Source organism: Streptomyces sp. 130, assembly GCF_007096885.1.
Taxonomy (GTDB): domain Bacteria; phylum Actinomycetota; class Actinomycetes; order Streptomycetales; family Streptomycetaceae; genus Streptomyces.
The window spans coordinates 1-57,671 of the sequence record NZ_VJNO01000036.1 but is presented as its reverse complement, the minus strand read 5'-3'; the positions used below and the strand labels follow the sequence as shown (position 1 = coordinate 57,671).

The following is a 57,671-nucleotide window of genomic DNA, read 5'->3' as shown; positions in this document are numbered from 1 at the left end:
CCCGAGGAACTGGCCGAGGTCGACGGGCTGGTCCTGCCCGGCGGCGAGTCCACCACCATGTCCAAGCTGGCCGCCCTCTTCGGCATGCTGGAGCCCCTGCGCGAGCGGATCGCGGCCGGGATGCCGGTCTACGGCACCTGCGCCGGGATGATCCTGCTCGCCGAGAAGATCCTCGACCCCCGGTCCGGCCAGGAGACGCTGGGCGGCATCGACATGATCGTGCGCCGTAACGCTTTCGGGCGGCAGAACGAGTCCTTCGAGGCGGCCGTCGAGGTCGCCGGGATCGAGGGCGGGCCGGTCGAGGGCGTCTTCATCCGGGCCCCCTGGGTGGAGTCGGTGGGCGCCGGGGCGAAGGTGATCGCGGAGCACGGCGGTCACATCGTGGCCGTACGGCAGGAGAACGCCCTCGCCACGTCGTTCCACCCGGAACTGACCGGGGACCACCGGCTCCACGCGTACTTCACCGAGATGGTGCGCGCGGCCGGGTGACTCGATCCCGGTAGGATCTCTCGGGTTCGTACGGAATTTGGTGACGCGAAGGAGAAGGCAGATGTCCGGCCACTCTAAATGGGCTACGACGAAGCACAAGAAGGCCGTGATTGACGCCAAGCGCGGCAAGCTCTTCGCGAAGCTGATCAAGAACATCGAGGTCGCGGCCCGCACCGGCGGTGTGGACCCCGAGGGCAACCCGACCCTCGTGGACGCGATCCAGAAGGCGAAGAAGAGCTCGGTCCCGAACAAGAACATCGACTCCGCGGTCAAGCGCGGCGGCGGTCTCGAAGCGGGCGGCGTCGACTACCAGACGATCATGTACGAGGGCTACGGCCCCAACGGTGTCGCGGTGCTCATCGAGTGCCTCACCGACAACCGCAACCGTGCCGCGTCCGACGTCCGGGTCGCCATGACCCGCAACGGCGGCTCGATGGCCGACCCGGGTTCCGTCTCGTACCTCTTCAACCGCAAGGGCGTCGTCATCGTCCCCAAGGGCGAGCTGACCGAGGACGACGTGCTCGGTGCCGTCCTCGAAGCGGGCGCCGAGGAGGTCAACGACCTCGGCGACAGCTTCCAGGTCGTCAGCGAGGCCACCGACATGGTCGCGGTCCGCACCGCGCTCCAGGAGGCGGGCATCGACTACGACTCGGCCGAGGCCGACTTCCTGCCCACCATGCAGGTCGACCTGGACGAGGAGGGCGCCCGCAAGATCTTCAAGCTGATCGACGCGCTGGAGGACAGCGACGACGTGCAGAACGTCTTCGCCAACTTCGACGTCAGCGACGAGGTCATGGCGAAGGTAGACGCCTGAGTCGCCTGTGACACAGCCGTGGCGGACGGGCCGGCGGGGGACACACCCCGGCGGCCCGCCGCATTGTCGGTGCCGACCTATAGCCTGCTGAAACACTGGAACAGTTGACCGATCGGCAGGGAGGGGCGACCGTGCGCGTGCTCGGCGTGGACCCGGGACTGACCCGGTGCGGGGTCGGCGTGGTCGAGGGCGTGGCGGGCCGTCCGCTCACCATGCTCGGCGTGGGCGTCGTGCGCACCCCGGCCGACGCGGAGCTCGGCCACCGCCTGGTGGCCGTCGAGCGCGGCATCGAGCAATGGCTGGACGAGCACCGCCCCGACTGCGTCGCCGTGGAGCGGGTCTTCGCCCAGCACAACGTGCGTACGGTGATGGGCACCGCCCAGGCCAGCGCGGTCGCCATGCTCTGCGCCGCCCGGCGCGGCCTCCCCGTCGCCCTGCACACACCCAGCGAGGTCAAGGCCGCCATCTCCGGCAGCGGACGCGCCGACAAGGCACAGGTGGGAGCCATGGTGACCCGGCTCCTGCGGCTGGACGCCCCGCCCCGGCCGGCCGACGCCGCAGACGCCCTGGCGCTCGCCATCTGCCACATCTGGCGCGCCCCCGCCCTCAACCGCCTCCAGCAGGCGCAGGCGGCGGCCGTCGCCCGCACCCCGCGCGTCCCGCGCACCGCAGCCGTATCCGTCCGGAAGGTCCCCCGATGATCGCCTTCGTCTCCGGCCCCGTCGCCGCGCTCGCCCCGACCACGGCCGTCATCGAGGTCGGTGGCATCGGCATGGCCGTCCAGTGCGCGCCGGGCACGCTGGCCGCCCTGCGCGTCGGCCAGGAGGCCAGGCTCGCCACCTCGCTCGTCGTCCGCGAGGACTCGCTCACCCTGTACGGCTTCGCCGACGACGACGAGCGGCAGGTGTTCGAACTGCTCCAGACCGCCAGCGGCGTCGGCCCCCGGCTCGCCCAGGCCATGCTGGCCACGCACACCCCGGACGCCCTGCGGCTCGCCGTGGCCACCGGTGACGAGAAGGCGCTCACCGCGGTCTCCGGCATCGGCAAGAAGGGCGCCCAGAAGCTCCTGCTGGAACTGAAGGACCGGCTCGGCGAACCGGTCGGCGCCCGCGCCCCCGGCCAGGGCACCGGCCCCGCCGTCCCCGCCTCCTGGCGCGACCAGCTCCAGGCCGCCCTGATCGGCCTCGGCTACGCCGCCCGCGAGGCCGACGAGGCGGTCGCCGCCGTCGCGCCCCAGGCCGAGGAAGCCCTCGCCGCCGGGGGCCGGGCGCCCGTGCCGCAGCTGCTGCGCGCCGCCCTGCAGACCCTCAACCGGGCGCGCTGAGCGGCGCGGGCCACCAACGGGGCGCGCTGAGCGGCGCGGGCCACCCTTCACCCCCCGGCCGGGCAGCTGCGGCGGGGCACCGAGACATCCGAGGCGGGACAGGACGAGATGAACTGGGACGACACCGAGGCCGGCATGGACGGCCGGCTCGACGAGCGGCTGGTCGACGCCGGCGCGGACGGCGACGACACCGCGGTCGAGGCCGCGCTGCGCCCCAAGGACCTGGACGAGTTCGTCGGCCAGGAGAAGGTCCGCGAACAGCTCGACCTGGTCCTCAAGGCCGCCCGCGCCCGCGGCGCCACCGCCGACCACGTCCTGCTCTCCGGCGCGCCCGGCCTCGGCAAGACCACCCTCTCCATGATCATCGCGGCCGAGATGAACGCCCCGATCCGGATCACCTCCGGCCCCGCCATCCAGCACGCCGGCGACCTCGCGGCGATCCTCTCCTCGCTCCAGGAGGGCGAGGTGCTGTTCCTGGACGAGATCCACCGCATGTCCCGGCCCGCCGAGGAGATGCTGTACATGGCCATGGAGGACTTCCGCGTCGACGTCATCGTCGGCAAGGGTCCCGGCGCCACCGCGATCCCGCTGGAGCTGCCCCCCTTCACGCTGGTCGGCGCCACCACCCGGGCCGGGCTGCTGCCGCCCCCGCTGCGCGACCGCTTCGGCTTCACCGGGCACATGGAGTTCTACGCCCCCGCCGAGCTGGAACGGGTGATCCACCGCTCCGCCCGCCTGCTCGACGTCGAGCTGGACGCCGAGGGCGCCGCCGAGATCGCCGGACGCTCCCGGGGGACGCCCCGCATCGCCAACCGGCTGCTGCGCCGCGTGCGGGACTACGCCCAGGTCAAGGCCGACGGCCGGATCGACCGCGAGATCGCCTCGGCGGCCCTCGGGGTGTACGAGGTCGACGCCCGGGGCCTGGACCGGCTGGACCGGGCGGTGCTCGGGGCGCTGCTCAAGCTCTTCGGGGGCGGCCCGGTGGGCCTGTCCACGCTCGCGGTCGCCGTGGGGGAGGAGCGCGAGACCGTCGAGGAGGTCGCCGAGCCCTTCCTCGTACGGGAAGGGCTGCTGGCCAGGACGCCGCGCGGACGGGTCGCCACCCCGGCCGCCTGGGCCCACCTGGGGCTGGTTCCTCCGCAGCACGGCGTAACGGGACAACAGGGCCTGTTCGGGGCGTGATGCGTCACAGGTTGACCGGAAGCGGAACCACGGTGCCATGCTGGGCGTTGTTCCATCGATGCGGACTCGCTTAGACTCCGCCGATGCCGCCCGTAACGGGTCGGTGTACCCACCCCCGTAGACCAGGCCGTTCTCCAGTGCGGTCGTGCGAAGGAAATTCGTCCCGTGAATCCCGTGACTCTCCTCCCCTTCATCGTGCTCATCGGGGCCATGTTCCTGATGACGCGGTCCGCCAAGAAGAAGCAGGCGGCGGCTGTGGCCATGCGCAACGAGATGCAGCCCGGCACCGGCGTCCGCACGATCGGGGGCATGTACGCCACCGTCAAGGAGCTTCACGACGACACGGTCCTCCTCGAGGTCGCCCCCGGCGTCCACGCCGTGTACGCGAAGAACGCGATCGGTGCCGTCCTGGACGACGCGGAGTACAACCGCATCGTCCACGGCGACGACCCGGAGCTCGACGTCGACGGCGCGGTCGTGCCCGACGACGCCTCCTCGCTGACCGAGGCCGACGATGCCAAGACCGACCTGGTCAAGAAGACCGACTCGGACGACGAGGCCGAGGCCGCGGACGACAAGAAGTCCGGCGGCAAGGCCGACGGTGAGGCCGACGCGAAGTAGCACATCCACGACCCGGGGATGCCGTGAGCCCACAGGCGTCCGGCACCCCGGTGCGTGCGTGCCTTCGCGGGGGGCGGGTCCCCACTAAACTTCGTGGCCGCTCGGACGCATACCCGGCGCGGGGCGGTTGGACAGGGAGAAACGACAAGGTGGCAGCACCGAAGAAGGGCCGAGGCGCGGCCGGTGGTCAGGGGAAGCCAGGGCGCTCCCTGGCGCTGATCCTGATCGCCATGGTCGCCCTCACGGGCGGGATGTTCCTGGCCGACCAGCCGACGCCGCGACTCGGCATCGACCTGGCGGGCGGCACCTCCATCACGCTGGAGGCCAAGGCCGAGCCGGGCCAGGAACAGGCGATCAACAAGACCAACATGGACACCGCGGTCGACATCATGAACCGTCGTGTCAACGGTCTCGGGGTCAGCGAGGCCGAGGTCCAGACCCAGGGCGATCGCAACATCATCGTCAACATCCCCAAGGGCACGAACTCCGCCGAGGCCAGGGCCCAGGTCGGCACCACGGCCAAGCTGTACTTCCGGCCGGTGCTCACCGTCGCCCAGGGCACGCCCACCCCGGAGCCCAGCGCCTCGCCCTCCGGCAAGGCCAGCGCCTCGCCCTCGCCGAAGGCGTCCGCCTCCGAGAAGGCGACCGACGGCGACAAGGCCGCCAGCCCCTCGTCGACGCCGTCCGCGTCCGCCACCACCCAGGGCCGTGCGGTCACCGGCGCCCTGAAGGCCGACGCCTCCCCGTCGCCGAAGGCCAGCACCACGCCGAAGGCCAGTGAGTCCGCGTCCGCCGAGGACCAGGCCGCCGCCGCGAAGCTCCAGAAGCAGTTCGAGGCACTGGACTGCTCCAGCAAGGCGTCCCGTTCCAAGGCCGCCCAGGGCACCAAGGCCGGCGACACGGTCGTCGCCTGCAGCCAGGAGGGCGACGCCAAGTACGTCCTCGGTCCGGCCGAGGTCTCCGGCACCGAGGTCGACAGCGCCAAGGCCGCCTTCGACCAGCAGCGCGGCATGTGGATCGTCCAGATGGAGTTCTCCGACAAGGGCTCCAAGCAGTTCCAGACGATCACCAAGAAGCTCTCCGCGCAGCAGTCCCCGCAGAACCAGTTCGCCATCGCGCTGGACGGCGAGGTCGTCTCCGCCCCCCAGGTCAACGAGCAGCTGAGCGGCAGCGCCGAGATCTCCGGCAGCTTCAACCAGGACTCCGCCGAGGCGCTGGCCAACCAGCTCTCCTACGGTGCGCTCCCGCTCTCCTTCAAGGAGCAGAGCGTCACCACCGTCACCGCCGCGCTCGGCGGCGAGCAGCTGCGGGCCGGTCTCATCGCCGGCGCCATCGGTCTCGCCCTCGTGGTCGTCTACCTGGTGGCCTACTACCGCGGTCTGGCGTTCATCGCCCTGCTCAGCCTCCTGGTCTCCGGCATCCTCAGCTACACGATCATGTCGCTGCTCGGCCCGGCCATCGGCTTCGCGCTGAACCTGCCCGCCGTCTGCGGTGCCATCGTGGCCATCGGCATCACCGCCGACTCCTTCATCGTGTACTTCGAACGCGTTCGGGACGAGATCCGCGAGGGCCGTACGCTGCGCCCCGCCGTGGAACGCGGCTGGCCGCGCGCCCGGCGCACCATCCTGGTCTCCGACTTCGTGTCGTTCCTCGCCGCCGCCGTCCTCTTCGTGGTGACCGTCGGCAAGGTCCAGGGCTTCGCGTTCACGCTGGGTCTCACCACCCTGCTCGACGTCGTCGTGGTGTTCTTCTTCACCAAGCCGCTCATGACGATCATGGCCCGCAAGAAGTTCTTCGCCAGCGGCCACCCGTGGTCCGGTCTGGACCCCAAGCGCCTCGGTGCCAAGCCGCCGCTGCGCCGCTCCCGCCGTGTCAACGCCCCCACCGAACCGAAGGAGGCGTGAGATGTCGCGACTCGGGAATCTCGGCGCCCGTCTCTACCGAGGCGAGGTCGGCTACGACTTCATCGGCAAGCGCAAGATCTGGTACGGCGTCTCCGTCCTGATCACCATCACGGCCATCCTCGGCCTGGTGGTCAGCGGCCTGAACATGGGCATCGAGTTCAAGGGCGGTGCCGTCTTCACCACCCCGAAGACGAGCGTGTCCGTCTCCGAGGCCGAGGACCTGGCGACGGACGCCTCCGGCCACCAGGCCATCGTCCAGAAGCTCGGCAACGGCGGTCTGCGCATCCAGATCACCGAGGTCGACACCAAGAAGTCCGACGAGATCCAGGACAAGCTCGCCCAGGACCTCGACGTCCCGCGCGAGAAGATCGCGGCCGACCTCGTCGGTCCCAGCTGGGGCGAGCAGATCGCCAACAAGGCGTGGACCGGCCTCGGCGTCTTCATGATCCTGGTCGTCATCTACCTGGCCATCGCCTTCGAGTGGCGGATGGCGGTGGCGGCCCTCGTCGCGCTGATCCACGACATCACCATCACGGTCGGGGTCTACGCCCTGGTCGGCTTCGAGGTCACCCCGGGCACCGTGATCGGTCTGCTCACCATCCTCGGCTACTCCCTCTACGACACGGTCGTCGTCTTCGACAGCCTCAAGGAGGGCACGAAGGGGATCACCAAGCAGACCCGGTGGACGTACAGCGACGTCGCCAACCGCTCCATCAACAGCACGCTGGTCCGCTCGATCAACACCACCGTCGTCGCCCTGCTGCCGGTCGCCGGTCTGCTGTTCATCGGCGGCGGCGTCCTCGGCGCCGGCATGCTGAACGACATCTCGCTCGCCCTCTTCGTCGGCCTCGCGGCCGGCGCCTACTCCTCGATCTTCATCGCCACCCCGCTGGTCGCCGACCTCAAGGAAGGCGAGCCGCAGATGAAGGCCCTGAAGAAGCGGGTCCTCGCCAAGCGCGCGGCCGCCGCCGCCAAGGGCGAGACCGAGGAGGACGACCGGGGCGCGGGCGACCAGGAGGACGCCGCCCCCGCCGGTGCGGTCGTCGGACAGCGCCAGCAGTCGAGGGGCCACGGCCGCACCCCGGGGAAGCAGTGATGACCAGCACCACCGAAAGCACCAGGGAGCTCCTGCTCAGCCGCATCCGTGACGTCGCGGACTACCCGAAGCCGGGCGTGATGTTCAAGGACATCACCCCGCTGCTCGCGGACCCGGTCGCCTTCACGGCCCTCACCGACGCCCTCGCGGAACTGTGCCTGCGGCACGGGGCCACGAAGATCGTCGGCCTGGAGGCCCGCGGCTTCATCCTGGCCGCCCCCGTCGCGGTCCGGGCCGGCCTCGGCTTCGTACCGGTCCGCAAGGCCGGGAAGCTGCCGGGGGCCACCCTCAGCCAGGCGTACGAGCTGGAGTACGGCACCGCCGAGATCGAGATCCACGCGGAGGACCTGTCCGCCGACGACCGGATCATGGTCATCGACGACGTGCTCGCCACCGGAGGCACCGCCGACGCCTCCCTGGAGCTCATCCGCCGGGCCGGCGCCCAGGTCGCCGGGGTCGCCGTCCTCATGGAGCTCGGCTTCCTGGACGGCCGGGCCCGGCTGGCCGACAGCCTGCGCGGGGCCCCGCTGGAGGCCCTGATCACGGTCTGAGGTCCGCCGCACCACCCCCGACGGGCACCCGGGAACAACCGGGTGCCCGTCGGCGTTGTGCGGGCTCTCACGGTCCCCGGGGGAGGACCGGCCGCCGGGTCGTTACGATGGCCCTTCCGGGTGTGTCCGGATCCGCACGAGGAGCGCTCTTGCCAGACGAGGCCCAGCCAGTCGCCGCCCCGCAGCCCGACAAGCCCGCGGCGGCCTCCGCCACGCCCGCGAAGCAGCAGCCCGCGGAGAAGCCGAAGCCTCCGGCGCCCCAGCCCGGCACCGGCCCGGCGCCCGCCGAGGCCAACGGCCCCGCGCCCGCTTCCCCCGCCCAGCCGGCCGCGCCCGCCCCCACCGCGCCCAAGCCCCCCGCGAAGCCCGCCGCCGGGTCCACCGCGCCCACCGGCCCGGCCTCCCGCTCCGGCGGCTCCTCCAACCGCGTCCGGGCCCGCCTCGCCCGCCTCGGCGTCCAGCGCTCCAGCCCGTACAACCCGGTCCTCGAACCGCTGCTGCGGATCGTCCGCGGCAACGACGCCAAGACCGAGACCGCCACGCTGCGCCAGATCGAGCGGGCCTACCAGGTCGCCGAACGCTGGCACCGCGGCCAGAAGCGCAAGAGCGGCGACCCGTACATCACGCACCCGCTCGCCGTCACCACGATCCTCGCCGAGCTGGGTATGGATCCGGCCACCCTGATGGCCGGGCTGCTGCACGACACCGTCGAGGACACCGAGTACGGCCTGGACACCCTGCGCCGCGACTTCGGCGACCAGGTCGCCCTGCTCGTCGACGGCGTCACCAAGCTGGACAAGGTCAAATTCGGCGAGGCCGCGCAGGCCGAGACCGTACGCAAGATGGTCGTCGCCATGGCCAAGGACCCGCGCGTCCTGGTCATCAAGCTCGCCGACCGGCTGCACAACATGCGCACCATGCGGTACCTCAAGCGGGAGAAGCAGGAGAAGAAGGCCCGCGAGACGCTGGAGATCTACGCCCCGCTCGCCCACCGCCTGGGCATGAACACCATCAAATGGGAGCTGGAGGACCTCGCCTTCGCGATCCTCTACCCCAAGATGTACGACGAGATCGTGCGGCTGGTGGCCGAGCGCGCGCCCAAGCGCGACGAATACCTGGCCGTCGTCACCGACGAGGTCCAGGCCGACCTGCGCGCCGCCCGCATCAAGGCCACCGTCACCGGGCGGCCCAAGCACTACTACAGCGTCTACCAGAAGATGATCGTGCGGGGCCGCGACTTCGCCGAGATCTACGACCTGGTGGGCATCCGCGTCCTCGTGGACACCGTCCGCGACTGCTACGCGGCGCTCGGCACCGTGCACGCGCGATGGAATCCGGTCCCCGGCCGGTTCAAGGACTACATCGCGATGCCCAAGTTCAACATGTACCAGTCACTGCACACCACGGTGATCGGCCCCAGCGGCAAGCCCGTCGAGCTCCAGATCCGCACGTTCGACATGCACCGCCGCGCCGAGTACGGCATCGCCGCCCACTGGAAGTACAAGCAGGAGGCCGTCGCGGGCGCCTCCAAGGTGCGCACCGACGTCCCCAAGAACAGCGGGCGCGGCCAGGACACCGTCAACGACATGGCGTGGCTGCGCCAGCTCCTGGACTGGCAGAAGGAGACCGAGGACCCCAGCGAGTTCCTGGAATCGCTGCGCTTCGACCTCTCGCGCAACGAGGTCTTCGTCTTCACGCCCAAGGGCGACGTCATAGCGCTGCCGGCCGGGGCCACCCCGGTCGACTTCGCGTACGCCGTCCACACCGAGGTCGGCCACCGCACGATAGGAGCACGGGTCAACGGCCGGCTCGTGCCGCTGGAGTCCACGCTCGACAACGGCGACCTGGTGGAGGTCTTCACCTCCAAGGCGGCCGGCGCCGGGCCCTCCCGAGACTGGCTCGGCTTCGTCAAGTCGCCCCGGGCCCGCAACAAGATCCGCGCCTGGTTCTCCAAGGAGCGCCGCGACGAGGCGATCGAACAGGGCAAGGACGCCATCGCGCGGGCCATGCGCAAGCAGAACCTGCCGATCCAGCGCATCCTGACCGGCGACTCGCTGGTCACCCTGGCGCACGAGATGCGCTACCCCGACATCTCGTCCCTGTACGCCGCGATCGGCGAGGGCCATGTCGCCGCCGCCGGCGTCGTGCAGAAGCTGGTCCAGGCCCTCGGCGGCGAGGACGCGGCCAACGAGGACCTGGAGGAGAGCACCCCGCCCTCCCGCAGCCGCGCCAAGCGCCGCTCCAACGCCGACCCCGGGGTCGTCGTCAAGGGCGTCGAGGACGTGTGGGTCAAACTCGCCCGCTGCTGCACGCCCGTGCCCGGCGACCCGATCATCGGCTTCGTCACCCGGGGCAGCGGCGTCTCCGTGCACCGCGCGGACTGCGTGAACGTCGACTCGCTCTCCCAGCAGCCGGAACGCATCCTGGACGTCGAGTGGGCGCCCACCCAGTCCTCGGTCTTCCTGGTCGCCATCCAGGTCGAGGCCCTGGACCGCTCCCGGCTCCTCTCGGACGTCACCCGGGTCCTCTCGGACCAGCACGTCAACATCCTGTCCGCCGCCGTGCAGACCTCCCGCGACCGGGTCGCCACCTCGCGCTTCACCTTCGAGATGGGCGACCCGAAGCACCTCGGCCACGTCCTGAAGGCCGTACGGGGCGTGGAGGGCGTCTACGACGTCTACCGGGTGACCTCGGCCCGCCGGCCGTAGTCAGGCGCACGAAGAGGGGCCCTTCCGCGCGAGCGCGGAAGGGCCCCTCTCACGAAGCACGGGCGCCGGATCAGCCGCCGAACTCCTCCAGGCCCTTGAGCGCCTGGTCGAGCAGGGCCTGCCGGCCCTCCAGCTCACGGGCCAGCTTGTCCGCGCGGGCGTTGTTGCCCGAGGCGCGGGCGGCGTCGATCTGGCCGCGCAGCTTGTCCACGGCCGCCTGGAGCTGACCGGTCAGACCCGCGGCGCGGGCCCGCGCCTCCGGGTTCGTCCGGCGCCACTCGGCCTCCTCGGCCTCCTGGAGCACCCGCTCCACCGCCTGCATCCGCCCCTCGACCTTCGGACGGGCGTCACGCGGCACGTGGCCGATGGCCTCCCAGCGCTCGTTGATGGACCGGAACGCGGCCCGGGCCGCCTTCAGGTCCGTCACCGGCACCAGCTTCTCGGCCTCGTCGGCGAGCTCCTCCTTCAGCTTGAGGTTCTCGCCCTGCTCCGCGTCGCGCTCCGCGAAGACCTCGCCACGGGCGGCGAAGAAGACGTCCTGGGCACCGCGGAAACGGTTCCACAGCTCGTCCTCGGCCTCGCGCTGGGCGCGGCCCGCCGCCTTCCACTGGGTCATCAGGTCGCGGTAGCGGGCGGCCGTCGCCCCCCAGTCCGTGGACCCCGAGAGCGCCTCGGCCTCGGTGACCAGCTTCTCCTTGACCTTGCGGGCCTCCTCGCGCTGGGCGTCCAGCGAGGCGAAGTGGGCCTTGCGGCGCTTGGAGAACGCCGAGCGGGCGTGCGAGAAGCGGTGCCACAGCTCGTCGTCGGACTTGCGGTCGAGCCTGGGCAGGCCCTTCCACGTGTCCACGAGGGCGCGCAGCCGCTCGCCCGCGGAGCGCCACTGCTCGCTCCGGGCCAGCTCCTCGGCCTCGGCGACCAGAGCCTCCTTGGCCTGCTTCGCCTCGTCGGCCTGCTTCGCCTTCTGGGCCTTGCGCTCCTCGCGCCGCGACTCGACCGTCGCGACGAGCGCGTCCAGCCGCTTGCGCAGCGCGTCCAGGTCGCCGACCGCGTGGTGCTCGTCGACCTGGGTGCGCAGGTGCTCGATGGCGGTCGTCGCGTCCTTCGCGGACAGATCGGTGGTCTTCACCCGCCGTTCGAGGAGGCCGATCTCGACCACAATGCCCTCGTACTTGCGCTCGAAGTAGGCCAGGGCCTCCGCAGGCGAACCGGCCTGCCACGATCCGACGACCTGCTCGCCGTCGGCTGTACGCACGTACACGGTGCCTGTCTCATCGACACGGCCCCACGGGTCGCTGCTCACAGCGCCTCCTCCACCTGATGCCCGTGAGGGGGTCGCCCCCCTGGCATCGTCCACAGTTTCCTGGGGCGGGCACCGCCCGCCCTGCACGACGCCAATCTAGGCGACGGGCCGCCCGGCTGTCCGCACTCCGCACGGCCGGATTTATTCGCCGCCGGGCGGGCCCGCCCCCGGGATCACACCTTGTCGACGGTCAGCTTCGAGATGTTCACGGCCTTCTTGGGCGCCCCGTCGGGGCCGCCGCCGTCCACCCCGGCCTTGCCGACGGCCGCCACGGTCTTCAGCGACTTCGCGTCCATCGTGCCGAACGGCGTGTACGTGGGCGGCAGCTTGCTGTCCTTGTAGACCAGGAAGAACTGGCTGCCGCCGGTGTGCGCCTGGCCGGTGTTGGCCATCGCCACCGTGCCCGCCGGGTACGTCACCGAGCCGTCCGCGCCCGCCTTGCCGAGAGCGGTCAGGTTCTCGTCGGGGATGGTGTAGCCCGGGCCGCCCGTGCCGTCGCCCTTGGGGTCGCCGCACTGCAGGACGTAGATGTTCTCCGTGGTCAGCCGGTGGCACTTGGTGCCGTCGAAGAACTTCTTGTCGGCCAGCGACTTGAAGGAGTTCGTCGTGTGCGGCGTCTTCGACGCGTCCATGGTGAACGAGATGTCGCCCTGGCTCGTCTCGAGCGACATCGTGTACTCGGCCTTCTTGTCGATCTTCATGGCCGGCTCGGGCTTCGCCTCCTCCGTGGGCGAGGGCGACGCCTCGGCCGACGGGCTCTGGCTCGCCGCCGCGTCCGTCTTGTCCTTGTCGTCGTCCCCGCTGGTGGCGAGATACGTCGCGCCGCCGATGACCGCCACCACGGCGACGGCCGAGGTGATGGCGAGCGTCAGCCGCCTCGTCCGGCGCCGGGCCTCCTCCCGGCGCCGCTGCTGCCGCTCGTACTTCTCCCGGGCGAGCTGCCGCCGCCGCTGATCGCTGGTGACCACCGGGTGTTCTCCTTGTACGTCGTGTGTTCGGGCCTGGGTCGCCCCGTACCGTATCTGGGTTAGCTGTGGAATGAGGAGCGCCGGTAGGCTCTGAACTGCTGTGACCTCGCGGTCGCGCTTCCGCGCAGGACTACCGATTAAGGACGATCGTGCTGATTGCCGGGTTTCCCGCCGGGGCCTGGGGGACCAACTGTTACCTGGTCGCCCCCGCCGCGGGTGAGGAGTGCGTGATCATCGACCCGGGCCACCAGGCCGCCGCCGGAGTCGAGGAGACGCTGAGGAAGCACCGGCTCAAGCCCGTCGCCGTCGTCCTCACGCACGGCCACATCGACCACGTCGCCTCGGTCGTCCCGGTGTGCGGCGCGCACGACGTCCCCGCCTGGATCCACCCCGAGGACCGCTACATGATGAGCGACCCGGAGAAGGCGCTCGGCCGCTCCATCGGGATGCCCCTCATGGGCGAGCTGACGGTGGGGGAGCCGGACGACGTCCAGGAGCTGACCGACGGTGCCCGCCTGCGCCTGGCCGGCATGGAGTTCGGCGTCTCGCACGCGCCCGGCCATACCAAGGGGTCGGTGACGTTCAGGATGCCCGAGACCCCGGAGGTCCCCCCGGTCCTCTTCTCCGGTGACCTGCTCTTCGCCGGCTCCGTCGGACGCACCGACCTGCCCGGCGGCGACCACGCCGAGCTCCTCGAGTCGCTGGCCCGTGTGTGCCTGCCGCTCGACGACTCGACCGTGGTGCTGTCCGGCCACGGCCCCCAGACGACCATCGGCCGCGAGCGCGCCACCAACCCGTTTCTGACCGGGATGACCGGTGCGGACGCGCCCCGACGAGGAATGTGACGAGAGCGACATCGTGAGCACCTTCAAGGCCCCCAAGGGCACCTACGACCTGACCCCGCCGGACTCCGCGAAGTACCTGGCGGTGCGCGAGGCGATCGCCGCCCCGCTGAAGAACTCCGGCTACGGCTACATCGAGACCCCCGGCTTCGAGGACGTGGCCCTCTTCTCGCGCGGCGTCGGCGAGTCCACCGACATCGTGACCAAGGAGATGTACACCCTCACCACCAAGGGCGGCTCCCAGCTCGCCCTGCGCCCCGAGGGCACCGCATCGGTGCTGCGCGCGGCCCTGGAGGCCAACCTCCACAAGCTGGGCAACCTGCCGGTCAAGCTCTGGTACTCGGGCTCGTACTACCGCTACGAGCGTCCGCAGAAGGGCCGCTACCGGCACTTCTCGCAGGTCGGGGCCGAGGCCATCGGGGCCGAGGACCCGGCGCTCGACGCCGAGCTGATCATCCTCGCCGACCAGGCCTACCGCGCGCTGGGCCTGCGCGAGTTCCGGATCCTGCTGAACTCGCTGGGCGACAAGGAGTGCCGTCCCGTCTACCGGGACGCGCTCCAGGGCTTCCTGCGCGAGCTGGACCTGGACGAGGAGACCCGCCGGCGCATCGAGATCAACCCGCTGCGGGTCCTGGACGACAAGCGCCCCGAGGTCCAGAAGCAGCTGACCGGCGCCCCGGTGCTGCGCGACTTCCTCTGCGACGCGTGCAAGGCGTACCACGAGCAGGTCCGCGACCTGCTCAACGAGGCCGGTGTGATCTACGAGGACGACGAGAAGCTGGTCCGCGGCCTCGACTACTACACCCGCACCACCTTCGAGTTCGTCCACGACGGTCTCGGCTCGCAGTCCGCGGTGGGCGGCGGCGGGCGCTACGACGGGCTCTCCGAGATGATCGGCGGCCCCGCCCTCCCGTCGGTCGGCTGGGCGCTCGGTGTGGACCGCACGGTCCTCGCCCTGGAGGCCGAGGGCATCGAGCTGGACCTGCCCGCCGCCACCAGCGTCTTCGCGGTCCCGCTCGGCGAGGAGGCGCGCCGGGTCCTCTTCGGTGTCGTCACCCGGCTCCGCCGGGAGGGCGTGGCCGCGGACTTCGCCTACGGCGGGCGGGGGCTGAAGGGCGCCATGAAGAGCGCCAACCGCTCGGGCGCCCGGTTCACGATCGTGGCCGGCGAGCGCGACCTGGCCGAGGGCCACGTCCAGCTCAAGGACATGGAGTCCGGCGAGCAGACGCCGGTCCCCGTCTACGACGTGGTCGAGGCGGTCCGCGCGCGCCTGGCGTGAGACGTGCGGAAGGGGTGACTCTCCTTCCCCGGGCGTCAACGCGGTGGCCGCGGATTCATCCCGCACGGTGATTCCGTCCGTGCGGGATGTGACGCCCGGGGGAGGAGCGGGCCGGGTGCGACGGCCCTCGTCGCGGCTGCGGGGCCCGGGCTCCGCTCCCGCACCGGCCCGCCGCGGTGCGTACGTCTTTATGTGCATCGAACGGAAGGGCGACCGAGTCGTGCGGCACAATGACCCTGCCCCAGCAGGCTACTCAGTGACGGAAACGGCGATATGACGACTGCAGCGGTTGACCATCCCTCCTCCGACCAGGACGAGAGGGGCGGGAAGCGGACCATCGGCGGCAGCCGCGCGCTGGCCATCCTGCTCATCATCACGGGCGCCGCCGGGACGCTCGCCGCATGGGTCATCACGCACGACAAGCTCAAGATGATGGAGGACCCCTCCTTCGTCCCCGGCTGCAGCCTCAACCCCGTGGTCGCCTGCGGCAACATCATGAAGAGCGAGCAGGCGTCCGCCTTCGGCTTCCCGAACCCGTGGCTCGGCATGGTCACCTACCCGGTGATCATCGGAATCGGTCTGGCGCTGCTGGCCGGAGCCCGCTTCCGCCCCTGGTACTGGCTCGGCATGAACGCGGGCACGCTGTTCGGCGTCGGCTTCTGCACCTGGCTCCAGTACCAGTCGCTGTACAACATCAACTCGCTGTGCCTGTGGTGCTGCCTGGCCTGGGTCGCCACCATCTTCATGTTCTGCTACGTCACCACGCACAACATCCGGCACGGGATCATCCCCGCGCCCTCCTGGCTGCGCAACGGCCTCACCGAATTCCACTGGGTGCCTCCGGTGCTGTGGATCGGCATCATCGGCATGCTGGTCCTGACCCGCTGGTGGGACTTCTGGACCAGCTGACCCGGCCCGCCCCCGCAGTGCCGGGGCGGACCACCGGCCCGGCCGCGTTGTCAGTGCCGTGACATAGGCTTCGAGACGTGGAGCCCGACCTTTTCACCGCCGCTGCCGAAGACCGCCAGGAGAAGGACCCGTCCAGCAGCCCGCTGGCCGTCCGGATGCGTCCTCGTACGCTGGACGAGGTCGTCGGCCAGCAGCATCTGCTCAAGCCGGGCTCACCCCTGCGCCGCCTGGTCGGGGAGAGCGGCGGACCGGCCGGCCCGTCGTCGGTGATCCTCTGGGGCCCGCCCGGCATCGGCAAGACCACCCTGGCGTACGTGGTCAGCAAGGCGACGAACAAGCGCTTCGTGGAGCTCTCCGCGATCACCGCGGGCGTCAAGGAGGTCCGCGCCGTGATCGACGGCGCCCGCCGCGCCACCGGGGGCTACGGCAAGGAGACCGTCCTCTTCCTGGACGAGATCCACCGCTTCTCCAAGGCCCAGCAGGACTCCCTGCTCCCCGCCGTCGAGAACCGCTGGGTCACCCTGATCGCCGCGACCACCGAGAACCCGTACTTCTCCGTCATCTCCCCGCTCCTCTCGCGCTCGCTGCTGCTGACGCTGGAGCCCCTGACCGACGACGACCTGCGCGGCCTGCTGCGGCGCGCCCTCACCGACGAGCGCGGACTGGGCGGCGCGGTGACGCTGCTCAGGGACGCCGAGGAGCACCTGCTGCGGATCGCCGGGGGCGACGCCCGCCGCGCGCTGACCGCCCTGGAGGCCGCCGCCGGGGCCGCGCTGTCCAAGCAGGAGGAGGAGATCACGCTCCTCACCCTGGAGGAGACCGTCGACCGGGCGGCCGTGAAGTACGACCGGGACGGCGACCAGCACTACGACGTGGCCAGCGCCCTGATCAAGTCCATCCGGGGTTCCGACGTCGACGCGGCCCTGCACTACCTGGCCCGCATGATCGAGGCGGGGGAGGATCCGAGGTTCATCGCCCGGCGGCTGATGATCTCGGCCAGTGAGGACATCGGCCTCGCCGATCCGACGGCGCTGCCCACCGCGGTCGCGGCCGCCCAGGCGGTGGCCCTCATCGGCTTTCCCGAGGCGGCGCTCACCCTCAGCCACGCCACCATCGCCCTGGCCCTCGCCCCCAAGTCCAACGCGGCGACGCTGGCGATCTCCGCCGCCCGCGAGGACATCCGCAAGGGGCTGGCCGGACCGGTCCCGGCCCATCTGCGCGACGGCCACTACAAGGGCGCGGCCAAGCTGGGCCACGCCCAGGGCTACGTCTACCCGCACGACGTGCCCGGCGGCATCGCCGCCCAGCAGTACGCGCCGGACGCGGTGAGCGACAAGCGGTACTACCGCCCCACCCGCTACGGAGCCGAGGCACGGTACGCGGACGTGGTGGACCGGGTCAGGGAGCGGCTGGGCCGGACGGACGGCGAGGACCAGACGGGCGGGCCGGGCGGCGCGCCCTGACCCCACGGCACGCCCTGGCTCCGGGGCTCGCCCTGACCCGCGGCACCTCCTCAGTGCGCGGCGGCCGTGAAGAGCGTGTGCATGGCGTGGCTGAGCTCCACCACGTCCCGCACCGGCCGGGGGAACTCGAAGCGCGCGTCGAAGCAGTGGCCGCCCCGCTCGCGGAAGCGCACCCGCAGCCCGAGCCGGTCCAGGGCCAGCGGCACCACGTCCGGCCGGTGTTCGGCGCAGCCGCACCCGGCCCGCTCGCCGAGCAGTCCGCACAGCGTCGCCAGCTCCTCGCCGTGCGCCGCGTACAGGTGCTGGAGCAGGTCCGCCTCGTGCGCGGCGAGCGGGTCGGGGGCGGCATCGCGGAAGCCGTCGGCGTCCACGCCCTCCACCCCCCACAGGTCGTCGATGTGCGCCTCACCCGTCTCCAGGCGCAGCATCGTCCGTCCAGGGCCCGCCATCCCCGGGACGGCGGTCAGCCACCCGCTCACCCTGGCCCGGCCCCGGATGCGGTGGGGTACGGAGACCGGGGCGACGTCCGTGATCTCCAGCACGGCCGGCAGCTCGTCGTCCTGGGCGTGCGTCGCGGCCCGTGCGGCCGGGGAATCCGCGGGGAATTCCAGGAACAGGTCGCCGTCCGGGCCCACGCCCCGGGACAGCGGCATGAGCTGGTCCGAGCCCGCCGCTTCGAGCCCGGGAACGAGCAGCACCGCGGAGCAGGTACTCTGTACGAGAGTTCGTGTGCGCTCGGCTGCTGACGGCATCCGTGTGATTTCAAGCCCGCTGGGACGCGGCTGACCACGATCTGATCGGTCCTCCGTCATCTCGACGCCATCAGGCGCGTCGATGCTGTCTGTGCTGTCCGTGACGTGTGTGGTGTTCCCAGGGCGAGACATGCGATCTCCTTGAGTAAGGTGAGCCTAACCTAACCTACAACGGAGGTCTGGAGAACGTGCCTAATCAGTCGCGTCCCAAGGTCAAGAAGAGCCGCGCGCTCGGCATCGCGCTGACGCCGAAGGCGGTCAAGTACTTCGAGGCCCGCCCCTACCCGCCGGGCGAGCACGGCCGCGGCCGCAAGCAGAACTCGGACTACAAGGTCCGTCTGCTCGAGAAGCAGCGTCTGCGCGCGCAGTACGACATCAGCGAGCGCCAGATGGCGCGTGCCTACGACCGCGCCAAGAAGGCCGAGGGCAAGACGGGCGAGGCGCTGGTCGTCGAGCTCGAGCGCCGTCTCGACGCGCTGGTCCTGCGTTCGGGCATCGCCCGGACCATCTACCAGGCCCGCCAGATGGTCGTCCACGGCCACATCGAGGTCAACGGTGGCAAGGTCGACAAGCCGTCGTTCCGCGTCCGCCCGGACGACGTCGTCCAGGTCCGCGAGCGCAGCCGCTCCAAGGTCCCCTTCCAGGTGGCCCGCGAGGGTGGTTACGCCACGGACGGCGAGACCCCGCGCTACCTGCAGGTGAACCTGAAGGCCCTGGCCTTCCGCCTTGACCGGGACCCGAACCGCAAGGAAATCCCCGTGATCTGCGACGAGCAGCTCGTCGTCGAGTACTACGCCCGCTGATCCAGGCGTAGCCGCTCTTCACCGGCGCTCAGGCCCGCCCCTTCCCGGTCCCCGGGGAGGTGGCGGGCTTTCGCGTCCCCCTGCGCCAGGAGCGCCCGGGCCACCGCCGCGTCCAAGGCCAGCTCCCCGCCCGCGCCGACCGCCGCCGCGTACCGCGCCCCGCCCAGCTCCCGCAGTGCCAGCTCCTGGCAGCGGGCCCTCGGCGCCCCGTAGTACGCCGAGCCGAACAGCGGCAGCCCCACCGAGGGCCAGATCCGGTCGGCCGCCCCCTGGAGCAGCGCCGCCTCGGCCGCGTCGCCCTCGGTGACCGTGACCAGGGCCAGCAGTTCGAGGGCGAGGACGGTGCCGAGCAGGTCGTGGAAGCCGTGGCTGATCGCCAGCGATTCGAGGAGCAGCCGCCGGGCCCGCTCCGGGTCGCCGCGCTCCAGGGCGGCGTAGGCCAGGACGTACAGCGCGTAGCTCAGGGCCCACCGTTCGCCGTGGTCCTCGCAGATGTCCCGGACCTCCTCGCAGATCGCGACGGCCCGCTCCGCGTCCCCCAGGAAGCCGGTGGCCATGGCCAGTTCGACCTGGGCCATCAGGACGTTGCTGTTCAGCTCGCCCAGCTCCCGGTAGCGGCCGAGCGCGTCGCCCAGGAGACCCCGGGCGCGCTCCATGTCGTCGGTGACCAGGGCCAGGCACCCGGTGCGGTGCACGGCGTACGCGGCCGCGGTGGCGTCACCCGCCGCCTCGGCCTCCTCCCGGCACTCCGTGAGCGCGGAGACCGCCCCCACCGGGTCACCCTGGAGGACCGCGACGTACCCCAGCACCCACAGGGCCTTCAGCCGCGAGGAGTCGTACGGCGTCTCCTCCTCCAGGACGTGCTCCAGCCAGTGCCGGCCCTCCGAGAGCCGTCCGCAGCCGACCCACAGGAACCACAGCGTGCCCGCCAGGTACTGCGCCAGGTGCGCCTCCTGCGGGCTCTCCAGCGAGCACTCCATGGCCCGGCGCAGATTCGGCAGCTCGCTCTCGGCCCGGGCCGCGACCTCCGCCTGCCGGGGGCTGAACCAGTCCAGCTCGCACCAGGTCGCCAGCCCCAGGAACCAGTCGCGGTGCCGCCGGCGCAGCCGCTCCGTGTCACCGGTGGCGGCCAGCCACTCGGCGCCGTACTCGCGCACGGTGTCCAGCATCCGGTAGCGGGTGCCGGCGGGGGAGTCCTCGCGCAGCACCACGGACTGGGCCAGCAGCCCGGACAGCACGTCGAGCACCGAGTCCGCGGGCAGGTCGGGCCCGCTGCAGATGTACTCGACGGCCTCCAGGTCGAACTGCCCGGCGAAGACCGAGAGCCGGGCCCACAGCAACCGCTGGGCGGGCGCGCACAGCTCATGGCTCCAGCCGATCGCCGTCCGCAGCGTCTGGTGCCGCTCCAGCGCCCCCCGGCTGCCCCCGGTCAGCAGCCGGAAGCGGTCGTCCAGCCGGTGCAGCACCTGCTCGGTCGACAGGGCCCGCAGCCGCCCCGCCGCCAGCTCCAGGGCCAGCGGGATGCCGTCGAGCCGGCGGCACAGCTCCCGGGCGTGCTCGCGGTCCTGCTCGGTCAGCCGGAAGTCCGGGCGCACCCCGGCGGCCCGCTCGGCGAACAGCCGGAGCGCGTCCCCCTCGGTCATGGTCGCGAGCGGGTGGACGGCCTCGCCCGCCAGCTCCAGCGGCAGCCGGCCCGCGGCGAGGACCCGCAGCCGCGGAGCGCGGCGCAGCAGCTCCCGTACCAGCGCGGCGCATTCGTCCACCAGGTGTTCGAAGCCGTCGATCACCAGGAGGAGTTGGCGCCCGGCGCAGTGCTCGACGACCGCCGCGCGGGGCGGCCGGGTGGTGTGGTCGGTGAGCCCCAGCGCCTCGGCCACGGCGTGTTCCAGCAGCCCGGCGTCGTGGACGGCGGACAGCTCCACCAGCCACACCCCGTCGCAGTACCGTTTCTCCAACAGCGCCGCCGCTCTGGTGACCAGGCGGGTCTTGCCGACCCCGCCCACCCCGGTCACGGTGACGAGCCGGGACTCCGTAAGGGAACGGGCGAGAGCGGCCAGCTCGCTCTCCCGTCCCACGAAATCGTTCAGCTCGGCGGGCAGATTGCCCGGGCGCGGCGGCGCGGCGGTGTCGTCGGCGGCCGGGATACCGGAGTCGTCCGCGGGCGGAGAAGGGCGCTGAGGGCGTCGCATGAGACACGCAGAGTACTGGCTTGAAAGCGCTCCGTACAATCTCGTCGCGCGAATCCCCGCCGCCCGCCCGGTCATGCGGTGCGGGGCGTGACCCCCGGCGCGATAGGCTCGGGGGAAGGCGACCGGCCGCCGTGACGGCCCTCGCCGCAGAGCAGGAGAACAAGACAGAGACAGACGACAAGCCAGAGAGCGCGGTGCACTGTGTCCGGTGGTGAGGTGGCCGGGATTCTGGTGGCCGTCTTCTGGGCGATCCTGGTTTCGTTCCTCGCCGTCGTGCTGGTGAGGCTCGCCCAGACGCTCAGGGCGACCACCAAGCTCGTGGCGGACGTGACCGAACAGGCCGTCCCCCTGCTCGCGGACGCCTCCGCGGCCGTACGCTCCGCGCAGACCCAGCTCGACAAGGTCGACGCCATCGCGACGGACGTGCGGGAAGTCACCTCCAACGCCTCCGCGCTCTCCACCACGGTCGCCTCCACCTTCGGCGGGCCGCTCGTCAAGGTCGCCGCTTTCGGCTACGGGGTCCGGCAGGCCATCGGCCGCCGCTCCGCTCCCGAACCGGAGGCGCGGACCCGGCGCTCGGTGATCGTCGGCCGGACCGTCCCCTCCGCACGCGGCAGGAAGCGCGGCGGCCGAAATTCCCGCGGATCGAAGGACTGACGCAGCGATGTTCCGCCGTACGTTCTGGTTCACCGCCGGCGCAGCCGCCGGGGTGTGGGCCACCACCAAGGTCAACCGGAAGATCAAGCAGCTGACCCCCGAAAGCCTCGCGGCGCAGGCCGCCGACAAGGCGATCGTGGCCGGTCACAAGCTCAAGGACTTCGCGCTGGACGTCCGTGAGGGCATGGCCAGGCGCGAGGCCGAACTCGGCGAGGCGCTGGGCCTCGAAGCGGCGGACCCCCGAGAACTGCCCGCGGCGCGCCGCCCGGCCGTCGAGGCGGCCGACGCGGACCCGCACCCGGCCCCCGCCACCTACCGCACGCTCCCCTACCACTCGTACAACCGGAATGAGGACCACTGATGGAGTCGGCAGAAATTCGTCGCCGCTGGCTGAGCTTCTACGAGGAGCGCGGTCACACCGTTGTCCCTTCGGCGTCGCTCATCGCGGACGACCCGACTCTGCTGCTGGTCCCCGCCGGCATGGTGCCGTTCAAGCCCTACTTCCTCGGTGAGGTCAAGCCGCCCGCGCCGCGCGTCACCAGCGTGCAGAAGTGCGTGCGTACGCCGGACATCGAGGAGGTCGGCAAGACCACCCGGCACGGCACGTTCTTCCAGATGTGCGGCAACTTCTCGTTCGGCGACTACTTCAAGGAAGGCGCCATCGCGTACGCCTGGGAGCTGCTGACCAGCTCCGTGGCGGACGGCGGCTTCGGACTCGACCCCGAGCGCCTGTGGATCACGGTCTACCTGGACGACGACGAGGCCGAGGCCATCTGGCGCGACAAGATCGGCGTCCCGGCCGAGCGCATCCAGCGCCTGGGCAAGAAGGACAACTTCTGGTCCATGGGGGTCCCCGGCCCGTGCGGCCCGTGCTCGGAGATCAACTACGACCGCGGCCCCGAGTTCGGCGTCGAGGGCGGCCCGGCCGTCAACGACGAGCGGTACGTGGAGATCTGGAACCTGGTCTTCATGCAGTACGAGCGCGGCGCCGGCGAGGGCAAGGACGACTTCCCGATCCTGGGCGACCTGCCCTCCAAGAACATCGACACCGGTCTCGGCCTCGAACGCCTCGCGATGATCCTGCAGGGCGTGCAGAACATGTACGAGACCGACACCCTGCGCGTCGTCATGGACCGCGCGACCGAGCTGACCGGGGTGCGGTACGGCGCCGCCGAGGGCAGCGACGTCTCGCTGCGCGTGGTCGCCGACCACATCCGCACCTCCGTCATGCTCATCGGCGACGGCGTCACTCCCGGCAACGAGGGCCGCGGCTACGTGCTGCGCCGCATCATGCGCCGCGCCATCCGCAACATGCGCCTGATGGGCGCCACCGGCTCCGTCGTCCGCGAGCTGGTCGACGTCGTGATCGACACGATGGGGCAGCAGTACCCGGAGCTGATCACCGACCGCAAGCGCATCGAGACCGTCGCGCTCGCGGAGGAGGCCGCCTTCCTCAAGGCCCTCAAGGGCGGCACCAACATCCTGGAGACCGCCGTCACCGAGACCAAGGCCGCCGGCGGCACGGTCCTCGCCGGCGACAAGGCGTTCCTGCTCCACGACACCTGGGGCTTCCCGATCGACCTCACCCTGGAGATGGCCGCCGAGCAGGGGCTCTCCGTGGACGAGGACGGGTTCCGCCGCCTCATGCAGGAGCAGCGGGCCAAGGCCAAGGCCGACGCCAAGGCCAAGAAGACCGGCCACGCCGACCTGTCCGCCTACCGCGAGGTCGCCGACAGCTCCGGCGTCACCGAGTTCACCGGCTACACCATGACCGAGGGCGAGTCGACCGTCGTCGGCCTCCTCGTCGACGGTGTCCCCTCGCCCGCCGCGACCGAGGGCGACGAGGTCGAGGTCGTCCTCGACCGCACCCCGTTCTACGCCGAGGGCGGCGGCCAGCTCGCCGACCAGGGCCGCATCCGGCTCGACAGCGGCGCCGTCATCGTCGTCCGCGACGTGCAGCAGCCGGTCCCGGGCGTCTCCGTGCACAAGGGCTCCGTCCAGGTCGGTGAGGTGACGGTCGGCGCGTCCGCGTACGCGGCCATCGACGCCACCCGCCGCCGCGCCATCGCCCGCGCCCACAGCGCCACCCACCTCACGCACCAGGCGCTGCGCGACGCGCTCGGCCCGACGGCCGCCCAGGCCGGTTCGGAGAACTCCCCGGGCCGCTTCCGCTTCGACTTCGGTTCGCCGGCCGCCGTTCCCGGCACGGTGCTCACCGATGTCGAGCAGAAGATCAACGAGGTGCTGGCCCGCGAGCTCGACGTGCAGGCCGAGGTCATGTCGCTGGCCGACGCGAAGAAGCAGGGTGCGATCGCGGAGTTCGGCGAGAAGTACGGCGAGCGGGTCCGGGTCGTCACCATCGGGGACTTCTCCAAGGAGCTCTGCGGCGGTACGCACGTCCACAACACCGCCCAGCTCGGCCTGGTCAAGCTGCTCGGAGAGTCGTCCATCGGGTCCGGTGTGCGCCGCATCGAGGCCCTGGTCGGCGTCGACGCGTACAACTTCCTGGCCCGGGAGCACACGGTCGTCGCCCAGCTCCAGGAGCTGGTCAAGGGCCGCCCCGAGGAGCTGCCGGAGAAGATCGCGGGCATGCTCGGCAAGCTGAAGGACGCCGAGAAGGAGATCGAGAAGTTCCGCGCGGAGAAGGTCCTCGCGGCCGCTGCCGGTCTCGTGGACTCCGCGATCGACGTCCGGGGCGTCGCGCTGGTCACCGGCCAGGTGCCGGACGGCACCTCCGCCGACGACCTGCGCAAGCTCGTCCTCGACGTCCGCGGTCGCATCCAGGGCGGCCGGCCGGCCGTCGTCGCGCTGTTCACGACGGCCAACGGGCGCCCGCTGACCGTCATCGCGACCAACGAGGCGGCCCGCGAGCGCGGCCTCAAGGCCGGCGACCTCGTGCGTACCGCCGCCAAGACCCTCGGCGGCGGGGGCGGTGGCAAGCCGGACGTCGCGCAGGGCGGCGGCCAGAACCCGGAGGCGATCGGCGACGCCGTCGCCGCCGTCGAACGCCTCGTCACCGAGACGGCGTGACGCCGGACATGACGCGGATGCGCCGCGGTCGCCGGCTGGCGATCGACGTCGGGGACGCCCGGATCGGGGTCGCCTCGTGCGACCCCGACGGAATCCTCGCGACGCCGGTGGAGACCGTGCCGGGACGCGATGTCCCGGCCGCCCACCGGCGGCTGGGACAGATCGTCGCGGAGTACGAACCGATCGAGGTCGTCGTCGGGCTGCCGCGCTCCCTGGGCGGCGGTGAGGGCCCGGCCGCCGTCAAGGTCCGCGCCTTCGCCGAGGTCCTCGCCCGAGCGGTCGCACCCATTCCGGTGCGCCTGCTGGACGAGAGGATGACCACAGTCACGGCGAGCCAGGGCCTGCGCGCCTCGGGCGTGAAGTCCAGAAAGGGCCGATCCGTCATCGACCAGGCTGCCGCTGTGGTGATCCTGCAGAACGCTCTGGAGTCGGAGCGCGCTTCGGGCAATCCGCCGGGCGAGGCCGTCGAAGTAGTGGTCTGATCGCAATACGGTAACGTTCCGCGCGATGCGGCGGTGTTCGAACACACACCGCACAGCAAAGAGACGGAACATCGTCTCGCGGCTCAAGGGGATCGATGACTGAGTATGGCCGGGGCCCCGGCTCCGAACCATGGCATCCCGAGGACCCCTTGTACGGGGACCAGGGGTGGGGCGGCCAGCAGCCTGCCCACGGCCAGGCCCAGTACGACGGCCAGAACCAGTACGACGGCACGCACCAGTACGGCGCCCAGCAGCAGTACCCGCAGGGCCAGTACGACCCGTACCAGCAGCAGCCGCACGACCCGTACGCGCAGCAGCAGGACCCGTACGCGCAGCAGCAGGACCCGTACGGGCAGCAGCAGCATCAGCAGCAGGACCCGTACGCCCAGCAGCAGTACCAGCAGCAGGCGTACGGGAACCAGCACCCGCAGGACCCGTACGGGCAGCAGCCCCAGCAACCCCAGCAGCCGCAGCCCGGCTACGACACCGGCTGGGACACGGGCCAGCAGGCCATGCCGCCGTACGAGGGCCAGCCCGTCGGCACGTACGGCTACGGCGAGTCGAACGACTACTACGGCACCCCTGACGCCTACCCGCCGCCGCAGCCCCCCGGCCACCGCGAGCCCGTTCCGGCCGAGACGCCCGAAGCGGCCCCGGACTGGGACCCGGAGGAGCCGCCGGAGGAGACCCACCCCTTCTTCACGGGCGCGGACGAGAAGGACGGCCGCAAGGAGCCCCGGGACGACGACTACGACGATGACGACGAGCGCGACACCCGCGACGGGGGCGGCGAGCGCCGGGGCAAGGGCAAGAAGAAGGGCCGCAGCGGCTGCGCGTGCCTGGCCGTCTCCCTCGTCCTCGTCGCCGGCGTCGGCGGCGCGGGCTACTTCGGCTACTCCTTCTACCAGGACCGCTTCGGCCCCGCCCCGGACTACTCGGGCAGCGGCTCCGGCTCGGTCGAGGTGGAGATCCCGAAGGGCGCCTACGGGTACGACATCGGCAACATCCTGAAGAAGGCCGGCGTCGTGAAGAGCGTCGACGCCTTCGTCTCGGCGCAGAACGAGAACCCGAAGGGCAAGGGAATCCAGGCCGGGGTCTACCTCCTGCACTCGCAGATGTCGGCGGCCGAGGCCGTGAAGATGATGGTGGACCCGAAGAGCCAGAATCTCCTGATCATCCCGGAGGGCACGCCGAACCGGCTGGTGTACGCCTCGATCGACAAGAAACTGGGCGTCGCCGAGGGGACGACCGCCAAGGCGGCCGAGAAGAAGGCCGACGACCTCGGCCTGCCGGGCTGGGCGAAGGGCCACAAGAGCGTCATCGACCCCTTGGAGGGCTTCCTCTACCCGGCCGCGTACCCGGTCACCAAGGGCATGAAGCCGGAGACCGTCCTCAAGTCGATGGTCTCCCGCGCCAACGAGGAGTACGAGAAGGCGGATCTGGCGGAGAACGCCAAGAAGCTGAAGCTCGACAGCCCCTGGCAGCTGATCACCGTCGCCAGCCTCGTCCAGGCCGAGGGCAAGTACAAGCACGACTTCGACAAGGTCGCGCGGGTCGTCTACAACCGGCTCAAGCCCAACAACGTCGAGACCAACGGTCTGCTCGACTTCGACTCCACCGTCAACTACGCGAAGAAGCAGAGCACGCTCGACACCGGGGCCGTCTCGGACCTCCGGAACTTCGATCACCCGTACAACACGTACCACATCCATGGTCTGCCGCCGGGCCCCATCAACAACCCCGGCGACGCTGCCTTGCAGTCCGCCATCAAGCCCACCCCCGGCCCCTGGTACTACTTCGTGTCCGTGACCGAGGACAAGACGGTGTTCGCCGTGACCAACGCGGAGCACGAGCGGAACCGGGAGAAGTACAAGAAGGAGCAGGCGGGTCAGTGAGCACCCAGCACCGCGCGGCCGTCCTCGGCTCGCCCATCGCCCATTCGCTCTCCCCGGTCCTGCACCGGGCCGCGTACGCCGAACTCGGCCTCGATGACTGGTCGTACGACCGGTTCGAGGTCGACGAGCAGGCGCTGCCCGGCTTCATCGAGGGGCTGGACGGCACGTGGGCGGGGCTCTCGCTCACCATGCCGCTGAAGCGGGCGGTCATCCCGCTGCTCGACAGGATCACCGACACCGCCGCCTCCGTCGAGGCCGTGAACACCGTGGTCTTCGGCGAGGACGGCCGCCGCACCGGCGACAACACCGACATCCCCGGCATGGTCGCGGCCCTGCGCGAACGCGGCGTCGAGAAGGTGGAGTCCGCCGCGATCCTCGGTGCCGGCGCCACCGCGTCCTCCGCGCTGGCGGCCCTCTCCGCCATCTGCGCCGGACCCGTCACCGCGTACGTCCGCAGCGCGGCCCGCGCCGACGAGATGCGCGGCTGGGGCGAACGGCTCGGCGTCGACGTCCGCGTCGCCGACTGGGCCGAGGCCGACCGTGCGCTGACCGCGCCCCTCGTCGTCGCGACCACGCCCGCCGGCGCGGCCGACGCCCTGGCCGGGGCCGTACCGGAGCGGCCCGGCACGCTGTTCGACGTGCTGTACGAGCCGTGGCCGACCCGGCTCGCCTCCGCCTGGGCGGACCGCAGGGGCGCAGTCGTCGGAGGTCTCGACCTCCTGGTGCACCAGGCGGTCCTCCAGGTCGAGCAGATGACGGGCCGCTCGCCCGCCCCGCTCGCCGCCATGCGCGAGGCCGGGGAAGAGGCGCTGGCCGCCCGCTGACGAGTGCCCGTTCCGGCCCGCGGCCGTCCGTCTGCTGGACCGGCGGCGGGCCGGGGGCCCCGGCCGTGGGAGGATCGGAGGCGGCGGGCCAGGGCCGCGCACCCGGTCGCGCCGCTGGATTCCGGGCGCGAGCATGAGGAGCACCGTTGAGCAGGTTGCGCTGGCTGACCGCAGGGGAGTCGCACGGCCCCGCACTCGTGGCGACGCTGGAGGGCCTTCCCGCCGGCGTCCCGGTCACCACGGAGATGGTGGCGGACGCGCTCGCCCGGCGGCGGCTCGGCTACGGCCGCGGTGCGCGGATGAAGTTCGAGCAGGACGAGGTCACCTTCCTCGGCGGTGTCCGGCACGGCCTCACCATGGGCTCCCCGGTCGCCGTGATGGTCGGCAACACCGAGTGGCCCAAGTGGGAGCAGGTCATGTCGGCCGACCCGGTCGACCCGGAGGCGCTGGCCGCTCAGGCCCGTAACGCCCCGCTGACCCGGCCCCGCCCCGGCCACGCCGACCTCGCCGGCATGCAGAAGTACGGCTTCGACGAGGCCCGCCCGGTCCTGGAGCGCGCCAGCGCCCGGGAGACCGCCGCCCGGGTCGCCCTCGGTGCCGTCGCCCGGTCCTACCTCAAGGAGACCGCGGGCATCGAGATCGTCAGCCACGTCGTGGAGCTGGCCGCCGCCAAGGCGCCGTACGGGGTCTACCCGGTCCCCTCCGACGTGGAGCGGCTCGACGCCGACCCGGTGCGCTGCCTCGACGCCGACGCGAGCAAGGCGATGGTCGCCGAGATCGACCAGGCCCACAAGGACGGCGACACCCTCGGCGGCGTCGTCGAGGTGCTGGCGTACGGCGTGCCCGTCGGGCTCGGCTCACACGTGCACTGGGACCGCCGGCTCGACGCCCGCCTCGCCGGCGCCCTCATGGGCATCCAGGCCATCAAGGGCGTCGAGGTCGGCGACGGCTTCGACCTCGCCCGGGTGCCCGGGTCCAAGGCGCACGACGAGATCCTGGTGACCGAGGACGGCATCAAGCGCGCCTCCGGCCGGGCCGGCGGCACCGAGGGCGGACTCACCACCGGTGAACTGCTGCGCGTCCGCGCCGCGATGAAGCCGATCGCCACCGTGCCGCGCGCCCTGGCCACCGTGGACGTGGTGACCGGTGAGCCCGCCAAGGCCCACCACCAGCGCTCCGATGTCTGTGCCGTCCCGGCCGCCGGCATCGTCGCCGAGGCGATGGTCGCCCTGGTCCTGGCCGACGCGGTGGCGGAGAAGTTCGGCGGCGACAGCGTCACCGAGACCCGCCGCAACGTGACGTCGTACCTCGACCACCTCCAGATCCGATGACCGGACCCCTGGTCGTCCTCGTCGGTCCCATGGGCGTCGGCAAGTCCACGGTCGGCGAACTGCTCGCCGGCCGCCTGGGCACCGGCTACCGGGACACCGACGCGGACGTCGTCGCGACCGCGGGCAAGCCCATCGCGGAGATCTTCTACGACGAGGGCGAGGACCACTTCCGGGCGCTGGAGCGGGACGCCGTGCGCGCCGCCGTCGCCGAGCACACCGGCGTCCTCTCGCTCGGCGGCGGGGCCGTCCTGGACGAGTCGACCCGCGCGCTGCTCGCCGGCCACCCGGTCGTCTACCTCTCGATGGACGTGGACGAGGCGGTCAAGCGGGTCGGGCTCAACACCGCCCGCCCGCTGCTCGCGGTCAACCCGCGCCGGCAGTGGCGCGAGCTGATGGACGCCCGCCGGCACCTCTACACCGAGGTCGCCCGCACGGTCGTCGCCACCGACGAGCGCACACCCGAAGAGGTCGCCCAGGCGGTCCTCGACGCACTGGAGCTGCCGGACGGGGCCCCGTCCGGCCGGGAGAACACACCATGACCCAGCAGGCACCCACCCGCGTCCGCATCGCAGGCAGCGCGGGCACCGACCCGTACGAGGTACTGATCGGCCGGCAGCTCCTCGGCGAGCTGCCCGGGCTCATCGGAGAGCGGGCCAAGCGCGTCGCGGTCCTCCACCCCGAGGCGCTGGCCGAGACCGGCGAGGCGGTCCGCCAGGACCTCGCCGGCCAGGGCTACGAGGCGATCGCCATCCAGCTGCCCAACGCCGAGGAGGCCAAGACCGTCGAGGTCGCCGCCTACTGCTGGAAGGCGCTCGGCCAGACCGGCTTCACCCGCACCGACGTGATCGTCGGCGTCGGCGGCGGCGCCACCACCGACGTGGCGGGCTTCGTCGCCGCGTCCTGGCTGCGCGGGGTGCGCTGGATCGCCGTACCGACCACCGTGCTCGGCATGGTCGACGCGGCCGTGGGCGGCAAGACCGGCATCAACACCGCCGAGGGCAAGAACCTCGTCGGCGCCTTCCACCCGCCGGCCGGAGTCCTCTGCGACCTGGCCGCCCTGGACTCGCTGCCGGTCCACGACTACGTCTCCGGCATGGCCGAGATCATCAAGGCCGGCTTCATCGCCGACCCGGTGATCCTCGACCTGATCGAACAGGACCCGCAGGCCGCCCGTACGCCCGCCGGACCGCACACCGCCGAGCTCATCGAGCGCTCCATCCGGGTCAAGGCGGACGTCGTCTCCAGCGACCTCAAGGAGTCCGGACTCCGCGAGATCCTCAACTACGGCCACACCCTGGGCCACGCGATCGAGAAGAACGAGCGCTACAAGTGGCGCCACGGCGCGGCCGTCTCCGTCGGCATGGTCTTCGCCGCCGAACTGGGCCGGCTGGCCGGCCGCCTGGACGACGCCACCGCCGACCGCCACCGCGCGATCCTGGAATCCGTCGGACTGCCGCTCACCTACCGCGGCGACCAGTGGCCCAGGCTGCTGGAGAACATGAAGGTCGACAAGAAGTCGCGCGGCGACCTGCTGCGCTTCGTCGTCCTGGACGGCCTCGGCAAGCCCGCCGTCCTGGAGGGCCCCGACCCGGCCGTCCTGCTCGCCGCCTACGGGGAGGTCTCGGCATGACCCGCCGGGTCCTCGTGCTCAACGGCCCCAACCTCGGCCGGCTCGGCTCCCGCGAGCCCGACGTCTACGGCTCCACGTCGTACGCCGGGCTGGTGGAGGCGTGCCGCACCCTCGGCAAGGAGCTCGGTCTCGACGCCGACGTGCGCGAGACCAACGACGAGGGCGAGCTGATCCGCTGGCTCCACGAGGCCGCCGACGGGGCGATTCCGGTCGTCATCAACCCGGGCGCCTTCACGCACTACTCCTACGGGATGCGGGACGCGGCAGCCCAGCGCACGGCCCCGCTGATCGAGGTCCACATCTCGAACCCGTACGCACGGGAGGAATTCCGCCACACCTCGGTGATCGCCCCGGTGGCCACCGGGACCGTGGCCGGATTCGGTATCGGCTCCTACCGTCTCGCCCTGCGCGCCCTGGCGGACGAACTCGCCGACTGAGCAGCCCGTTGGGGCACTTCGGACCCTCCCCGGCCGTTGTCCGTACGGCGGCCGGGGAAGGTACGGTTGCCGTTGCACCAGCGCCAGTTGCCTGTACGAGACGGAGTCGCACCGGATGCAGCACGCAGTGGGGGCCCCGCTGCCTCCGCCCCACGGTCCCGGAAACGGCCCCGTCGGCTGGCCGCACCGGGCCCAGCACCCCGGCCCGCCGCACCAGCCCCCGGCCGGCCCGCCCGCCGGACACCCCGGCCCGCCGCACCAGCCCCCGGCCGGCCCGTCCGGCGGACACCCCGGCCCGCCGCACCAGCCCCCGGCCGGCCCGTCCGGCGGACACCCCGGCCCGCCGCCCGCGGGCGCGCCCGCGCCGCAGGGCCACGGCTGGAACGGACCGGCCCCGCAGCAGGCCCCGGCTCCGGTCGCCCGGGAGACCACCGGGCACATCCAGCTGCCGCCCGGCAGACCCGTACCCCTGCCCGCGCCGCCCGCCGAGCCCGGCACGGGCAACGCGACGCTCGCGGTGCTCCTCATCGGCCCGGCGGGCGCCGGCAAGACCACCGTGGCCCGGCTCTGGGCGGCCCGCCGCCGGGTGCCCACCGCCCACGTCAGCCTGGACGACGTCCGGGAGTGGGTCTGCTCCGGCTTCGCGGACCCGCAGGCCGGGTGGAACGACCAGTCGGAGGCCCAGTACCGCCTGGCCCGCCGCACCTGCGGCTTCGCCGCCCGCAACTTCCTGGCCAACGGGATCTCCTGCATCCTCGACGACGCCGTCTTCCCCGACCGGCCGGTCGTCGGCCTCGGCGGCTGGAAGCGGCACGTCGGCCCCGGGCTCCTGCCCGTCGTCCTGCTGCCCGGGCTGGAGATCGTCCTGGAGCGCAACGCGGAGCGCAGCGGCAACCGCCGCCTCTCGGACGAGGAGGTCGCCCGCATCCACGGCCGGATGGCCGGCTGGTACGGCTCCGGCCTCCCGATCATCGACAACTCGACGTACGACGTGGAGACCACCGCCCGGGTCCTGGACGACATACTCGCCCGGGCCCTGGCCAGCCCGCCGTCCTGGTGACGCGGCGGCGCCGGGCCCCCCGCCCCCCGGTCGGATGCGCCCGCCGGGCGGGCCCGGCGCCGCGCTCGTACGCTCGACGCATGTCAGAGGTGTACGCCGTCCGACGCGGGCTGCTCCGCGACCGGTGCGCCGCAGTCGGATCCGCGGCCGCCCTGGTCTCCCGCCCCGCCAACGTCCGCTACCTGGCCGGGGGAGCGCCCCCGGGCGCCGTGCTCCTGCTCGGCCCCGGCGAGGACGTCCTGCTCTGCCCCCGCCCGCCCACCGCCGACCCGGCCGACGGGCGCACCGACGAGCACCTGCGCGTCGACCTGCTGCCGGTGGCCGGCGGGGACCCCGTGGTCCACGCAGCCGACGTGGCCGCCGGGGCCGGCGCGGAGTCGCTGGCCGTCGAGGAGCACGACCTGACGGTCGCCCGGCACCGGGCCATGGCCTCGGTCGCCCCCGGGCTCCGGCTGGCCGATCTGGGCGCGACGGTCGAGCAGTTGCGCATCGTCAAGGACGAGGAGGAGATCGGCTGCCTGCGGATCGCGGCCGAGATCACCGACCAGGCGCTGGGCGAACTCCTCGAATCGATCCTCGTCGGCCGCACCGAGCGGCACCTGGCGCTGGAGCTGGAGCGCCGGCTGGTGGACCACGGCGCCGACGGCCCGGCCTTCGCGACCTCCGTCGCCACCGGGCCCCACTCCGGCCGGGGCCGCCACCGGCCCACGGACCGGCGGGTGGAGGAAGGAGATTTCCTCTCGGTCTGCCTGGGCGCCAACTACCGGGGCTACCGCTGTGAGATCGGCCGGACCTTCGTCATCGGAACGGCGCCCGCCGACTGGCAGATCGAGCTGTACGAGCTGGTTTTCGCCGCTCAGCGGGCCGGCCGCGAGGCCCTGCTGCCCGGCGCCGAGTACCGCGACGTGGACCGTGCCGCCCGCCATCTCCTGGACTCCGCGGGCCACGGCGAGGGCCTGGCGCCCTTCACGGGCCACGGGGTGGGGCTCGAAATCGATGAGGACCCGCAGCTGGCACCCGCCGCCATGGGTAAACTGGACGCTTGTGTGCCGGTCACCGTCGAACCGGGGGTCCACCTCCCGGGCCGGGGCGGGGTCCGGATCGATGACACGCTCGTCGTGCGCCCCGAGGCGGACGGCGGACCCGAGCTACTCACCATTACGACCAAGGAGCTGCTCGCGCTCTAGCGCGCGTTTCTCGGTCGTTCCACCAGCTTCAGCCCAGGAGATTCCGCAACCGTGGCTTCCACGAACGACCTCAAGAACGGCATGGTGCTCAAGCTCGACGGAGGCCAGCTCTGGTCCGTCGTCGAGTTCCAGCACGTCAAGCCCGGCAAGGGCCCGGCCTTCGTGCGCACCAAGCTCAAGAACGTGCTCTCCGGCAAGGTCGTCGACAAGACCTTCAACGCCGGCATCAAGGTCGAGACGGCCACGGTCGACAAGCGCGACATGCAGTTCTCGTACATGGACGGCGAGTACTTCGTCTTCATGGACATGGACACCTACGACCAGCTGATGGTCGAGCGCAAGGTCGTCGGCGACGCCGCCAACTTCCTGATCGAGGGCTTCACCGCCTCCGTCGCCCAGCACGACGGCGAGGTGCTCTACGTCGAGCTGCCGGCCGCCGTCGAGCTGACCATCCAGCACACCGACCCCGGCGTCCAGGGCGACCGCTCCACCGGCGGCACCAAGCCGGCCACGCTGGAGACCGGCTACGAGATCGGTGTTCCGCTCTTCATCACCACCGGTGAGAAGATCAAGGTCGACACCCGCTCCGGCGAGTACCTCAGCCGGGTGAACAAGTAGTCGTGGCTGCTCGCAACACGGCACGCAAGCGCGCCTTCCAGATCCTCTTCGAGGCCGACCAGCGCGGCGAGTCCGTGCTGACGGTCCTCGCGGACTGGGTGCGGCACTCGCGGTCCGACACCCGTCAGCCGCCGGTCACCGAGTACACGATGGAGCTCGTGGAGGGGTACGCGCGGTACGCGGACCGCATCGACGACCTCATCGTCACCTACGCCGTGGACTGGGAGCTCGACCGCATGCCGGTCGCCGACCGGAACATCCTGCGGCTCGGTGCCTACGAGCTGATCTGGGTCGACGGGACCCCGGACGCGGTGGTGATCGACGAGGCGGTGCAGATCGCCAAGGAGTTCTCCACCGACGACTCCCCGTCCTTCGTGAACGGCCTGCTGGCCCGTTTCAAGGACCTCAAGCCGAATCTCCGCCGGGAGCAGTGACCCCGGCGGCGTTCCGCCGACGAAGGGCCCATGGCTGAAGCCGTGGGCCCTTCGGCGCGCCGGGGGTGTGAGAGCGCGCCGGCGCACGAGAAAAGCCGGGACCGGCGGGGCGCCCGTGCGCGGGGCGACCCGCCGAACCCGGCGGCACGTTTCTCCGTGAGGGCTGCTCAGCCCTCGTCGTGGGCGACGGCGCGGCGCGCGTCCGCGTCGAGCACGCCCCAGCTGATCAGCTGCTCCGTCAGCACCGAAGGCGACTGGTCGTAGATCACGGCGAGCGTGCGCAGGTCGTCCTGGCGGATCGACAGCACCTTGCCGTTGTAGTCGCCGCGCTGGCTCTGGATCGTCGCCGCGTAGCGCTGGAGGGGGCCGGCCTTCTCCGGCGGCACGTGCGCCAGGCGCTCCAGCTGGAGGACCAGCTTCGGCGGCGGCTCCGCGGCACCGCCGGGCGTCGTGCCCGGCAGGAGCTCCTGGACCGGGACGCCGTAGAAGTCCGCCAGCTCGGCAAGGCGCTGCACGGTCACGGCACGGTCGCCGCGCTCGTACGAACCGACCACGACGGCCTTCCAGCGGCCCTGCGACTTCTCCTCCACGCCGTGGAGGGAGAGGCCCTGCTGGGTGCGGATGGCACGGAGCTTGGCCCCGAGCTGTTTTGCGTATTCGCTGGACATAAGGCTCCCCGGACGCTGGAACGTACGCGGCTGGGCCGCGTGGCTGGTAACTCACTGTGAGGTTACGCAGCGTTACTTGGTCGCGTCAAGCTGAGATGGTCCGTACCGGCTTCATCGGGGGGTGCGTGCGAGATCCGGCAAGGGCCCTGGTAGTCTGGACGACGCAATTCCGACGTCCTTTAAGGTCCGTCCCGTGAGGCGGAGAAGGAGGTCCGTTTCTTATGGACGCACAGCACGACGCCACCGGCAACGCGGCACGCCCCGTTCTGGAGGCCCCCGACATCGCCCGGGTCCTGACCCGTATCGCCCACGAGATCGTCGAACGCGCCAAGGGCGCCGACGACGTGGTGCTCCTCGGCATCCCCACCCGCGGGGTCTTCCTCGCCCGCCGGCTCGCCGCCAAGCTCGAAGAGATCACCGGCCGCACGATGCCGGTCGGCTCCCTCGACACCACCATGTACCGCGACGACCTGAGGCTGCGCCCCGCGCGTGCCCTGGCCCGCACCGAGATCCCCGGTGACGACATCGAGGGCCGCCTGGTCGTCCTCGTGGACGACGTCCTCTTCTCCGGCCGCACGATCCGCGCCGCCCTGGACGCGCTCGGCGACCTCGGCCGGCCCCGCGCGGTGCAGCTCGCGGTCCTGGTCGACCGCGGCCACCGCGAACTGCCGATCCGCGCCGACTACGTCGGCAAGAACCTCCCCACGTCGCTGCGGGAGACGGTCAAGGTCCAGCTCGCCGAGGAGGACGGCCGCGACGCCGTGCTGCTCGGGGTCGAGCAGGCCGCCCCCGCGGTCGAGCGCTAGCTCCCCGTCCGTACGGCCGCCCGCCGTTCGGCGGCTTCCGCGCGCCCGCATGCCTGAAACCTCCAGCCACCCGGAGAACACCCAGATGAAGCGTCACCTCATCTCGGCCGCCGACCTCACCCGCGACGACGCCGTCCTGATCCTCGACACCGCCGAGGAGATGGCCAGGGTCGCGGACCGGCCGATCAAGAAGCTCCCGACCCTGCGCGGCCGGACCGTCGTCAACCTCTTCTTCGAGGACTCGACGCGTACCCGGATCTCCTTCGAGGCGGCGGCCAAGCGGCTGTCCGCCGACGTCATCAACTTCTCCGCGAAGGGCTCCTCCGTCTCCAAGGGCGAATCCCTCAAGGACACCGCCCTGACCCTGGAGGCGATGGGCGCCGACGCCGTCGTCATCCGCCACGGCGCCTCCGGGGCCCCGTACCGGCTGGCCACCTCCGGCTGGATCGACGGCGCCGTCGTCAACGCGGGCGACGGCACCCATGAGCACCCCACCCAGGCCCTGCTGGACGCCTTCACGATGCGCCGCCGGCTCGTCGGCGCCGACGCGGGGCTCGGCAAGGACCTCGACGGCCGCCGGATCACCATCGTCGGCGACATCCTGCACAGCCGGGTCGCCCGCTCCAACGTGCACCTGCTGAACACGCTCGGCGCCCACGTCACCCTCGTCGCCCCCCCCACCCAGGTCCCGGTCGGCGTCGAGCAGTGGCCCGGCGACGTCAGCTACGGCCTGGACGAGGTGCTGCCCCAGTCCGACGCTGTGATGATGCTCCGTGTGCAGCGCGAGCGGATGAACGCCGCCTACTTCCCGACCGAGCGCGAGTACTCGCGCCGCTACGGCCTGGACGGCGAGCGGATGGCGAAAATGCCCGAGCACGCCGTCGTCATGCACCCCGGGCCCATGGTCCGCGGCATGGAGATCACCGCCGAGGTCGCCGACTCCGACCGCTGCACGGTCGTGGAGCAGGTCGCCAACGGCGTCTCCATCCGCATGGCCGTGCTCTACCTGCTGCTCGGCGGCTACGAGCCGACCGCCCACCCGTCGCCCACCACCACCCTTGACCGAAGCGCTGCGCGCCTCCCTGCCGGCACCCCCACCGCCGCCCGTACCGAGGAGACCAAGTAACCATGAGCAAGATCCTTATCCGCGGCGCGAAGGTACTCGGCGGCGACCCGCAGGACGTCCTCATCGACGGCGAGACCATCGCCGCCGTCGGCACCGGCCTCGACGCCGGCGACGCCACCGTGATCGAGGCGGCCGGACAGGTCCTGCTGCCCGGCCTCGTCGACCTCCACACCCACCTGCGCGAGCCCGGCCGCGAGGACTCCGAGACCGTCCTCACCGGCACCAGGGCCGCCGCGGCCGGCGGCTTCACCGCCGTCCACGCCATGGCCAACACCTTCCCGGTCGCCGACACCGCCGGCGTGGTCGAGCAGGTCTGGCGCCTCGGCAAGGAGTCCGGCTACTGCGACGTCCAGCCCGTCGGGGCCGTCACCGTCGGCCTGGAGGGCAAGCAGCTCGCCGAACTCGGCGCCATGCACGACTCCGCCGCCGGCGTGAAGGTCTTCTCCGACGACGGCAAGTGCGTGGACGACGCGGTCATCATGCGCCGCGCCCTGGAGTACGTGAAGGCGTTCGACGGCGTCGTCGCCCAGCACGCCCAGGAGCCCCGCCTCACCGAGGGCGCCCAGATGAACGAGGGCGTCGTCTCGGCCGAGCTGGGCCTCGGCGGCTGGCCCGCCGTCGCCGAGGAGTCGATCATCGCCCGCGACGTCCTGCTCGCCGCGCACGTCGGCTCCCGGGTCCACATCTGCCACCTGTCGACCGCGGGCTCCGTGGAGATCGTGCGCTGGGCCAAGTCCAAGGGCTGGAACGTCACCGCCGAGGTCACCCCGCACCACCTGCTCCTCACCGACGAGCTCGTCCGGTCCTACAACCCGGTCTACAAGGTGAACCCGCCGCTGCGCACCGAGGCCGACGTCATGGCCCTGCGCGAGGCCCTCGCCGACGGCACGATCGACTGCGTCGCCACCGACCACGCCCCGCACCCGCACGAGGACAAGGACTGCGAGTGGGCCGCGGCGGCCATGGGCATGGTGGGCCTGGAGACGGCGCTCTCCGTCGTCCAGCAGACGATGGTGGAGACCGGACTGCTCGACTGGGCCGGCGTCGCCGACCGCATGTCGGCGCGCCCCGCGTCCATCGGCCGGCTCGAAGGACACGGCCGCCCCGTCTCGGCCGGTGAGCCTGCCAACCTCACGCTGGTCGATCCGGCATACCGTGGAGAGGTGGACCCCGCGGGCTTCGCCTCCCGCAGCCGCAACACCCCGTACGAGGGGCGCGAGCTGCCCGGCCGAGTGACCCACACCTTCCTGCGGGGCCGTGCCACGGTCGTCGACGGGAAGCTCGCGTGACAACACAGACCCTGTACCACCTGGCCGCCGAGCAGAAGTCGGCGGAAGTGACCGACTGGTCCGCACGGATCAGCTGGGTGATCGGACTCGTCGTCCTCGTCGTGTTCGTCTACTGGCTGATGCGCCAGGGCTGGAAGTGGCGCGGCAACCTCCAGTCCGACCTGCCCGCCCCGGCCACCGCGCCGCAGGGCATCGCGGACGGCGAGAAGCTGCTCACCCTCTCCGGCCGCTACCACGCGTCGACCACGGCCGGGCAGTGGCTCGACCGGATCGTCGCCCACGGCCTGGGCACCCGCAGCCGCGTCGAGCTCACCCTCACCGCCGAGGGCCTCGACGTCGTACGGCCCGGCGCCGCGGACTTCTTCGTCCCGGCCGCCGACCTGCGCGGTGCCCGCACCGAAAAGGCACTGGCGGGCAAGGTCCTGCCCGAGGGCGGACTCCTCGTCATCACCTGGGCGCTCGGCGACCGGCTGATCGACTCCGGTTTCCGCTCCGACCACTCGGCCGAACACCCCGTCTGGGTCGACGCCGTCAACCACCTCACCAGCACTACGGAAGGCATCGCACGATGACGACCTCCACCCGGGGAACCCAGGTTCCCGCCGTACTCGTCCTGGAGGACGGCCGCACCTTCCGCGGCCGTGCCTACGGGGCTGTGGGGGAGACCTTCGGCGAGGCGGTCTTCTCCACCGGCATGACCGGCTACCAGGAGACGCTGACCGACCCGTCGTACCACCGCCAGGTCGTCGTGATGACCGCCCCGCACGTCGGCAACACCGGCGTCAACGACGAGGACCCCGAGTCGAAGCGGATCTGGGTCTCCGGCTACGTCGTCCGCGACCCCGCCCGCACCCCCTCCAACTGGCGCTCCCGCCGCACCCTCGACGAGGAGCTGGCGAACCAGGGCGTCGTCGGCATCAGCGGCGTCGACACCCGCGCCCTCACCCGCCACCTGCGCGAGCGCGGCGCCATGCGCGTCGGCATCTTCTCCGGCGACGCGGTCACCGACGAGGCCGCGATGCTGGCCCGCGTCCAGGAGGCCCCCGAGATGACGGGCGCCGACCTGTCCGCCGAGGTCGCCACCAAGGAGGCGTACGTCGTCCCCGCGATCGGCACCAAGAAGTTCACGGTCGCCGCGGTCGACCTGGGCATCAAGGGCATGACCCCGCACCGGATGGCCGAGCGCGGCATCGAGGTCCACGTGCTGCCCGCCACCGCCACCCTGGAGGAGGTCTACGCGGTCGCCCCGGACGGCGTCTTCTTCTCCAACGGCCCCGGCGACCCGTCCACCGCCGACCACCCCGTCGCGCTGATGCGGGGGGTCCTGGAGCGGAAGACCCCGCTCTTCGGCATCTGCTTCGGCAACCAGATCCTGGGCCGCGCGCTCGGCTTCGGCACGTACAAGCTGAAGTACGGCCACCGCGGCATCAACCAGCCCGTGCAGGACCGCTCGACCGGCAAGGTCGAGGTCACCGCGCACAACCACGGCTTCGCCGTCGACGCCCCCCTCGACAAGGTCTCCGACACCGCCTACGGGCGCGCCGAGGTCTCCCACGTGTGCCTGAACGACCAGGTCGTCGAGGGGCTCCAGCTGCTCGACCGGCCGGCCTTCAGCGTCCAGTACCACCCCGAGGCCGCGGCCGGCCCGCACGACGCCGCGTACCTCTTCGACCGCTTCGTTTCCCTGATGGAGGACCAGCGTGCCTAAGCGCTCCGATATCCAGTCCGTCCTGGTCATCGGCTCCGGTCCGATCGTCATCGGGCAGGCCGCCGAGTTCGACTACTCCGGTACCCAGGCGTGCCGCGTGCTCAAGGCCGAGGGCCTGCGCGTCATCCTGGTGAACTCCAACCCGGCGACGATCATGACCGACCCGGAGATCGCCGACGCCACGTACGTCGAGCCGATCACCCCGGAGTTCGTCGAGAAGATCATCGCCAAGGAGCGCCCCGACGCGCTGCTGCCCACCCTGGGCGGCCAGACCGCGCTGAACACCGCGATCTCCATGCACGAGAACGGTGTCCTGGAGAAGTACGGCGTCGAGCTCATCGGCGCCAACGTCGAGGCCATCAACAAGGGCGAGGACCGCGACCTCTTCAAGGGCGTCGTGGAGGCCGTCAAGGAGAAGATCGGCTACGGCGAGTCCGCCCGCTCGGTCATCTGCCACTCCATGGAGGACGTCCTCGCCGGCGTCGACACGCTCGGCGGCTACCCCGTCGTCGTCCGTCCCTCCTTCACCATGGGCGGCGCCGGCTCCGGCTTCGCGCACGACGAGGAGGAGCTGCGCCGCATCGCCGGCCAGGGCCTCACGCTCTCCCCGACCACCGAGGTGCTGCTCGAAGAGTCCATCCTCGGCTGGAAGGAGTACGAGCTGGAGCTGATGCGCGACCGCAACGACAACGTCGTGGTCGTCTGCTCCATCGAGAACTTCGACCCGATGGGCGTCCACACCGGCGACTCGATCACCGTCGCCCCGGCGATGACCCTCACCGACCGCGAGTACCAGCGGCTGCGCGACATCGGCATCGCGATCATCCGCGAGGTCGGCGTCGACACCGGCGGCTGCAACATCCAGTTCGCGATCGACCCCTCCGACGGCCGCGTCATCGTCATCGAGATGAACCCGCGCGTCTCCCGCTCCTCGGCGCTCGCCTCCAAGGCCACCGGCTTCCCGATCGCCAAGATCGCCGCCAAGCTGGCCGTCGGCTACACGCTGGACGAGATCCCCAACGACATCACCGAGAAGACCCCGGCCTCCTTCGAGCCGACCCTCGACTACGTCGTCGTCAAGGCCCCGCGCTTCGCCTTCGAGAAGTTCCCCTCCGCCGACTCCACCCTCACCACCACCATGAAGTCGGTGGGCGAGGCCATGGCGATCGGCCGGAACTTCACCGAGGCCCTGCAGAAGGCCCTGCGCTCCCTGGAGAAGAAGGGCTCGCAGTTCACCTTCACCGGCGACCCCGGCGACAAGGCCGAGCTGCTGGCCGAGGCGGTCCGCCCCACCGACGGCCGGATCAACACCGTCATGCAGGCGATCCGGGCCGGTGCCACCCAGGAGGAGGTCTTCGACGCCACGAAGATCGACCCCTGGTTCGTGGACCAGCTCTTCCTGATCAAGGAGATCGCCGACGAGCTGGCCGCCGCCGACAAGCTCGGCCCCGAGCTGCTGGCCGAGGCCAAGCGGCACGGCTTCTCCGACGCCCAGATCGCCGGTATCCGCGGCCTGCGCGAGGACGTCGTCCGCGAGGTCCGGCACGCGCTCGGCATCCGCCCGGTCTACAAGACGGTCGACACCTGCGCCGCCGAGTTCGCCGCGAAGACCCCGTACTTCTACTCCTCCTACGACGAGGAGACCGAGGTCGCGCCGCGCACCAGGCCCGCGGTGATCATCCTGGGCTCCGGCCCCAACCGCATCGGCCAGGGCATCGAGTTCGACTACTCCTGCGTCCACGCCTCCTTCGCGCTCAGCGACGCCGGCTACGAGACCGTGATGGTCAACTGCAACCCGGAGACCGTCTCCACCGACTACGACACCTCCGACCGCCTGTACTTCGAGCCGCTGACGCTCGAAGACGTGCTGGAGATCGTGCACGCCGAGTCCCTGGCCGGCCCGGTCGCGGGCGTCGTCGTCCAGCTCGGCGGCCAGACCCCGCTGGGCCTGTCGCAGGCGCTCAAGGACAACGGCGTGCCCGTCGTCGGCACCTCCCCGGAGGCCATCCACGCCGCCGAGGACCGCGGCGCCTTCGGCCGCGTCCTGGCCGAGGCCGGCCTGCCCGCCCCCAAGCACGGCACCGCGACCACCTTCGCCGAGGCCAAGGAGATCGCCGACGAGATCGGCTACCCCGTCCTCGTACGCCCGTCGTACGTGCTCGGCGGGCGCGGCATGGAGATCGTGTACGACGAGACCCGGCTCTCCGCGTACATCTCCGAGTCCACCGAGATCAGCCCCACCCGGCCGGTCCTGGTCGACCGCTTCCTCGACGACGCGATCGAGATCGACGTCGACGCGCTCTACGACGGCACCGAGCTCTACCTCGGCGGCGTCATGGAGCACATCGAGGAGGCCGGCATCCACTCCGGCGACTCCGCCTGCGCGCTGCCCCCGATCACCCTCGGCGGCCACGACGTCAAGCGGCTGCGCGCCTCCACGGAGGCCATCGCCAAGGGCGTCGGCGTCCGCGGCCTGATCAACATCCAGTTCGCGCTCTCCGGCGACATCCTCTACGTCCTGGAGGCCAACCCGCGCGCCTCCCGGACCGTGCCCTTCACCTCGAAGGCGACGGCGGTGCCGCTCGCGAAGGCCGCCGCCCGGATCTCGCTGGGCGCGACCGTCGCCGAGCTGCGCGAGGAGGGACTGCTGCCGAAGACCGGTGACGGCGGCACGCTGCCGCTGGACGCGCCGATCTCCGTCAAGGAGGCCGTCATGCCGTGGTCGCGCTTCCGCGACATCCACGGCCGGGGCGTCGACACGATCCTCGGCCCGGAGATGCGCTCCACCGGCGAGGTCATGGGCATCGACTCGGTCTTCGGCACCGCCTACGCCAAGTCGCAGGCCGGCGCCTACGGGCCGCTGCCCACCAAGGGCCGCGCCTTCATCTCGGTGGCCAACCGCGACAAGCGCTCGATGATCTTCCCGGCCCGCGAGCTGGTCGCCCACGGCTTCGAGCTGCTGGCCACCTCGGGCACCGCCGAGGTCCTCAAGCGCAACGGCATCAACGCCACGGTCGTGCGCAAGCAGTCCGAGGGCGAGGGCCCGGGCGGCGAGCCGACCATCGTCCGGCTGATCCACGAGGGCGGTGTCGACCTCATCGTCAACACCCCGTACGGGACCGGCGGCCGGCTCGACGGCTACGAGATCCGCACCGCGGCCGTCGCCCGCTCCGTGCCCTGCCTGACCACGGTCCAGGCGCTCGCCGCGGCCGTCCAGGGCATCGACGCCCTCAACAACGGAGACGTCGGCGTCCGTTCGCTCCAGGAACACGCGGAACATCTGACCGCGGCCCGCGACTAGGCAGCCCACAAGGGGGACACCGGAGACGGTGTCCCCCTCTTCATGAGGACACCCCGACACCGTGATGTACAAGTTCTTCTTCCAGCTGGTCTTCAAGCGGATGGACCCCGAGCGCGCCCACTACCTGGCCTTCCGCTGGATCCGCCTCGCCGCCCGCGTCCCCGTGCTGCGCACCTTCCTGGCCGCCGCCCTCGCCCCCCGCCACAAGTCGCTGCGCACCGAGGCCCTGGGCCTGCGGATGCACGGCCCCTTCGGGCTCGCCGCCGGCTTCGACAAGAACGCGGTCGCGATCGACGGCATGGCGATGCTCGGCTTCGACCACGTCGAGATCGGCACCGTCACCGGCGAGCCGCAGCCCGGCAACCCGAAGAAGCGGCTGTTCCGCCTGGTCGCGGACCGCGCGCTCATCAACCGCATGGGCTTCAACAACGAGGGCTCCGCCGCCGTCGCCGCCCGCCTCGCCGCCCGCACCCCGGTCTTCCGCACCACCCTCGGCGTCAACATCGGCAAGACCAAGGTCGTCCCCGAGGCCGAAGCCGCCGCCGACTACGTGAAGTCCACCGAGCGCCTGGCCGCCCACGCCGACTACCTCGTCGTCAACGTCTCCTCGCCCAACACCCCGGGCCTGCGCAACCTCCAGGCCACCGAGTCGCTGCGCCCGCTGCTGACCGCCGTGCGCGAGGCGGCCGACCGCACCGTCCCCCACCGCCGCGTCCCGCTGCTCGTCAAGATCGCCCCGGACCTCGCCGACGAGGACGTCGACGCGGTCGCCGACCTGGCCGTCGAGCTGGGCCTGGACGGCATCATCGCCACCAACACCACCATCGCCCGCGACGGGCTGGGCCTGAAGTCCCCGGCGGCCCTGGTGAAGGAGACCGGCGGCCTGTCCGGTGCCCCCCTCAAGGAACGCTCCCTGGAGGTCCTGAGCCGCCTCTACCGGCGCGTGGGGGACCGGATCACCCTGGTGGGCGTCGGCGGCATCGAGAACGCCGAGGACGCCTGGCAGCGCATCCTGGCCGGGGCCACCCTCGTCCAGGGCTACAGCGCCTTCATCTACGAGGGCCCCTTCTACGCCCGCGCGATCCACAAGGGCCTGGCCGCGCGCCTGGCCGCCTCCCCGTACGCCACGCTCGCCGACGCCGTCGGCGCGGAAACCCGGAAGGCCGCGAAATGACCCCGGAACCCTTCGGCGCCCGGCTGCGCCACGCCATGGACACCCGAGGCCCGCTCTGCGTCGGCATCGACCCGCACGCCTCGCTGCTCACCGCCTGGGGGCTGAGCGACGACGTCGCGGGCCTGGAGCGGTTCACCCGTACCGTCGTCGAGGCGCTGGCCGACCGGGTCGCCGTGCTCAAGCCGCAGTCCGCGTTCTTCGAGCGGTTCGGCTCGCGCGGCCTCGCCGTCCTGGAGAAGGCCGTCGAGGAGGCGCGCGCGGCCGGGGCCCTGGTCCTGATGGACGCCAAGCGCGGTGACATCGGCTCGACCATGGGCGCCTACGCGGCGACCTACCTGGACAAGGACTCGCCGCTGTTCTCGGACGCGGTCACGGTCTCCCCGTACCTCGGCTTCGGCTCGCTGCGGCCCGCGCTCGACGCGGCGGCCGTCTCCGGCGCCGGCGTCTTCGTCCTCGCGCTGACCTCCAACCCGGAGGGCGCCGAGGTGCAGCGCGCCACGGCCGCCGACGGCCGTCCGCTGGCCCAGCTGATGCTCGACCACATGGCCGCCGAGAACGCGGGCGCCGCCCCGCTCGGCTCGGTCGGGGCGGTCGTCGGGGCGACGCTCGGCGACGCCGGCGTGGACCTGGCGATCAACGGCCCGCTGCTCGCCCCGGGCATCGGTGCGCAGGGCGCGACGCCGGCGGACCTGCCGGGCGTCTTCGGGGACGCGGTCCGCAACGTGGTGCCCAGCGTCAGCCGGGGCGTGCTGCGCCACGGCCCGGACGCGGCGGGGCTGCGCGGGGCCGCGGAACGCTTCGCCGACGAGGTCCGCGCGGCCGTCTCGGACCGCTGACCCTGCCACGTTCACCGTGGGTTGACGGAATCCTGAGAAAAAACTCGGTGGTTATGCCCGAAAAGTCCTGGTCGGCAGAGGCTGACCAGGACTTTTCGTCTGTTCTCGCTGACTCCGGCGGCCTTGGCCGCTAGTCTCCGTCGAGAGCCGACGAGCACCCGTTGTCCGCGGCTCAGCAGGTGAGGGGCGTTTACGCCGCCTCACCGGTCCGTATCCGACAGATCGACATCCGAGGTGACGTAGGCGTGGCTCTTCCGCCCCTTACCCCTGAACAGCGCGCAGCCGCGCTCGAAAAGGCCGCCGCGGCTCGCCGGGAGCGGGCCGAGGTCAAGAATCGACTCAAGCACTCCGGCGCCTCCCTCCACGAGGTCATCAAGTCGGGCCAGGAGAACGACGTCATCGGCAAGATGAAGGTCTCCGCCCTGCTGGAGTCCCTGCCCGGCGTGGGCAAGGTCCGTGCCAAGCAGATCATGGAGCGGCTCGGCATCTCCGAGAGCCGCCGCGTGCGGGGTCTCGGCTCCAACCAGATCGCATCGCTGGAGCGCGAGTTCGGCGGCAGCGCCGCCTGACGTTCTCAGGCACCCCTGAGAAGCTGGATAATCGCTTCATGGCTGCAACATCCCGGGGGACGTCCCCCGTACCCCCGGACGTACGTCCGCGGCTGACCGTGCTCTCCGGCCCCTCGGGGGTCGGCAAGAGCACGGTCGTCGCGCATATGCGCAAGGTCCACCCCGAGGTGTGGCTCTCGGTGTCGGCGACGACCCGCAAGCCCCGCCCCGGCGAACGCAACGGCGTCCACTACTTCTTCGTGGACGACGAGGAGTTCGACAAGCTGATCGCCAACGGCGAGCTGCTGGAGTGGGCCGAGTTCGCCGGCAACCGCTACGGCACCCCGCGCCGCGCCGTGCAGGAGCGGCTGGAGGCGGGCGAGCCGGTGCTCCTGGAGATCGACCTCCAGGGCGCCCGGCTGGTCCGCCAGTCCATGGCCGACGCCCAGCTGGTCTTCCTCGCCCCGCCGAGCTGGGAGGAGCTGGTCCGCCGGCTCACCGGCCGGGGGACCGAGGCGCCCGAGGTGATCGAACGCCGGCTCGGTGCCGCCAAGGTGGAACTGGCCGCCGAAGCGGAGTTCGACACGACGCTCGTCAACACCTCCGTCGAGGACGTCGCACGTGAGCTGCTAGCCTTGATGCTGGAGGCTTCCGGCCACCGCGCCGCCGGCGAGTGAACCACCGGCAGCGGGGGCCCGGCACCAAGGCCCCTGACTGTCAAAGAATTCTTTGATCTTCATCCCCTTCGGAAGGCAGAGCGTGTCCTCTTCCATCACCACGCCCGAGGGCATCATCAACCCGCCGATTGATGAGCTCCTCGAAGCAACCGACTCGAAGTACAGCCTCGTGATCTACGCCGCCAAGCGCGCGCGCCAGATCAACGCGTACTACTCGCAGCTCGGTGAGGGCCTCCTCGAGTACGTCGGTCCGCTCGTCGACACCCACGTGCACGAGAAGCCGCTCTCGATCGCGCTCCGCGAGATCAACGCCGGCCTGCTCACGTCCGAGGCCATCGAGGGCCCCGCGCAGTAAGCGGCGACGACGCACACACACCCCGGGCCCGGCGGATCATCCGCCGGGCCCGGAGTGTGTCTCCGGGCCGATCGTCCGGGGCGCGTACCCGTGAGGCAGCATGGAGGCGTACGCAACCGAGTGCGGGGAGACGCAGTGGACAAGCCGAAGGTCGTTCTGGGGGTCAGCGGCGGCATCGCCGCGTACAAGGCGTGCGAGCTGCTGCGCCGGCTGACCGAATCCGGCCACGACGTACGGGTCGTCCCCACCGCGTCCGCCCTCCACTTCGTCGGCGCCGCCACCTGGTCGGCGCTCTCCGGCCACCCCGTCTCGACCGAGGTCTGGAACGACGTCCACGAGGTGCCGCACGTCCGGATCGGGCAGCACGCCGACCTCGTCGTCGTCGCTCCCGCCACCGCGGACATGCTGGCCAAGGCCGCCCACGGCCTCGCCGACGACCTGCTCACCAACACCCTGCTCACCGCCCGCTGCCCGGTCGTCTTCGCCCCGGCCATGCACACCGAGATGTGGGAGCACCCCGCCACCCAGGAGAACGTCGCGACGCTGCGCCGCCGGGGCGCCGTCGTCATCGAGCCCGCGGTCGGCCGCCTCACCGGCGTCGACACCGGCAAGGGCCGGCTCCCCGACCCCGGCGAGATCTACGAGGTCTGCCGCCGGGTCCTCGCCCGGGGCACGGCCGCCCCCGACCTCGCGGGCCGGCACGTGGTGATCAGCGCCGGCGGCACCAGGGAACCCCTCGACCCGGTCCGCTACCTGGGCAACCGCTCCTCCGGCAAGCAGGGCTACGCGCTCGCCCGCACCGCCGTCGCGCGCGGCGCCCGGGTCACCCTGGTCGAGGCCAACACCGGGCTGCCCGACCCGTCCGGCGCCGACGTCGTCCGCGCCGGCACCGCGACGCAGCTGCGGGAGGCCGTGCTGAAGGCGGCCCGGGACGCCGACGTGGTGGTCATGGCGGCCGCCGTCGCCGACTTCCGGCCCGCCGAGTACGCCACGGGGAAGATCAAGAAGAAGGACGGCCAGGAACCCGCCCCGATCGCCCTCGTCCGCAATCCGGACATCCTCGCCGAGGTCTCCGGCGAGCGCGCCACGCCCGGGCAGATCGTCGTCGGATTCGCCGCCGAGACCGACGATGTCCTGGCCAACGGCCGCGCGAAGCTGCGCCGTAAAGGCTGCGACCTGCTGGTGGTCAACGAGGTGGGGGAGCGCAAGACCTTCGGCTCCGAGGAGAACGAGGCCGTGGTGCTCGCCGCCGACGGCACCGAGACCCCCGTCCCGCACGGGCCCAAGGAGGCCCTGGCCGATACGGTGTGGGACCTCGTCGCGGCGCGCCTCGGATGAATCCGGGGTGACACGCCGGGCCGGACGGCACCCCCTCGACACGGTCCGGGCCCTTGCGGCAGCGGGCTTCCGGGGTCTTTCGGCCCCGGTGGAACGCGTCACAGGACGGCCAAAGGGCGAGACACGTTGTCCGCCGGCCGGAGCCGACCGATAAACTGCTCCCTGGACCGTGCCGGGCGCAGCTCCCGGACCGTCCGGCCAATGATCAGCCAGCAGCCGCTGCAACCCCAGGGAGCGATGTGTCCCGCCGTCTCTTCACCTCGGAGTCCGTGACCGAGGGCCACCCCGACAAGATCGCCGACCAGATCAGCGACACCATTCTCGACGCGCTCCTGCGCGAGGACCCGTCCTCCCGCGTCGCCGTCGAGACCCTGATCACCACCGGTCTCGTGCACGTCGCGGGTGAGGTCACGACCAAGGCGTACGCCGACATTCCGACGCTGGTCCGCAACAAGGTCCTGGAGATCGGCTACGACTCCTCGAAGAAGGGCTTCGACGGCGCCTCCTGCGGCGTGTCGGTGTCCATCGGCGCCCAGTCCCCGGACATCGCCCAGGGCGTCGACACCGCGTACGAGAAGCGGGTCGAGGGCGACGAGGACGAGCTCGACAAGCAGGGCGCCGGCGACCAGGGCCTGATGTTCGGCTACGCCTGCGACGAGACCCCCGAGCTCATGCCGCTGCCGATCCACCTCGCGCACCGGCTCTCGCGCCGGCTGTCCGAGGTCCGCAAGAACGGGACCATCCCGTACCTGCGCCCCGACGGCAAGACCCAGGTCACCATCGAGTACGACGGCGACAAGGCCGTCCGCCTCGACACCGTCGTCGTCTCCTCGCAGCACGCCAGCGACATCGACCTCGACTCGCTGCTCGCCCCCGACATCCGTGAGTTCGTGGTCGAGCACGTGCTGAACCAGCTCATCGAGGACGGCATCAAGCTCGACACCGAGGGCTACCGCCTGCTGGTCAACCCGACCGGCCGCTTCGAGATCGGTGGCCCGATGGGCGACGCCGGCCTCACCGGCCGCAAGATCATCATCGACACCTACGGCGGCATGGCCCGCCACGGCGGCGGCGCCTTCTCCGGCAAGGACCCGTCGAAGGTGGACCGCTCGGCCGCCTACGCCATGCGCTGGGTCGCCAAGAACGTCGTCGCCGCCGGCCTCGCCGCCCGCTGCGAGGTCCAGGTCGCTTACGCGATCGGCAAGGCCGAGCCGGTGGGCCTCTTCGTGGAGACCTTCGGCACCGCCGCGATCGAGACCGAGAAGATCGAGCACGCCATCGGCGAGGTCTTCGACCTCCGCCCGGCCGCGATCATCCGCGACCTCGACCTGCTGCGCCCGATCTACGCCCAGACGGCCGCGTACGGCCACTTCGGCCGCGAGCTGCCCGACTTCACCTGGGAGCGCACGGACCGGGTTGACGCGCTGCGCGCCGCCGCCGGTCTGTAAGGACGGCCCAGGCAGTTCTCCGCCGGAGCCCGGACGCCGTCACGGTGTCCGGGCTCCGGCGTTCCGGTGCCCGGGGGCCATGGGGCCGGGGCGGCGCCGTTGTCCGAGGCGTCTGGTAGGGATGGAGCTGTGAGCAGCGAGAACGAGCGGTCCGACGAGCCCGGGGCCGGGGCGCCGGAACAGCTTGCGCTGATCCGGGAGGCCGTCCGCCGGGCCGATGTGCCGCGCGCCAAACCGCGCACCTGGCGCGGGGCCGCCCTCGCCGAGGAGCTGCCCGTCGCCCGGGTCCTGGTCAACAAGGGCGCGCTCCACCTCGACCAGTACTTCGACTACGCCGTCCCCGAGGAGCTCGACGCCGACGCGCAGCCCGGGGTGCGCGTCCGGGTCCGCTTCGGGGCCGGGGGCCGCAATGTGCGCGGCGGCCGGCGCGAGGGCGGCGGGCTGGTCGACGGATTCCTCATCGAGCGGCTGGCCGAGTCCGATTACAACGGGGCGCTCGCCGCGCTCGCCTCCGTCGTCTCGCCCGAGCCGGTCCTCGGCCCCGGCCTCCTCGCCCTCGCCCGCGCCGTGGCCGACCGGTACGCGGGCAGCCTCGCCGACGTCCTCCAGCTCGCCGTCCCCCCGCGCAACGCACAGGCCGAGGCCAAGCCGTCGCCCGCGCCCCTGCCCGCCCCGGCGCGCCCCGCCCCCGGGAGCTGGGAGCGGTACGCGCAGGGGCCCGCGTTCCTCTCCGCGCTGGCCGGCGGGGGCGCGCCCCGGGCCGTGTGGACGGCGCTGCCCGGACCGCACTGGCCGGCCGAGATCGCCACGGCCGTCGCCGCGACCCTGTCCTCCGGGCGCGGCGCCCTCGTCGTCGTCCCCGACGGGCGGACCGCCGCCCGGGTCGACGCCGCGCTCACCGCTCTGCTCGGCGAGGGGCGGCACGCGCTGCTCACCGCCGGCTCCGGGCCCGGGAAGCGCTACCGGGAATGGCTCGCCGTGCGACGCGGCTCCGTCCGGGCGGTGGTGGGGACCAGGGCGGCGATGTTCGCACCCGTCGCCGATCTCGGGCTCGTCGTCGTCTGGGACGACGGGGACTCCAGCCACAGCGAGGACCGCGCCCCCTTCCCGCACGTCCGGGAGGTCCTGGAGCTGCGGGCCACGCACGGCCGGTGCGCCTTCCTGCTCGGCTCCGTCAGCTGCACCGTGGAGGCCGCTCAGCTCGTGGAGAGCGGGTGGGCGCTGCCGCTGCGCGCCGACCGGGAGCAGGTGCGGGCGGCGGCGCCCGTCATCCGCACCGTGGGCGACGGCGAGCTCGCGCGCGACGGGGCGGCCCGGGCCGCCCGGCTGCCCAGCCTCGCCTGGCAGACCGTCCGGGACGGGCTGCGCACCGGGCCGGTGCTGGTCCAGGTGCCCCGCAGGGGCTACGCCCCCCGGCTCGCCTGCGAGCGCTGCCGGGAGCCCGCCCGGTGCCGGCAGTGCGCGGGGCCGCTGGAGGCGCCGGACCAGCGGGACCTGAACTGCGCGTGGTGCGGGCGGGCCGAGACGTCCTGGCACTGCGTGGCCTGCGGTGGACGGCGGCTGCGCGCGCAGATCGTCGGCGCCCGGCGCACGGCGGAGGAGCTGGGCCGGGCGTTCCCGGCGGTGCCGGTGCGGACGTCCGGGCGTGACCACGTCCTCGACTCGGTGCCGGACCAGCCCGCGCTGGTCGTCAGCACGCCGGGCGCCGAGCCGGTCGCCGAGGGCGGGTACGCGGCGGCGCTCCTGCTCGACGGCTGGGCGATGGTCGGCCGGCCCGACCTGCGCGCGGGGGAGGAGGCGCTGCGCCGGTGGACGGCCGCCGCCGCGCTCGTCCGGGGGCGGCCCGAGGGCGGCACGGTGGTCGTCGTCGCCGAGCCGACGCTGCGGCCCGTGCAGGCGCTGGTCCGCTGGGACCCGGTCGGGCACGCCCGGCGGGAGCTGGCGGAGCGGGCCGAGCTGGGCTTTCCGCCGGTGTCCCGGATGGCGTCGGTGACCGGGGTGCCGGAGGCGCTGGCCGCGTTCTTCGCGGTGGCGCGGTTGCCTCCGGACGCGGAGGTGCTGGGGCCGGTGCCGGTACCGGCCGCGGAGCCGGGGCGGCCCCGGCGGGCGTTCGAGGCGCCGGCGGGGGAGGTCTGGGAGCGGGCGTTGGTGCGGGTGCCGCCCGGGAGCGGGGCGGCGTTGGCCGCGGCGTTGCGCGCTGCGCGGGTGGAGCGTGGTGGGGGCGCGGTGCGGGTGCGGGTGGACCCGGTGGACATCGGCTGAGGTGGTGTCCTCAGGGGCCGGGCGGGCCCGATGTCACCGGCGGGCGCCGCCCCCTCGCGTGTGAGAGGGGGCGGCCCGCACCTCCCGGGTCAGCCGTTGCGGGGGCCCGGGAACGGATTGGGGCGGTCCGGCTGGGCCTGCGGGGTGCGGGCGGCGGGGACCGTGGGGGCGCGCTGGGAGACGACCTCCGCGGGCTCGGGCGCCGCGGGCTGCGGGCTCGTCCGGCGGGTGCCGTAGCGGCGGTGGACGGCCTGCTTGGTGACCCCGAGCGCGGAGCCCACCGCGTCCCAGGAGAAGCCGAGCGAGCGGTCGAAGTCCACGGCGGCCGTGACCAGGGTCTCGACGCTGTCCCGCAGTTCCTGGGCCAGTCTCACCGTCGGGGCCGGGGCCCTGCCGTAGACGACGAAGCCCGCGGACGGGCCGGTGCGGCGCGGACGGTAGACGTTGCCCAGCTGAGCGGTGAGCGTGCGCAGTGCGTCCACCTGCCGCCGGACCCGCTCGATGTCCCGCACCAGGAGATGCAGGCTGGCCCGCGCTTGGGCGTCGTGGGTTGCGTGGTCGGCCATGAAGAAGCCTCTCGAACCGGCGTTGAAAGGGATCGGGCCGCACCAGGGCGGCTCGCTTCGGTCAATCTCTCTTGACCAACGCCGCACCGGGGGATCTGGTCACGCTCAGGGGGCGTATGCGCACCCGCGAGGGGCGCGCGATCGCGCGTACGCCCCCCGGCCCGCCGCCCCATAGACTTGTGCGTTGCTCGTCACCGTAACGTTTCGGCCTGAGAGTCCGGCCTGAGAGGCAGTCAGCCACCCATGAAGCTCGTCTTCGCAGGCACCCCCGAGGTTGCCGTTCCCGCACTCGACGCCCTGATCGCCTCCGGCCGGCACGAGGTGGCCGCCGTCGTGACCCGGCCCGACGCGCCCGCGGGGCGCGGCCGGCGGCTGGTGGCCAGCCCGGTCGCCGAGCGCGCCGAGGAGGCCGGGATCGAGGTGCTGAAGCCCGCCAGGCCCCGGGACGAGGACTTCCTCGCGCGGCTGCGGGAGATCGCGCCGGACTGCTGCCCGGTCGTCGCGTACGGCGCGCTGCTGCCCAAGGCGGCGCTCGCCATCCCGGCGCAGGGCTGGGTCAACCTCCACTTCTCGCTGCTGCCCGCCTGGCGCGGCGCGGCCCCGGTGCAGCACGCGGTGATGTCCGGCGACGAGGTGACGGGGGCGTCCACCTTCCTGATCGAGGAGGGGCTCGACTCCGGGCCCGTCTACGGGGTGCTGACCGAGGAGGTCCGGCCGACCGACACCAGCGGCGATCTGCTGACCCGGCTGGCGTTCGCCGGGTCCGGGCTGCTCGCCGCGACCATGGACGGCATCGAGGACGGCACCCTGCACGCCGTGCCCCAGCCCGCCGACGGGGTCACCCTCGCACCGAAGATCACCGTCGAGGACGCCCAGGTCCAGTGGTCCGCGCCCGCCCTCCGCGTCGACCGCGTCATCCGCGCCTGCACCCCGGCCCCGGGTGCCTGGACGCTGTTCCGGGGCGAGCGCCTGAAGCTCGTCCAGGCCGTCCCCGCCGTCGACCGGTCCGAGCTGGCGCCCGGTGAGCTGTCGGTGGGCAAGAACAACGTGTTCGCCGGCACCGGGTCGCACGCGGTCGAGCTGCTGTGGGTGCAGCCGCAGGGCAAGAAGCCGATGCGCGCCGCCGACTGGGCGCGCGGGGTGCGCATCGCCCCCGGCGAGCTGGTCGGCAGCTGAGGCCGCCGGGGCGGGGACGTAGGCTGGGAGGGTTCGTCCTCTCAACCTTCAGCGGAGCACCTTTCACGTGAACGACCAGCCGCGTCGCCGTCCCGCCAAGCCGCACCGCCGCCCCAGGAAGGACCCCGTCCGCTTCCTCGCCTTCGAGGTCCTGCGGGCCGTCGACGAGCGCGACGCGTACGCGAACCTCGTCCTGCCCCCGCTGCTGAAGAAGGCCAGGGCCCAGGGCGACTTCGACCACCGCGACGCCGCCCTGGCGACCGAGCTGGTCTACGGCACGCTGCGCCGCCAGGGGACGTACGACGCGATCGTCGCCGCCTGCATCGACCGGCCGCTGCGCGAGGTGGACCCGCCGGTCCTGGACGTGCTGAACATGGGCGTGCACCAGCTCCTCGGCACCCGCATCCCGACCCACGCGGCGGTCTCCGCCAGCGTGGAGCTGGCCCGGGTGGTGCTGGGGGAGGGGCGCGCCAAGTTCGTCAACGCCGTTCTGCGCAAGGTGTCCGCCGACGACCTCGACGGCTGGATCGCGAAGGTGGCCCCTCCTTACGAGGACGACGCCGAGGACCACCTCGCGGTCGTCCACTCGCACCCGCGCTGGATCGTCTCCGCGCTCTGGGACGCGCTCGGCGGCGGCCGGGCCGGGATCGAGGACCTGCTCGACGCGGACAACGAGCGCCCCGAGGTCACCCTCGTCGCCCGCCCCGGCCGCTCCACCACGGACGAGCTCACCGAGGAGCTGGGCGAGGACAACGCGCTGCCCGGCCGCTGGTCGCCCTACGCCGTGCGGATGGCCGAGGGCGGCGAGCCCGGCGCCCTGACCGCCGTGCGCGAGGGCCGGGCCGGGGTCCAGGACGAGGGCAGCCAGCTCGTCGCCGCCGCCCTGGCCGCCGCCCCGCTGGAGGGCACCGACGCCCGCTGGCTCGACGGCTGCGCGGGCCCCGGCGGCAAGGCCGCCCTGCTCGCCGCCCTCGCGGCGGACCGCGGTGCCGCCCTGCTGGCCGCCGAGAAGCAGCCGCACCGCGCCCGCCTCGTGGAGCGCGCGCTGGCCGGCAACCCCGGTCCGTACCAGGTGATCACCGCCGACGGCACCCGCCCGCCGTGGCGCCCCGGCAGCTTCGACCGGGTCCTGATGGACGTGCCCTGCTCCGGGCTCGGCGCGCTCCGCCGCCGCCCCGAGGCCCGCTGGCGCCGCCGCAAGGAGGACCTGGAGGGCTTCGCGCCGCTCCAGCGCGGGCTGCTGCGCGAGGCGCTGAAGGCCGTACGCGTCGGCGGTGTCGTCGGGTACGCGACCTGCTCGCCGCACCTCGCGGAGACCCGGGTCGTCGTGGAGGACGTGCTCAAGGGGCGCGGCGGGGCGCCCGTCGAGGCGGAGTGGATCGACGCCCGTCCGCTGCTGCCGGGCGTGTCCGCGCTGGGCGACGGGCCCGACGTCCAGCTCTGGCCGCATCTGCACGGCACCGACGCGATGTATCTCGCGCTGCTCCGCCGTACCGCCTGACCCGCGCGGCCCCGCACCGGGGTGAAACGCCGGGAATGCGCGAACCGTAATGATCCCGTGAGCCTTTGGAGCGCACCGAGGCCGGGAAGTGACGCAGAACATGGCAGGCTTGGCCCATGGCCCAGATCAACCCGAGTATTCTCTCCGCCGACTTCGCGCGCCTCGCCGATGAGGCCAAGGCCGTCGAAGGTGCCGACTGGCTCCACGTCGATGTCATGGACAACCACTTCGTGCCCAATCTGACCCTCGGCGTTCCGATCGTGGAATCGCTCAGCAGGGCCACGGACACGCCGCTGGACTGCCATCTGATGATCGAGGACGCGGACCGCTGGGCACCCCAGTACGTCGAGGCGGGGGCCGGGTCGGTCACCTTCCACGCCGAGGCCGCCGCCGCCCCGGTGCGGCTGGCCCGGGAGATCCGCGCCAAGGGCGCCCGCGCCTCCATGGCGCTCAAGCCGGCGACGCCCATCGAGCCGTACGAGGACCTGCTCCCCGAGCTCGACATGCTGCTGATCATGACCGTGGAGCCGGGCTTCGGCGGCCAGGCGTTCCTGGACATCATGCTGCCGAAGATCCGCCGCACCCGTGAGCTGATCTCCAAGCACGGGCTCGATCTGTGGCTCCAGGTCGACGGCGGCGTCTCCGAGTCCACCATCGAGCGGTGCGCCGAGGCGGGCGCCGACGTCTTCGTCGCCGGCTCGGCGGTCTACGGCGCCGGGGACCCGGCCGCCGCGGTGCGGGCCCTGCGCGCCAAGGCGGACGGGGCCATCGGCGCGGCCGGCTGGGCCTGCGCGCACTGAGCCCGGGACGGCCCGGGGGAGGCGAGCGTCGCCCGGGCCAAGGGCAGATGAACGGGGTCCGACGGGACCGGTCAGGGGTCGCCGTTTCTGACAGGATGAACGGCGTATCAAGAGCGTGAACAGCAGTGAGGAGAACGCGGTGTCTGCAATGTCGGCGGGCCGGTCCGCCCTGCGGATGGGGCCCGCGGAGCTGGTGCAGGCGGCGGCCATGGCCCGCCGCTTCTACCTCGAGGGCAAGTCCAAGATCCAGATCGCCGAGGAGTTCGGCGTCAGCCGCTTCAAGGTCGCCCGGGTCCTGGAGACCGCCCTGGAGCGCGACCTCGTACGCATCGAGATCCGGGTCCCGGCGGAGCTGGACGCCGAGCGCTCCGACGCGCTCCGGGCCCGCTATGGCCTGCGCCACGCGGTCGTCGTGGAGTCCCCGGCGGAGGAGCAGGACGACGCGGCGGACCCGGAGAACCTGGGCGAGGTCGCGGCCGACCTGCTCGGCGAACTGGTGACCGAGGGCGATGTGCTCGGCCTCGCCTGGGGCCGCTCCACCATCCACATGGCCGCCGCCCTCGACCGGCTGCCCACGTGCACGGTCGTGCAGCTCACCGGGGTGTACGACGCGGGCACGGCCGAGCGCGGTTCGGTGGAGGCGGTGCGGCGCGCCGCGCAGGTCTCCGGCGGGGAGGCCCACCCGATCTACGCGCCGATGCTGCTGCCGGACCCGGCGACGGCCGCCGCACTGCGCCACCAGACGGGGATCGCCCGCGCCTTCGAGTACTTCGACAAGGTGACGGTCGCGGCCGTCTCCATCGGTTCCTGGGAGCCGGGCATCTCGACCGTGCACGACATGCTCTCCGACGAGGAGCGCCGGCACTACGCCTCGCTCGGGGTCGCCGCCGAGATGTCGGCCCACCTCTTCGACGCGGAGGGCCGCCGGGTCGGCCGGGACCTCGGCGAGCGGTGCATCACCGTCGAGGCGGACCGGCTGCGCCGGATTCCCGAGGTGGTGGCGATCGCGGGCGGGCAGCGCAAGGCCGCCGCGATCGGCGCGGTACTGCGCTCCGGCCTGGTCACCAGCCTGGTCACGGACACCGCCGCCGCCGACTACCTGCTCACCGAGTCGGCCGCCCCGCGCCGGCCCGCCCTGGAGCGGGCGGACCCGGACGGCGACTGAGGCCGCGCACACGAGGAGGGGCGGGGGGCCCGCGGCCCCCCCCCCCCCCCCCCCGGCCCTTGGGGGGGGGCCGCCGCTGTGCGTCCGCGGATTTACCCGGCGGACTGGAGGGTCTGGAGGGTCTGGGCGGCCAGCTTCATGCGGCGCT

General features: G+C 72.2%; 53 protein-coding genes (1 of these 53 running past the window's edge). 47 read left to right on the top strand and 6 right to left on the bottom strand.

Going from position 1 to position 57,671, the window contains the following annotated elements:
* The 10 genes from pdxT to FKN01_RS25490 form a co-directional block, all read left to right on the top strand.
* Nucleotides 1–489: the 3' portion of a pyridoxal 5'-phosphate synthase glutaminase subunit PdxT gene (gene pdxT, locus FKN01_RS25535; protein WP_143624537.1), read on the top strand. The gene continues 105 nt to the left of window position 1, outside the view; the window shows 489 of its 594 coding nt (coding positions 106–594); the start codon falls outside the window, past its left edge; it ends in the stop codon at nt 487–489.
* Between the two features lie 61 nt (nt 490–550).
* On the top strand, nt 551–1,303 hold the full coding sequence (locus tag FKN01_RS25530; RefSeq protein WP_143624535.1) for a YebC/PmpR family DNA-binding transcriptional regulator: 753 nt from the start codon (nt 551–553) through the stop codon (nt 1,301–1,303).
* A 131-nt stretch (nt 1,304–1,434) separates the two neighbouring features.
* Nucleotides 1,435–2,004, top strand: a complete 570-nt coding sequence (gene ruvC / locus FKN01_RS25525; protein ID WP_143624569.1) for a crossover junction endodeoxyribonuclease RuvC — start codon at nt 1,435–1,437, stop codon at nt 2,002–2,004.
* On the top strand, nt 2,001–2,627 hold the full coding sequence (gene ruvA / locus FKN01_RS25520) for a Holliday junction branch migration protein RuvA (protein WP_143624532.1): 627 nt from the start codon (nt 2,001–2,003) through the stop codon (nt 2,625–2,627). The genes ruvC and ruvA overlap by 4 nt, the downstream gene beginning before the upstream one ends.
* 108 nt (nt 2,628–2,735) lie before the next feature.
* Nucleotides 2,736–3,809, top strand: a complete 1,074-nt coding sequence (ruvB, locus tag FKN01_RS25515) for a Holliday junction branch migration DNA helicase RuvB (RefSeq protein WP_143624530.1) — start codon at nt 2,736–2,738, stop codon at nt 3,807–3,809.
* A 165-nt stretch (nt 3,810–3,974) separates the two neighbouring features.
* Nucleotides 3,975–4,430, top strand: a complete 456-nt coding sequence (gene yajC, locus FKN01_RS25510) for a preprotein translocase subunit YajC (RefSeq protein ID WP_143624528.1) — start codon at nt 3,975–3,977, stop codon at nt 4,428–4,430.
* Between the two features lie 149 nt (nt 4,431–4,579).
* Entirely contained in the window at nt 4,580–6,334 is a 1,755-nt protein-coding gene (gene secD / locus FKN01_RS25505) for a protein translocase subunit SecD (protein WP_143624526.1), read from the top strand.
* Nucleotide 6,335: 1 nt separating this feature from the next.
* Nucleotides 6,336–7,430 (top strand): protein translocase subunit SecF, encoded by a 1,095-nt coding sequence (gene secF, locus FKN01_RS25500; protein ID WP_143624524.1) that lies wholly within the window; start codon nt 6,336–6,338, stop codon nt 7,428–7,430.
* A complete protein-coding gene (locus tag FKN01_RS25495; protein WP_143624522.1) occupies nt 7,430–7,981 on the top strand; it encodes an adenine phosphoribosyltransferase in 552 nt (183 codons plus the stop codon). The genes secF and FKN01_RS25495 overlap by 1 nt, the downstream gene beginning before the upstream one ends.
* 149 nt (nt 7,982–8,130) lie before the next feature.
* Nucleotides 8,131–10,689: a bifunctional (p)ppGpp synthetase/guanosine-3',5'-bis(diphosphate) 3'-pyrophosphohydrolase gene (locus tag FKN01_RS25490; protein WP_143624520.1), complete on the top strand. Its 2,559-nt coding sequence runs from the start codon at nt 8,131–8,133 to the stop codon at nt 10,687–10,689.
* 70 nt (nt 10,690–10,759) lie between these two features.
* On the opposite strand, the gene FKN01_RS25485 is transcribed toward FKN01_RS25490, so the two are convergent.
* Both FKN01_RS25485 and FKN01_RS25480 read right to left on the bottom strand, forming a co-directional pair.
* Nucleotides 10,760–11,989: a DUF349 domain-containing protein gene (locus FKN01_RS25485; protein WP_143624518.1), complete on the bottom strand. Its 1,230-nt coding sequence runs from the start codon at nt 11,987–11,989 to the stop codon at nt 10,760–10,762.
* 173 nt (nt 11,990–12,162) lie between these two features.
* The gene (locus tag FKN01_RS25480) at nt 12,163–12,957 is read right to left on the bottom strand and encodes a peptidylprolyl isomerase (protein WP_143624516.1); all 795 of its coding nucleotides are present in this window, start codon (nt 12,955–12,957) and stop codon (nt 12,163–12,165) included.
* A gap of 149 nt (nt 12,958–13,106) precedes the next feature.
* Between FKN01_RS25480 and FKN01_RS25475 the strand changes: the two genes are divergently transcribed.
* The 4 genes from FKN01_RS25475 (at nt 13,107) to FKN01_RS25460 (ending at nt 17,450) form a co-directional block, all read left to right on the top strand.
* The gene (locus tag FKN01_RS25475; protein ID WP_143624514.1) at nt 13,107–13,802 is read left to right on the top strand and encodes an MBL fold metallo-hydrolase; all 696 of its coding nucleotides are present in this window, start codon (nt 13,107–13,109) and stop codon (nt 13,800–13,802) included.
* Between the two features lie 13 nt (nt 13,803–13,815).
* Entirely contained in the window at nt 13,816–15,078 is a 1,263-nt protein-coding gene (hisS, locus tag FKN01_RS25470) for a histidine--tRNA ligase (RefSeq protein ID WP_143624512.1), read from the top strand.
* A 273-nt stretch (nt 15,079–15,351) separates the two neighbouring features.
* Complete coding sequence (locus tag FKN01_RS25465) at nt 15,352–15,987, top strand: vitamin K epoxide reductase family protein (protein WP_143624510.1); 636 nt, start codon at nt 15,352–15,354, stop codon at nt 15,985–15,987.
* A 77-nt stretch (nt 15,988–16,064) separates the two neighbouring features.
* Nucleotides 16,065–17,450: a replication-associated recombination protein A gene (locus FKN01_RS25460; RefSeq protein WP_143624508.1), complete on the top strand. Its 1,386-nt coding sequence runs from the start codon at nt 16,065–16,067 to the stop codon at nt 17,448–17,450.
* 50 nt (nt 17,451–17,500) lie between these two features.
* On the opposite strand, the gene FKN01_RS25455 is transcribed toward FKN01_RS25460, so the two are convergent.
* Nucleotides 17,501–18,202, bottom strand: a complete 702-nt coding sequence (locus FKN01_RS25455) for a DUF2470 domain-containing protein (RefSeq protein WP_185992979.1) — start codon at nt 18,200–18,202, stop codon at nt 17,501–17,503.
* Nucleotides 18,203–18,390: 188 nt separating this feature from the next.
* On the opposite strand from FKN01_RS25455, the gene rpsD reads away from it, so the two are divergent.
* Nucleotides 18,391–19,005, top strand: a complete 615-nt coding sequence (gene rpsD, locus FKN01_RS25450; RefSeq protein ID WP_143624506.1) for a 30S ribosomal protein S4 — start codon at nt 18,391–18,393, stop codon at nt 19,003–19,005.
* On the opposite strand, the gene FKN01_RS25445 is transcribed toward rpsD, so the two are convergent.
* Complete coding sequence (locus FKN01_RS25445) at nt 18,993–21,194, bottom strand: AAA family ATPase (RefSeq protein ID WP_143624504.1); 2,202 nt, start codon at nt 21,192–21,194, stop codon at nt 18,993–18,995. The two genes, rpsD and FKN01_RS25445, sit on opposite strands and share 13 nt — an antisense overlap.
* Nucleotides 21,195–21,410: 216 nt before the next feature.
* On the opposite strand from FKN01_RS25445, the gene FKN01_RS25440 reads away from it, so the two are divergent.
* From FKN01_RS25440 to nusB, 14 genes are all read left to right on the top strand, one after another.
* The gene (locus FKN01_RS25440; protein WP_143624502.1) at nt 21,411–21,851 is read left to right on the top strand and encodes a DUF948 domain-containing protein; all 441 of its coding nucleotides are present in this window, start codon (nt 21,411–21,413) and stop codon (nt 21,849–21,851) included.
* 7 nt (nt 21,852–21,858) lie between these two features.
* Nucleotides 21,859–22,212, top strand: coding sequence for a DUF6167 family protein (locus FKN01_RS25435; protein ID WP_143624500.1), 354 nt, complete (start codon nt 21,859–21,861; stop codon nt 22,210–22,212).
* Entirely contained in the window at nt 22,212–24,881 is a 2,670-nt protein-coding gene (gene alaS / locus FKN01_RS25430; RefSeq protein WP_143624498.1) for an alanine--tRNA ligase, read from the top strand. The genes FKN01_RS25435 and alaS overlap by 1 nt, the downstream gene beginning before the upstream one ends.
* An 8-nt stretch (nt 24,882–24,889) precedes the next feature.
* On the top strand, nt 24,890–25,363 hold the full coding sequence (gene ruvX / locus FKN01_RS25425; RefSeq protein WP_185992980.1) for a Holliday junction resolvase RuvX: 474 nt from the start codon (nt 24,890–24,892) through the stop codon (nt 25,361–25,363).
* A gap of 95 nt (nt 25,364–25,458) precedes the next feature.
* Complete coding sequence (mltG, locus tag FKN01_RS25420) at nt 25,459–27,258, top strand: endolytic transglycosylase MltG (protein ID WP_143624494.1); 1,800 nt, start codon at nt 25,459–25,461, stop codon at nt 27,256–27,258.
* Nucleotides 27,255–28,082 carry a shikimate dehydrogenase gene (locus FKN01_RS25415; RefSeq protein WP_143624492.1) on the top strand — a complete coding sequence of 276 codons (828 nt, stop codon included), beginning with the start codon at nt 27,255–27,257 and terminating at the stop codon, nt 28,080–28,082. Before mltG ends, FKN01_RS25415 begins: the two co-directional genes overlap by 4 nt.
* A gap of 146 nt (nt 28,083–28,228) precedes the next feature.
* Nucleotides 28,229–29,413 carry a chorismate synthase gene (gene aroC, locus FKN01_RS25410; RefSeq protein ID WP_143624490.1) on the top strand — a complete coding sequence of 395 codons (1,185 nt, stop codon included), beginning with the start codon at nt 28,229–28,231 and terminating at the stop codon, nt 29,411–29,413.
* Complete coding sequence (locus FKN01_RS25405; protein WP_143624488.1) at nt 29,410–29,952, top strand: shikimate kinase; 543 nt, start codon at nt 29,410–29,412, stop codon at nt 29,950–29,952. The genes aroC and FKN01_RS25405 overlap by 4 nt, the downstream gene beginning before the upstream one ends.
* The gene (gene aroB, locus FKN01_RS25400) at nt 29,949–31,043 is read left to right on the top strand and encodes a 3-dehydroquinate synthase (protein WP_143624486.1); all 1,095 of its coding nucleotides are present in this window, start codon (nt 29,949–29,951) and stop codon (nt 31,041–31,043) included. The genes FKN01_RS25405 and aroB overlap by 4 nt, the downstream gene beginning before the upstream one ends.
* Complete coding sequence (gene aroQ / locus FKN01_RS25395; protein ID WP_143624484.1) at nt 31,040–31,480, top strand: type II 3-dehydroquinate dehydratase; 441 nt, start codon at nt 31,040–31,042, stop codon at nt 31,478–31,480. The genes aroB and aroQ overlap by 4 nt, the downstream gene beginning before the upstream one ends.
* 115 nt (nt 31,481–31,595) lie before the next feature.
* A complete protein-coding gene (locus FKN01_RS25390) occupies nt 31,596–32,540 on the top strand; it encodes an AAA family ATPase (protein ID WP_143624478.1) in 945 nt (314 codons plus the stop codon).
* 80 nt (nt 32,541–32,620) lie between these two features.
* Entirely contained in the window at nt 32,621–33,727 is a 1,107-nt protein-coding gene (locus FKN01_RS25385) for an aminopeptidase P family protein (protein ID WP_143624476.1), read from the top strand.
* 51 nt (nt 33,728–33,778) lie between these two features.
* A complete protein-coding gene (gene efp / locus FKN01_RS25380; protein ID WP_143624474.1) occupies nt 33,779–34,345 on the top strand; it encodes an elongation factor P in 567 nt (188 codons plus the stop codon).
* A 2-nt stretch (nt 34,346–34,347) separates the two neighbouring features.
* Nucleotides 34,348–34,779 (top strand): transcription antitermination factor NusB, encoded by a 432-nt coding sequence (gene nusB, locus FKN01_RS25375; RefSeq protein WP_143624472.1) that lies wholly within the window; start codon nt 34,348–34,350, stop codon nt 34,777–34,779.
* A 167-nt stretch (nt 34,780–34,946) separates the two neighbouring features.
* Here the strand turns inward: nusB and bldD are convergent, their stop codons facing one another.
* The gene (gene bldD, locus FKN01_RS25370; RefSeq protein ID WP_018103903.1) at nt 34,947–35,447 is read right to left on the bottom strand and encodes a transcriptional regulator BldD; all 501 of its coding nucleotides are present in this window, start codon (nt 35,445–35,447) and stop codon (nt 34,947–34,949) included.
* A 221-nt stretch (nt 35,448–35,668) separates the two neighbouring features.
* On the opposite strand from bldD, the gene pyrR reads away from it, so the two are divergent.
* The 14 genes from pyrR (at nt 35,669) to FKN01_RS25300 (ending at nt 52,315) form a co-directional block, all read left to right on the top strand.
* Nucleotides 35,669–36,253, top strand: coding sequence for a bifunctional pyr operon transcriptional regulator/uracil phosphoribosyltransferase PyrR (gene pyrR / locus FKN01_RS25365; protein WP_073967775.1), 585 nt, complete (start codon nt 35,669–35,671; stop codon nt 36,251–36,253).
* 85 nt (nt 36,254–36,338) lie between these two features.
* On the top strand, nt 36,339–37,379 hold the full coding sequence (locus tag FKN01_RS25360; RefSeq protein WP_143624565.1) for an aspartate carbamoyltransferase catalytic subunit: 1,041 nt from the start codon (nt 36,339–36,341) through the stop codon (nt 37,377–37,379).
* 2 nt (nt 37,380–37,381) lie between these two features.
* Nucleotides 37,382–38,668 (top strand): dihydroorotase, encoded by a 1,287-nt coding sequence (locus FKN01_RS25355; protein ID WP_143624470.1) that lies wholly within the window; start codon nt 37,382–37,384, stop codon nt 38,666–38,668.
* Nucleotides 38,665–39,240 (top strand): hypothetical protein, encoded by a 576-nt coding sequence (locus FKN01_RS25350; protein ID WP_143624469.1) that lies wholly within the window; start codon nt 38,665–38,667, stop codon nt 39,238–39,240. Before FKN01_RS25355 ends, FKN01_RS25350 begins: the two co-directional genes overlap by 4 nt.
* Nucleotides 39,237–40,376, top strand: a complete 1,140-nt coding sequence (gene carA / locus FKN01_RS25345) for a glutamine-hydrolyzing carbamoyl-phosphate synthase small subunit (protein WP_143624467.1) — start codon at nt 39,237–39,239, stop codon at nt 40,374–40,376. The genes FKN01_RS25350 and carA overlap by 4 nt, the downstream gene beginning before the upstream one ends.
* A complete protein-coding gene (gene carB, locus FKN01_RS25340; RefSeq protein ID WP_143624465.1) occupies nt 40,369–43,677 on the top strand; it encodes a carbamoyl-phosphate synthase large subunit in 3,309 nt (1,102 codons plus the stop codon). The genes carA and carB overlap by 8 nt, the downstream gene beginning before the upstream one ends.
* A gap of 64 nt (nt 43,678–43,741) precedes the next feature.
* A complete protein-coding gene (locus FKN01_RS25335; RefSeq protein ID WP_143624563.1) occupies nt 43,742–44,851 on the top strand; it encodes a quinone-dependent dihydroorotate dehydrogenase in 1,110 nt (369 codons plus the stop codon).
* On the top strand, nt 44,848–45,687 hold the full coding sequence (gene pyrF, locus FKN01_RS25330; RefSeq protein WP_143624463.1) for an orotidine-5'-phosphate decarboxylase: 840 nt from the start codon (nt 44,848–44,850) through the stop codon (nt 45,685–45,687). The genes FKN01_RS25335 and pyrF overlap by 4 nt, the downstream gene beginning before the upstream one ends.
* 245 nt (nt 45,688–45,932) lie before the next feature.
* Nucleotides 45,933–46,256, top strand: a complete 324-nt coding sequence (locus FKN01_RS25325; protein ID WP_018524251.1) for an integration host factor — start codon at nt 45,933–45,935, stop codon at nt 46,254–46,256.
* 38 nt (nt 46,257–46,294) lie between these two features.
* Nucleotides 46,295–46,912 carry a guanylate kinase gene (gene gmk / locus FKN01_RS25320; protein WP_026171628.1) on the top strand — a complete coding sequence of 206 codons (618 nt, stop codon included), beginning with the start codon at nt 46,295–46,297 and terminating at the stop codon, nt 46,910–46,912.
* An 82-nt stretch (nt 46,913–46,994) separates the two neighbouring features.
* A complete protein-coding gene (rpoZ, locus tag FKN01_RS25315; protein ID WP_003970369.1) occupies nt 46,995–47,267 on the top strand; it encodes a DNA-directed RNA polymerase subunit omega in 273 nt (90 codons plus the stop codon).
* 135 nt (nt 47,268–47,402) lie between these two features.
* Entirely contained in the window at nt 47,403–48,605 is a 1,203-nt protein-coding gene (gene coaBC, locus FKN01_RS25310; protein WP_143624461.1) for a bifunctional phosphopantothenoylcysteine decarboxylase/phosphopantothenate--cysteine ligase CoaBC, read from the top strand.
* A 239-nt stretch (nt 48,606–48,844) separates the two neighbouring features.
* Nucleotides 48,845–50,053 carry a methionine adenosyltransferase gene (gene metK, locus FKN01_RS25305; RefSeq protein ID WP_143624459.1) on the top strand — a complete coding sequence of 403 codons (1,209 nt, stop codon included), beginning with the start codon at nt 48,845–48,847 and terminating at the stop codon, nt 50,051–50,053.
* Between the two features lie 129 nt (nt 50,054–50,182).
* Nucleotides 50,183–52,315: a primosomal protein N' gene (locus FKN01_RS25300; protein WP_143624457.1), complete on the top strand. Its 2,133-nt coding sequence runs from the start codon at nt 50,183–50,185 to the stop codon at nt 52,313–52,315.
* An 89-nt stretch (nt 52,316–52,404) separates the two neighbouring features.
* Here the strand turns inward: FKN01_RS25300 and FKN01_RS25295 are convergent, their stop codons facing one another.
* On the bottom strand, nt 52,405–52,881 hold the full coding sequence (locus FKN01_RS25295) for a hypothetical protein (protein WP_143624455.1): 477 nt from the start codon (nt 52,879–52,881) through the stop codon (nt 52,405–52,407).
* A 243-nt stretch (nt 52,882–53,124) separates the two neighbouring features.
* Here FKN01_RS25295 and fmt point away from each other — a divergent pair, with 243 nt between their 5' ends.
* The 4 genes from fmt to FKN01_RS25275 all read left to right on the top strand — a co-directional run bounded on the left by fmt (nt 53,125) and on the right by FKN01_RS25275 (nt 57,523).
* On the top strand, nt 53,125–54,057 hold the full coding sequence (gene fmt, locus FKN01_RS25290; protein WP_143624453.1) for a methionyl-tRNA formyltransferase: 933 nt from the start codon (nt 53,125–53,127) through the stop codon (nt 54,055–54,057).
* Between the two features lie 67 nt (nt 54,058–54,124).
* Nucleotides 54,125–55,558, top strand: coding sequence for an RsmB/NOP family class I SAM-dependent RNA methyltransferase (locus tag FKN01_RS25285; protein WP_143624451.1), 1,434 nt, complete (start codon nt 54,125–54,127; stop codon nt 55,556–55,558).
* 116 nt (nt 55,559–55,674) lie between these two features.
* Nucleotides 55,675–56,358 (top strand): ribulose-phosphate 3-epimerase, encoded by a 684-nt coding sequence (gene rpe, locus FKN01_RS25280; RefSeq protein ID WP_143624449.1) that lies wholly within the window; start codon nt 55,675–55,677, stop codon nt 56,356–56,358.
* Between the two features lie 148 nt (nt 56,359–56,506).
* Entirely contained in the window at nt 56,507–57,523 is a 1,017-nt protein-coding gene (locus tag FKN01_RS25275) for a sugar-binding transcriptional regulator (RefSeq protein ID WP_143624562.1), read from the top strand.
* Nucleotides 57,524–57,671 lie beyond the last annotated feature (148 nt).

Excerpts from the sequence above, each read along its gene's own strand:
- carA (WP_143624467.1), top strand. The coding sequence starts at position 39,237 with ATGACGACCTCCACCCGGGGAACCCAGGTTCCCGCCGTACTCGTCCTG.
- FKN01_RS25385 (WP_143624476.1), top strand. The coding sequence starts at position 32,621 with ATGTCAGAGGTGTACGCCGTCCGACGCGGGCTGCTCCGCGACCGGTGC.
- FKN01_RS25495 (WP_143624522.1), top strand. The coding sequence starts at position 7,430 with ATGACCAGCACCACCGAAAGCACCAGGGAGCTCCTGCTCAGCCGCATC.
- FKN01_RS25360 (WP_143624565.1), top strand. The coding sequence starts at position 36,339 with ATGAAGCGTCACCTCATCTCGGCCGCCGACCTCACCCGCGACGACGCC.
- FKN01_RS25275 (WP_143624562.1), top strand. The coding sequence starts at position 56,507 with ATGTCGGCGGGCCGGTCCGCCCTGCGGATGGGGCCCGCGGAGCTGGTG.
- bldD (WP_018103903.1), bottom strand. The coding sequence starts at position 35,447 with ATGTCCAGCGAATACGCAAAACAGCTCGGGGCCAAGCTCCGTGCCATC.
- secF (WP_143624524.1), top strand. The coding sequence starts at position 6,336 with ATGTCGCGACTCGGGAATCTCGGCGCCCGTCTCTACCGAGGCGAGGTC.
- mltG (WP_143624494.1), top strand. The coding sequence starts at position 25,459 with ATGACTGAGTATGGCCGGGGCCCCGGCTCCGAACCATGGCATCCCGAG.
- FKN01_RS25455 (WP_185992979.1), bottom strand. The coding sequence starts at position 18,202 with ATGCCGTCAGCAGCCGAGCGCACACGAACTCTCGTACAGAGTACCTGC.
- ruvB (WP_143624530.1), top strand. The coding sequence starts at position 2,736 with ATGAACTGGGACGACACCGAGGCCGGCATGGACGGCCGGCTCGACGAG.
- FKN01_RS25295 (WP_143624455.1), bottom strand. The coding sequence starts at position 52,881 with ATGGCCGACCACGCAACCCACGACGCCCAAGCGCGGGCCAGCCTGCAT.
- aroQ (WP_143624484.1), top strand. The coding sequence starts at position 31,040 with ATGACCCGCCGGGTCCTCGTGCTCAACGGCCCCAACCTCGGCCGGCTC.
- FKN01_RS25390 (WP_143624478.1), top strand. The coding sequence starts at position 31,596 with ATGCAGCACGCAGTGGGGGCCCCGCTGCCTCCGCCCCACGGTCCCGGA.
- rpe (WP_143624449.1), top strand. The coding sequence starts at position 55,675 with ATGGCCCAGATCAACCCGAGTATTCTCTCCGCCGACTTCGCGCGCCTC.
- FKN01_RS25355 (WP_143624470.1), top strand. The coding sequence starts at position 37,382 with ATGAGCAAGATCCTTATCCGCGGCGCGAAGGTACTCGGCGGCGACCCG.
- FKN01_RS25465 (WP_143624510.1), top strand. The coding sequence starts at position 15,352 with ATGACGACTGCAGCGGTTGACCATCCCTCCTCCGACCAGGACGAGAGG.
- pyrR (WP_073967775.1), top strand. The coding sequence starts at position 35,669 with ATGGACGCACAGCACGACGCCACCGGCAACGCGGCACGCCCCGTTCTG.
- FKN01_RS25445 (WP_143624504.1), bottom strand. The coding sequence starts at position 21,194 with ATGCGACGCCCTCAGCGCCCTTCTCCGCCCGCGGACGACTCCGGTATC.
- ruvX (WP_185992980.1), top strand. The coding sequence starts at position 24,890 with ATGACGCGGATGCGCCGCGGTCGCCGGCTGGCGATCGACGTCGGGGAC.
- FKN01_RS25435 (WP_143624500.1), top strand. The coding sequence starts at position 21,859 with ATGTTCCGCCGTACGTTCTGGTTCACCGCCGGCGCAGCCGCCGGGGTG.
- FKN01_RS25530 (WP_143624535.1), top strand. The coding sequence starts at position 551 with ATGTCCGGCCACTCTAAATGGGCTACGACGAAGCACAAGAAGGCCGTG.
- FKN01_RS25335 (WP_143624563.1), top strand. The coding sequence starts at position 43,742 with ATGTACAAGTTCTTCTTCCAGCTGGTCTTCAAGCGGATGGACCCCGAG.
- gmk (WP_026171628.1), top strand. The coding sequence starts at position 46,295 with ATGGCTGCAACATCCCGGGGGACGTCCCCCGTACCCCCGGACGTACGT.
- pyrF (WP_143624463.1), top strand. The coding sequence starts at position 44,848 with ATGACCCCGGAACCCTTCGGCGCCCGGCTGCGCCACGCCATGGACACC.
- aroB (WP_143624486.1), top strand. The coding sequence starts at position 29,949 with ATGACCCAGCAGGCACCCACCCGCGTCCGCATCGCAGGCAGCGCGGGC.
- alaS (WP_143624498.1), top strand. The coding sequence starts at position 22,212 with ATGGAGTCGGCAGAAATTCGTCGCCGCTGGCTGAGCTTCTACGAGGAG.
- fmt (WP_143624453.1), top strand. The coding sequence starts at position 53,125 with ATGAAGCTCGTCTTCGCAGGCACCCCCGAGGTTGCCGTTCCCGCACTC.
- FKN01_RS25405 (WP_143624488.1), top strand. The coding sequence starts at position 29,410 with ATGACCGGACCCCTGGTCGTCCTCGTCGGTCCCATGGGCGTCGGCAAG.
- ruvA (WP_143624532.1), top strand. The coding sequence starts at position 2,001 with ATGATCGCCTTCGTCTCCGGCCCCGTCGCCGCGCTCGCCCCGACCACG.